Source organism: Nocardia sp. CDC159, assembly GCF_023740735.1.
Lineage (GTDB): Bacteria > Actinomycetota > Actinomycetes > Mycobacteriales > Mycobacteriaceae > Nocardia > Nocardia pulmonis.
The window spans coordinates 342049-398772 of sequence record NZ_JAMRXH010000003.1 but is presented as its reverse complement, the minus strand read 5'-3'; the positions used below and the strand labels follow the sequence as shown (position 1 = coordinate 398772).

General features: G+C 68.9%; 54 protein-coding genes and 2 tRNA genes (2 of these 56 cut by a window edge). 33 read left to right on the top strand and 23 right to left on the bottom strand.

Annotation, left to right across the window (positions count from 1 at the left end; all coding sequences use genetic code 11):
* From NDR87_RS08805 to sph, 3 genes are all read right to left on the bottom strand, one after another.
* Positions 1-101, bottom strand: partial view of a response regulator transcription factor gene (locus NDR87_RS08805; RefSeq protein WP_251910633.1) — the start only. It extends 592 nt beyond the left edge of the window; only the first 101 of its 693 coding nucleotides appear in the window; the start codon lies at positions 99-101; the stop codon falls past the left edge of the window.
* 46 nt (positions 102-147) lie between these two features.
* Positions 148-1641: an alpha/beta fold hydrolase gene (locus tag NDR87_RS08800; RefSeq protein ID WP_251910632.1), complete on the bottom strand. Its 1494-nt coding sequence runs from the start codon at positions 1639-1641 to the stop codon at positions 148-150.
* Positions 1642-1757: 116 nt separating this feature from the next.
* Positions 1758-2738: a sphingomyelin phosphodiesterase gene (sph, locus tag NDR87_RS08795; RefSeq protein WP_251910631.1), complete on the bottom strand. Its 981-nt coding sequence runs from the start codon at positions 2736-2738 to the stop codon at positions 1758-1760.
* 310 nt (positions 2739-3048) lie between these two features.
* On the opposite strand from sph, the gene NDR87_RS08790 reads away from it, so the two are divergent.
* A complete protein-coding gene (locus NDR87_RS08790; protein ID WP_251910630.1) occupies positions 3049-3477 on the top strand; it encodes a hypothetical protein in 429 nt (142 codons plus the stop codon).
* A gap of 45 nt (positions 3478-3522) precedes the next feature.
* Positions 3523-3963, top strand: coding sequence for a hypothetical protein (locus NDR87_RS08785; RefSeq protein WP_251910629.1), 441 nt, complete (start codon positions 3523-3525; stop codon positions 3961-3963).
* A gap of 3 nt (positions 3964-3966) precedes the next feature.
* Here NDR87_RS08785 and NDR87_RS08780 read toward each other — a convergent pair whose 3' ends face one another.
* A complete protein-coding gene (locus NDR87_RS08780; RefSeq protein ID WP_251910628.1) occupies positions 3967-5466 on the bottom strand; it encodes a PucR family transcriptional regulator in 1500 nt (499 codons plus the stop codon).
* 294 nt (positions 5467-5760) lie between these two features.
* Between NDR87_RS08780 and NDR87_RS08775 the strand changes: the two genes are divergently transcribed.
* From NDR87_RS08775 to NDR87_RS08765, 4 genes are all read left to right on the top strand, one after another.
* Entirely contained in the window at positions 5761-7113 is a 1353-nt protein-coding gene (locus NDR87_RS08775; RefSeq protein WP_251910627.1) for an 8-oxoguanine deaminase, read from the top strand.
* Positions 7110-7235, top strand: a complete 126-nt coding sequence (locus NDR87_RS37225) for a hypothetical protein (protein WP_286013240.1) — start codon at positions 7110-7112, stop codon at positions 7233-7235. The genes NDR87_RS08775 and NDR87_RS37225 overlap by 4 nt, the downstream gene beginning before the upstream one ends.
* A gap of 532 nt (positions 7236-7767) precedes the next feature.
* Positions 7768-9201, top strand: coding sequence for an NCS2 family permease (locus NDR87_RS08770; RefSeq protein WP_251910626.1), 1434 nt, complete (start codon positions 7768-7770; stop codon positions 9199-9201).
* A gap of 195 nt (positions 9202-9396) precedes the next feature.
* Entirely contained in the window at positions 9397-10029 is a 633-nt protein-coding gene (locus NDR87_RS08765) for a hypothetical protein (protein ID WP_251910625.1), read from the top strand.
* A 6-nt stretch (positions 10030-10035) separates the two neighbouring features.
* Here NDR87_RS08765 and NDR87_RS08760 read toward each other — a convergent pair whose 3' ends face one another.
* Together NDR87_RS08760 and NDR87_RS08755 are read right to left on the bottom strand one after the other, a co-directional pair.
* Positions 10036-11166: a hypothetical protein gene (locus NDR87_RS08760; protein WP_251910624.1), complete on the bottom strand. Its 1131-nt coding sequence runs from the start codon at positions 11164-11166 to the stop codon at positions 10036-10038.
* Positions 11167-11208: 42 nt separating this feature from the next.
* Entirely contained in the window at positions 11209-11514 is a 306-nt protein-coding gene (locus NDR87_RS08755; RefSeq protein ID WP_251910623.1) for a DUF1330 domain-containing protein, read from the bottom strand.
* 44 nt (positions 11515-11558) lie between these two features.
* On the opposite strand from NDR87_RS08755, the gene NDR87_RS08750 reads away from it, so the two are divergent.
* The 3 genes from NDR87_RS08750 to NDR87_RS08740 all read left to right on the top strand — a co-directional run bounded on the left by NDR87_RS08750 (position 11559) and on the right by NDR87_RS08740 (position 13710).
* Positions 11559-12338: an enoyl-CoA hydratase-related protein gene (locus tag NDR87_RS08750; protein ID WP_251910622.1), complete on the top strand. Its 780-nt coding sequence runs from the start codon at positions 11559-11561 to the stop codon at positions 12336-12338.
* A gap of 65 nt (positions 12339-12403) precedes the next feature.
* Positions 12404-12835, top strand: coding sequence for a helix-turn-helix domain-containing protein (locus NDR87_RS08745; RefSeq protein ID WP_251910621.1), 432 nt, complete (start codon positions 12404-12406; stop codon positions 12833-12835).
* On the top strand, positions 12832-13710 hold the full coding sequence (locus NDR87_RS08740) for an alpha/beta fold hydrolase (RefSeq protein ID WP_251910620.1): 879 nt from the start codon (positions 12832-12834) through the stop codon (positions 13708-13710). The genes NDR87_RS08745 and NDR87_RS08740 overlap by 4 nt, the downstream gene beginning before the upstream one ends.
* Here NDR87_RS08740 and NDR87_RS08735 read toward each other — a convergent pair.
* A complete protein-coding gene (locus NDR87_RS08735; RefSeq protein WP_251910619.1) occupies positions 13692-14429 on the bottom strand; it encodes an SDR family oxidoreductase in 738 nt (245 codons plus the stop codon). The genes NDR87_RS08740 and NDR87_RS08735 overlap by 19 nt on opposite strands.
* 52 nt (positions 14430-14481) lie before the next feature.
* On the opposite strand from NDR87_RS08735, the gene NDR87_RS08730 reads away from it, so the two are divergent.
* From NDR87_RS08730 to NDR87_RS08710, 5 genes are all read left to right on the top strand, one after another.
* Entirely contained in the window at positions 14482-14829 is a 348-nt protein-coding gene (locus tag NDR87_RS08730; RefSeq protein WP_251910618.1) for a helix-turn-helix domain-containing protein, read from the top strand.
* A gap of 53 nt (positions 14830-14882) precedes the next feature.
* Positions 14883-15290, top strand: a complete 408-nt coding sequence (locus tag NDR87_RS08725) for a hypothetical protein (RefSeq protein ID WP_251910617.1) — start codon at positions 14883-14885, stop codon at positions 15288-15290.
* Positions 15291-15393: 103 nt separating this feature from the next.
* Positions 15394-16299, top strand: coding sequence for a metal-dependent hydrolase (locus NDR87_RS08720; protein WP_251910616.1), 906 nt, complete (start codon positions 15394-15396; stop codon positions 16297-16299).
* Entirely contained in the window at positions 16296-17405 is a 1110-nt protein-coding gene (locus tag NDR87_RS08715) for a PDR/VanB family oxidoreductase (RefSeq protein ID WP_251910615.1), read from the top strand. The genes NDR87_RS08720 and NDR87_RS08715 overlap by 4 nt, the downstream gene beginning before the upstream one ends.
* An 11-nt stretch (positions 17406-17416) precedes the next feature.
* Positions 17417-19180, top strand: coding sequence for an SDR family oxidoreductase (locus NDR87_RS08710; RefSeq protein ID WP_251910614.1), 1764 nt, complete (start codon positions 17417-17419; stop codon positions 19178-19180).
* Positions 19181-19199: 19 nt separating this feature from the next.
* Here NDR87_RS08710 and NDR87_RS08705 read toward each other — a convergent pair whose 3' ends face one another.
* The gene (locus NDR87_RS08705; RefSeq protein ID WP_251910613.1) at positions 19200-20213 is read right to left on the bottom strand and encodes a TerC family protein; all 1014 of its coding nucleotides are present in this window, start codon (positions 20211-20213) and stop codon (positions 19200-19202) included.
* Between the two features lie 239 nt (positions 20214-20452).
* Here NDR87_RS08705 and NDR87_RS08700 point away from each other — a divergent pair, with 239 nt between their 5' ends.
* Positions 20453-21448 carry a zinc-binding dehydrogenase gene (locus NDR87_RS08700; protein WP_251910612.1) on the top strand — a complete coding sequence of 332 codons (996 nt, stop codon included), beginning with the start codon at positions 20453-20455 and terminating at the stop codon, positions 21446-21448.
* Between the two features lies 1 nt (position 21449).
* Here NDR87_RS08700 and NDR87_RS08695 read toward each other — a convergent pair whose 3' ends face one another.
* Positions 21450-21875 (bottom strand): nitroreductase family deazaflavin-dependent oxidoreductase, encoded by a 426-nt coding sequence (locus tag NDR87_RS08695; RefSeq protein ID WP_251910611.1) that lies wholly within the window; start codon positions 21873-21875, stop codon positions 21450-21452.
* Positions 21876-21995: 120 nt separating this feature from the next.
* Between NDR87_RS08695 and NDR87_RS08690 the strand changes: the two genes are divergently transcribed.
* Together NDR87_RS08690 and NDR87_RS08685 are read left to right on the top strand one after the other, a co-directional pair.
* A tRNA-Ile gene (locus NDR87_RS08690) sits at positions 21996-22069 on the top strand.
* A gap of 482 nt (positions 22070-22551) precedes the next feature.
* Positions 22552-23787, top strand: a complete 1236-nt coding sequence (locus NDR87_RS08685; protein WP_308212066.1) for an FAD-binding oxidoreductase — start codon at positions 22552-22554, stop codon at positions 23785-23787.
* 62 nt (positions 23788-23849) lie between these two features.
* Here the strand turns inward: NDR87_RS08685 and NDR87_RS08680 are convergent, their stop codons facing one another.
* A complete protein-coding gene (locus NDR87_RS08680; protein WP_251910609.1) occupies positions 23850-24095 on the bottom strand; it encodes a helix-turn-helix transcriptional regulator in 246 nt (81 codons plus the stop codon).
* Between the two features lie 767 nt (positions 24096-24862).
* Between NDR87_RS08680 and NDR87_RS08675 the strand changes: the two genes are divergently transcribed.
* From NDR87_RS08675 to NDR87_RS08655, 5 genes are all read left to right on the top strand, one after another.
* Positions 24863-26752, top strand: a complete 1890-nt coding sequence (locus NDR87_RS08675) for an FAD/NAD(P)-binding protein (protein WP_251910608.1) — start codon at positions 24863-24865, stop codon at positions 26750-26752.
* A gap of 6 nt (positions 26753-26758) precedes the next feature.
* Positions 26759-28153: a 3-carboxy-cis,cis-muconate cycloisomerase gene (pcaB, locus tag NDR87_RS08670; RefSeq protein ID WP_251910607.1), complete on the top strand. Its 1395-nt coding sequence runs from the start codon at positions 26759-26761 to the stop codon at positions 28151-28153.
* Between the two features lie 14 nt (positions 28154-28167).
* On the top strand, positions 28168-29088 hold the full coding sequence (locus tag NDR87_RS08665) for an RNA polymerase sigma-70 factor (RefSeq protein WP_251910606.1): 921 nt from the start codon (positions 28168-28170) through the stop codon (positions 29086-29088).
* A 127-nt stretch (positions 29089-29215) separates the two neighbouring features.
* Positions 29216-29689 (top strand): flavodoxin family protein, encoded by a 474-nt coding sequence (locus tag NDR87_RS08660; RefSeq protein WP_251910605.1) that lies wholly within the window; start codon positions 29216-29218, stop codon positions 29687-29689.
* Between the two features lie 30 nt (positions 29690-29719).
* Positions 29720-30076 carry an ACT domain-containing protein gene (locus NDR87_RS08655; RefSeq protein WP_251910604.1) on the top strand — a complete coding sequence of 119 codons (357 nt, stop codon included), beginning with the start codon at positions 29720-29722 and terminating at the stop codon, positions 30074-30076.
* Between the two features lie 154 nt (positions 30077-30230).
* Here NDR87_RS08655 and NDR87_RS08650 read toward each other — a convergent pair whose 3' ends face one another.
* The 3 genes from NDR87_RS08650 to NDR87_RS08640 form a co-directional block, all read right to left on the bottom strand.
* Positions 30231-32345 (bottom strand): LuxR family transcriptional regulator, encoded by a 2115-nt coding sequence (locus tag NDR87_RS08650; RefSeq protein ID WP_251910603.1) that lies wholly within the window; start codon positions 32343-32345, stop codon positions 30231-30233.
* A gap of 202 nt (positions 32346-32547) precedes the next feature.
* Positions 32548-33474, bottom strand: a complete 927-nt coding sequence (locus NDR87_RS08645; RefSeq protein ID WP_251910602.1) for a hypothetical protein — start codon at positions 33472-33474, stop codon at positions 32548-32550.
* 4 nt (positions 33475-33478) lie between these two features.
* Positions 33479-34525, bottom strand: a complete 1047-nt coding sequence (locus tag NDR87_RS08640; protein ID WP_251910601.1) for a 3-oxoacyl-ACP synthase III family protein — start codon at positions 34523-34525, stop codon at positions 33479-33481.
* Between the two features lie 327 nt (positions 34526-34852).
* Between NDR87_RS08640 and NDR87_RS08635 the strand changes: the two genes are divergently transcribed.
* Positions 34853-36469 carry a TerD family protein gene (locus NDR87_RS08635; protein WP_251910600.1) on the top strand — a complete coding sequence of 539 codons (1617 nt, stop codon included), beginning with the start codon at positions 34853-34855 and terminating at the stop codon, positions 36467-36469.
* Between the two features lie 196 nt (positions 36470-36665).
* Here NDR87_RS08635 and NDR87_RS08630 read toward each other — a convergent pair whose 3' ends face one another.
* Positions 36666-37382 (bottom strand): hypothetical protein, encoded by a 717-nt coding sequence (locus NDR87_RS08630; RefSeq protein WP_251910599.1) that lies wholly within the window; start codon positions 37380-37382, stop codon positions 36666-36668.
* 227 nt (positions 37383-37609) lie between these two features.
* A complete protein-coding gene (gene pabB, locus NDR87_RS08625) occupies positions 37610-39766 on the bottom strand; it encodes an aminodeoxychorismate synthase component I (RefSeq protein WP_251910598.1) in 2157 nt (718 codons plus the stop codon).
* A gap of 101 nt (positions 39767-39867) precedes the next feature.
* Between pabB and NDR87_RS08620 the strand changes: the two genes are divergently transcribed.
* Entirely contained in the window at positions 39868-40917 is a 1050-nt protein-coding gene (locus tag NDR87_RS08620; protein WP_372494125.1) for a phosphotransferase family protein, read from the top strand.
* Positions 40918-40984: 67 nt separating this feature from the next.
* Entirely contained in the window at positions 40985-41557 is a 573-nt protein-coding gene (locus NDR87_RS08615; RefSeq protein ID WP_251910596.1) for a DinB family protein, read from the top strand.
* On the opposite strand, the gene NDR87_RS08610 is transcribed toward NDR87_RS08615, so the two are convergent.
* Positions 41548-42744: a serine hydrolase domain-containing protein gene (locus NDR87_RS08610; RefSeq protein WP_251910595.1), complete on the bottom strand. Its 1197-nt coding sequence runs from the start codon at positions 42742-42744 to the stop codon at positions 41548-41550. The two genes, NDR87_RS08615 and NDR87_RS08610, sit on opposite strands and share 10 nt — an antisense overlap.
* Positions 42745-42792: 48 nt before the next feature.
* Here NDR87_RS08610 and NDR87_RS08605 point away from each other — a divergent pair, with 48 nt between their 5' ends.
* The 3 genes from NDR87_RS08605 (at position 42793) to NDR87_RS08595 (ending at position 45438) form a co-directional block, all read left to right on the top strand.
* Entirely contained in the window at positions 42793-43626 is an 834-nt protein-coding gene (locus NDR87_RS08605; protein WP_251910594.1) for a serine hydrolase domain-containing protein, read from the top strand.
* Positions 43627-43720: 94 nt separating this feature from the next.
* Complete coding sequence (locus tag NDR87_RS08600) at positions 43721-44254, top strand: DUF3145 domain-containing protein (protein ID WP_251910593.1); 534 nt, start codon at positions 43721-43723, stop codon at positions 44252-44254.
* Positions 44255-44421: 167 nt separating this feature from the next.
* Positions 44422-45438 (top strand): GAF domain-containing protein, encoded by a 1017-nt coding sequence (locus NDR87_RS08595; protein ID WP_251910592.1) that lies wholly within the window; start codon positions 44422-44424, stop codon positions 45436-45438.
* Between the two features lie 49 nt (positions 45439-45487).
* Here the strand turns inward: NDR87_RS08595 and NDR87_RS08590 are convergent, their stop codons facing one another.
* A complete protein-coding gene (locus tag NDR87_RS08590; protein WP_251910591.1) occupies positions 45488-46918 on the bottom strand; it encodes an acyl-CoA carboxylase subunit beta in 1431 nt (476 codons plus the stop codon).
* Between the two features lie 16 nt (positions 46919-46934).
* Between NDR87_RS08590 and NDR87_RS37220 the strand changes: the two genes are divergently transcribed.
* Complete coding sequence (locus NDR87_RS37220; protein ID WP_286013237.1) at positions 46935-47060, top strand: hypothetical protein; 126 nt, start codon at positions 46935-46937, stop codon at positions 47058-47060.
* Here NDR87_RS37220 and NDR87_RS08585 read toward each other — a convergent pair.
* From NDR87_RS08585 to aceE, 5 genes are all read right to left on the bottom strand, one after another.
* Positions 47054-48304 carry a KasA/KasB family beta-ketoacyl-ACP synthase gene (locus NDR87_RS08585; RefSeq protein WP_251910590.1) on the bottom strand — a complete coding sequence of 417 codons (1251 nt, stop codon included), beginning with the start codon at positions 48302-48304 and terminating at the stop codon, positions 47054-47056. The two genes, NDR87_RS37220 and NDR87_RS08585, sit on opposite strands and share 7 nt — an antisense overlap.
* A gap of 11 nt (positions 48305-48315) precedes the next feature.
* Positions 48316-48618, bottom strand: a complete 303-nt coding sequence (gene acpM / locus NDR87_RS08580) for a meromycolate extension acyl carrier protein AcpM (RefSeq protein WP_195111597.1) — start codon at positions 48616-48618, stop codon at positions 48316-48318.
* A 114-nt stretch (positions 48619-48732) separates the two neighbouring features.
* Complete coding sequence (locus NDR87_RS08575; RefSeq protein WP_251910589.1) at positions 48733-49656, bottom strand: ACP S-malonyltransferase; 924 nt, start codon at positions 49654-49656, stop codon at positions 48733-48735.
* Positions 49657-49784: 128 nt separating this feature from the next.
* Positions 49785-51119 carry a CdaR family transcriptional regulator gene (locus NDR87_RS08570; RefSeq protein WP_251910588.1) on the bottom strand — a complete coding sequence of 445 codons (1335 nt, stop codon included), beginning with the start codon at positions 51117-51119 and terminating at the stop codon, positions 49785-49787.
* Positions 51120-51224: 105 nt separating this feature from the next.
* Positions 51225-54092 (bottom strand): pyruvate dehydrogenase (acetyl-transferring), homodimeric type, encoded by a 2868-nt coding sequence (gene aceE / locus NDR87_RS08565; protein ID WP_372494124.1) that lies wholly within the window; start codon positions 54090-54092, stop codon positions 51225-51227.
* Positions 54093-54382: 290 nt separating this feature from the next.
* Here aceE and NDR87_RS08560 point away from each other — a divergent pair, with 290 nt between their 5' ends.
* The 4 genes from NDR87_RS08560 (at position 54383) to NDR87_RS08545 (ending at position 56165) form a co-directional block, all read left to right on the top strand.
* Positions 54383-54943, top strand: a complete 561-nt coding sequence (locus tag NDR87_RS08560; RefSeq protein WP_251910586.1) for a hypothetical protein — start codon at positions 54383-54385, stop codon at positions 54941-54943.
* 118 nt (positions 54944-55061) lie between these two features.
* Entirely contained in the window at positions 55062-55484 is a 423-nt protein-coding gene (locus NDR87_RS08555) for a DUF3052 domain-containing protein (RefSeq protein WP_251910585.1), read from the top strand.
* Between the two features lie 88 nt (positions 55485-55572).
* Positions 55573-56037 carry a peroxiredoxin gene (locus NDR87_RS08550; RefSeq protein WP_251910584.1) on the top strand — a complete coding sequence of 155 codons (465 nt, stop codon included), beginning with the start codon at positions 55573-55575 and terminating at the stop codon, positions 56035-56037.
* Positions 56038-56090: 53 nt separating this feature from the next.
* Positions 56091-56165, top strand: a tRNA-Val gene (locus NDR87_RS08545).
* A gap of 273 nt (positions 56166-56438) precedes the next feature.
* On the opposite strand, the gene NDR87_RS08540 is transcribed toward NDR87_RS08545, so the two are convergent.
* On the bottom strand, positions 56439-56724 hold the 3' portion of the coding sequence (locus NDR87_RS08540) for a MerR family transcriptional regulator (protein WP_251910583.1). The gene runs 107 nt beyond the window's last position; only the last 286 of its 393 coding nucleotides appear in the window; its start codon lies beyond the right edge, outside the window; it ends in the stop codon at positions 56439-56441.

Below are 56724 nucleotides of genomic sequence, written 5' to 3'. Positions count from 1 at the left end.
ACCCGGTAGCCCTCGAAGCGCAGCAGTTGTTCCAGGGTGCTGCGCACATTCGGGTCGTCCTCGACGACGAGCACCGACGGGCCCGGGTTCACGGCTTGCATGAGGTCATTCTGGCCGGTGGTGGACGCGGACATGATCAGGGCCGCCTCACCGGGCGACCGGCGTCACGGCGATCGGCGGAATCGCCTGTACGCAGGCGGTCGAGGCGATCGCGCCGGTGCGGACGAACTCGTTCACCAGGCCCACGACGCAGCCGCTGGGTTCCAGGTCCGGCACGTGGCCGGTATTGGGCACCGAGACGAAGGTCGAGCGGGCGAAGCGCGCGGCGGCCAGCTTGCCGTTCGCATCGGGCGTGACCGCGTCCAGATCACCGGAGAGCACCAGCACCGGGACGTTCGGCATCGGCTCGCGCATCTGGTCCGGGCGCGGGTTGGAGGCGTTGGTCCAGCGCAGGCACACATCGCCGTGATCACGCTGGGCGGCGGCGAAGCCCTCGCCGCTGAACGCGCCCAGTTCGGGGACCTGCGCCAGCGCCTGGCGGTACTGCTGTTCGCGCTGCGGCACAGTGGCTTCCGGGGACCAGAACTGCGGATAGTCGTTGCAGGTCACGGCGATGTAGGCGCCGACCTTCTCATACGGTGCGTGCGCGGTGATCTGGTTGGTGAACTCGCGCAGCGGCCCGTCGTCGCCCGCGACCGCGGCGTGCAGGGCGGCCGGCAGCATGCCCAGCGGGGTCGGCGCGGTCGGATCGATGCCGACATTGGAGGTGGCGTCCTCGAAGATGAGATTGGCCAGTTTGGACTCGGTGAGCAGCACCGGGTTGGGGCCGTCGACGGCGATGGGCTGCTCGCGCAGCCGCTGTGCGGTCGCCCGCAGATCGGCCACCGCGGTCGTCGGATCGCAGGCGCGGCTGCGTTCGCAGATGCGCCGCAGTGTCAGCGAGACCGCCTCGGCATTGGGCCGCTGCCACTTGTCGAAGGCGGCCGGATAGGCGCCGGTCAGCACGATCGACTGGACGTGATCGGGGTGGCGCTGGGCGTAGACCGGCATCAGGTAGGTGCCGTAGGAGATGCCGTACAGCACCAGCTTGTCGATGCCCAGCCGCGCGCGCACCGCGTCGAAGTCGTCGGCGGTGGCGGCGGTGGTGTAGCCCGCCGCGCGGGGGCCGAGCCGTTCGCCGCAGCGCTGCGCGGCCTGGATCTGCTGTTCGCGGGTGCCGAGCTGGAATTCGCGTTCGGTCACCTCGCAGTCGATCGGGCTCGACACCCCGGTCCCGCGCGGATCGATGAGCAGCAGATCGTGATCGTCGAGCAGCGCCGACGACAGCGCCACCGCCTCGGGGGCGTGCGAAATCATCGGCACGCCCGGCCCGCCCGGATTCGGCACGATCGTGCCCGCACTCGGCCGGTCGCCGTGTTCGCGCCGCACCAGCGCATAGCCGACCTGCACCTCGCCCAGTTCGGGCCGATCGGCCACCAGCGGGCGCGCCAGCACGCCACACTGCACGGTGCGGTCGGGCACCGTGGGGCACCAGGCGGGGGTGGGCGGCGAGTCGTTCGACCCGCCGCCGCATCCCGCGAGCACCCCGCCGACCACGGCGACCGCCAGGACCAGACTCACCGACTTACGCAGACCGCGCATCCCTCGGACCTCCTTCTTCGCTGTCTGTCGAGCGCCGATACTGCTCGGCGAATGTCAGAGCCGAGTCGGCCGAACGGCAAAACGACGTAAGAATCGAAAGAGGGGAGGGAGGTGGATCAGCGGCCGCCCGCGACGACCGGATAGTGGTCGGAGAGGTTGGTGTAGGTGTAGTCCTTACCCCAGCTGCTCACCGTCCACGGCGGGCACTGTTCCCGGATGACCGTATTGGTCCACCCCGCCGGGCGGGCATGGCCGCGGCGGAACAGCACGTAGTCCAGATCCTCCTTCGCCTCGCCCGGATAGCGGTAGGCGGCAATGGAATTGGTCTCGGTGTCGAAGGAGTAGGGGTGGCCGTTGCGGATGTCGGCGGGGTCCAGTCCCGCGTTGTCGAGCATGCTCCGATACTCCGGACCGTGCGAGTCGACATTCAGATCGCCCGCCACCAGCACCGGCTCGGCCGCCGGAATGCGCTTGCCGTCCAGGAAGGCCGCGATCTGGCGGAACTGCTTGGCCCGATCGGAGACGGCCTCGCCCGCGCGGCATCGGCTGTCGGTGGATTGGGCGTGGGTGCCGACCACGTGCACCTTGGCGCCGTTGACGTTCAGCACCACGTAGGCGAAGCCCTTGTTGGCCGTCCAGTCCACGCCGCAACCGTTTTCGAACAGGACCTGCTCCTTGCGCAGGATCGGCCACTTGCTCATGACGATCACACCGCCGTCCTCGACGGTGTTGTCGGAGTACTTGCCGCCGGTGGCGTCCCAGCCGTCCCGGCCGCGCCCGACCACCGGGGTCTGATGCGGATACGACCGGGCCGCATCGGCTTTCATCGAATCGGAGATGTCGTTGTCGAACGCCTCCTGCAGCACCACCACATCGTTGCCGCGGAAGAAGTCGGCGGCGACGATGGCCTTGGCGCGGTGCGCCTGTCCCCAGTTGGGATAGAGGTTGGTGCTCATCAGAAAGACGTTGTAGGTCAACACCTTCAGCGGCGGCGCCGCGGGTGCCGCCTGCGCGGGGTGCGGCAGGCTCAGCACCGACACCGCGGTGGCGGCGAGGGCGACGAGTATGCGCAGGAGCGTGCTCCGGCTGAGTGTCATGGGTTCTCCTTCCGTTCCGGGCCAAGGGAAATGGGGCTTGACGACGCGGAGGTGTCCGGTATGTGAGGGATTGATGTTGTCGAGGAGAACTGTGTCCATATGGGACTGTCGATCTCAGGGGCGATGTTCTCAGGACGTCGAGAGGTGTTCGAAATATCTGTGCGACAACGACTTTGATCGAAGCGGACCCTATTTCCGGGGGCTGCGTGCGATTTCGGCGACGGATACTATTGCCGTGTCGAGATAAATTGGGACACAAGACATTTCGATCGCAGATCGGCGAAGACTTTCGGGAGATGAGGGAACACACATGCGTAAGCTGATTGCCGTTCTCGGTGCGGCGGCCATGATGTCGCTCGCCACGGGTCTCGCCGGTGCGACGGAGCCCGCGGAGGCGAAGCGGGTGACTCACTGGGAGCTGTCGCACGCCGGGGCGAGCACCGGGGGAGATGTCTACTGGGGTGCGGGCACCTACGCGTACGGCCACGGCCGGTTCAGCGCGACGCGCGGCATCGACAAGCTCTGCTACTGGGGTGACAACGGCCCCATCGTCGTCGAGGAGAAATGCTTCACCGCGCGACCGGGCCGACCCGTGCCCTTCACCTTCCGAGTCGGCACCGACTGGGGCATCGATCGTGTTCACGTCGGACTGTGGACCGCTGGACAGGAACACGCGGTCGCCTGGGTCACCTGCACCCGCGAGGGTTGCGAGGTCGGGCAGCCATCAACGCGGCGGTGAAGTCGATCCACCGCATGAAATCGTTAGCGAAGTGAGGTAGGAAAAATGCGTAGTTGGGCGACGATTCTCGGCGTGGCGGCGGTGCTGGCCATGCCGCTGCTTCCCGCGGCCGCGGCCGAATCGCAGCCGGAGCCCGCCGCCGGGGAACTGGTGACCCACTGGCAGCTCTCGCACGGTGACACCCGCACCGAGGGCGACATCTACTGGGGGCCGGGACGTTCCACGCGCGCGTACGGCTGGATCACCGCGGCCGGTGACGTGCACACCGTCTGCTACAACGGAAGCAATGGTGAACTCGGGGGCGGCGGCGGTTGCACCACCGCGCGGCCTGGCCGCACCGAACATTTCGGCAAGCGCTTCGTCGTCGAGGCCGGGCAGGTGCATCGGATCGATGTCTCGATCTTCAAGGGAGCGGCCCCGACCGAGGACGGCCTGCTCGCCAGTCTGTACTGCACCCGGGAAGGCTGCGAGGTCCTGCCTCGGTAATAGTCACCGCAGGGCCAGTGCCAGAAAGAAATCCACGCGATCCTCCAGCCGCGACAGATCGCGGCCGGTGAGCTCCTCGATGCGGGCGATGCGGTAGCGCAGCGTGTTCACGTGTACGTGCAGCAGTTCGGCGCTGCGGGTCCACGAGCCCGAGGTCTCCAGGAAGGTCTCCAGGGTGTGCACGAGGTCCGCGCCGTTGTCCTGGTCGTAGCTGGTCAGCGGGTCCAGCAGGCGCAGCCGGAACATCCGGCGCACCTCGTCGGGGACGCTCGCCAGCAGCAGCATGTGCGTGGCCAGTTCGTCGTGCCCGACGACAGCGGCGGCCCGGCCGCGCCCGGCCGCCATCCGCCGGGCATAGCGGGCCTCCTCGACCGCCCCGCGCAATCCCTCGCCGTCGACGACCCCGCTGACGCCGATGGACAGCGGAGTGGCGGCGAGACTCGGTTCGAGCAGTTCCAGCGCGGCGTGGATGCGATCGAGTACCGGCGCGTCGGTGGGCACCAGGGCGATGGCCTCGCCGTCGACCACGCCCGCGGCGGGCGCGGTGCCGTGCAGGATTTCGCGCAGCAGCGCGCGTAACTCCCTGGGCCGCAGTCCGGCTCCGGCCCCGGCCGCCACCGCGACGTAGCGGGTGGCCGCGCCGAGTCCGGTCAGCTCCAACCGGGAGATGATGTCCGCCGGTTTGGCATCGGAGACGATCAGCTGGATCAGTTCCTCGGCCAGCCGTCCCTCGGCGCTCTGCCGATCGTCCTGGCGGGCCCGCTCCAGCGACACCACCGCCGCCAGTTCCCCGGTCAGCGCCCGACGCTCCTCCGGCCAGTCGGTGCAGTCGCCCTCGAAGACCAGCAACCAGTCGGCCACCCGCGAGGTGCCATGCTCGTCGACCGCGAACAGCGAATAGTGCCGCTCGTCGGAGACGATCACCCGGGGTAGTCGGCGCGCCGCCAGAAATGCGGGCACGGCCTGCTCGGGTGGTGCCTGCTCGGGTCCGTCCACCACCCGGCCGACCGAGGAGAGCACCCAGCAGCGCAGGCCGAGATCGCGTTCGAGCAGCTCGAGCACCGAACCCAGCCCGGTCCCGGCAACCAGCTGGCGATGCCGGTCCAGAATCGCGGTCAGATCGGCCGCGCGGCCGGTGGACAGCATGCGGGTGAGCCGCTCGGTGACCGTCGCGAAGGCCACGTGCTCGTGCACCCGAAACAGCGGAACCCGATAGCGGCGACAGGCCTCGATCACATCCTCCGGCGGCCCGCCGTAGCGGGCGTCGCCGGTGGCCAGCGCCGCCACCCGGGCCCGGGCGAGCGCCGAGACGAAGACGTCGGCATCGTGGGCGGAGGCGTGCCACTGCATCCCGGTGAGCACCAGTTCCCCGCCGGACAGGTATCGGCTGGGGTCGGGCAAATCCTGGGTGACCACCCAGCGCACGAACCGGTCGAGCTCCTCTTCCCCCGTGACGAGCTCCAGACCCAGATCCGTCATGGTGAGCAGGGAACGAAGACGCATGATTTCCGACGCTAACAGCCCGCGGTCCGGACTGTCTCCGACATACCGGTCACGGCGTGGATGTGGGCGAGGCCACGGCGGCGCGTAACACCGATGTCACCGGGTGGGCGTCCGGTAACACCCGCGTCACGGGCTTTGGAGATAAGTACAAACGGCCCGATGTGAACCAGCCCACAGTTCGGAGTTCCGGTCCGTGGCCCGGGCGGCGTCCCGGCGGGTGTACTCGTGGAACACGTTTTACGCCGTTGGAGGTCAAATGCAAGTCCTGCGAACCGCAGCTCGGGCGGTCGCGCAGTGAGCCGGATCGTCATCGAGAACGCGTACCTCGCGCCGGTGATCGGGGACGAAATCGACAACGGCCATCTGGTGATCGAGGGCGGCCGCATCGCCGCCCTCGGCGCGGGTCCGGCGCCGCGGATCGAGGGGGCGCGCCGCGTCGACGCCACCGGCTGCCTGGTCACCCCCGGCCTGGTGAATACCCATCACCACCTCTACCAGTGGGCCACCCAGGGCCTGTACCAGGACTCGACGCTGTTCGAATGGCTGACCGGCCTGTACCGCACCTGGGCGCGGATGGATGCCGAGGTGGTCCACGACGCGGCGGGCGCGGGGCTGGCCTGGCTCGCGCTGACCGGCTGCACCACCGCCAGCGACCATCACTATCTCTTCCCGAAGGGCCGCGGCGACCTGTTCGACGCCGAGGTGCGCGCGGCCGCGGAGGTGGGACTGCGCTTCCATCCGTGCCGCGGTTCGATGGACCGCGGGCAATCCGACGGCGGGCTGCCGCCGGACGAGGTGGTGGAGCGGACCGACGAAATCCTGGCCGCCACAATCGAAACGATCGACCGGTACCACGATCCGTCCTTCGACTCGATGCTGCGGGTCGCGGTCGCGCCGTGCTCGCCGTTCTCGGTCAGCGAGGCGCTGCTGCGGGAATCGGCCGCGCTGGCTCGCGAGCGGGGCGTGCGCCTGCACACCCATCTCGCCGAAACCCTCGACGAGGAGCGGCACTGCCGCGAGCAGATGGGTTGCGGCCCGGTCGAATACATGGAGAAGCTCGGCTGGCTGGGGGCCGACGTCTGGTTCGCGCACGCGGTGCACCTGCACGACAAGGACATTCGGCGCTTCGCCGATACCGGCACCGGTACCGCGCACTGCCCGAGCTCCAATGCCCGGCTCGGCGCGGGCATCGCGCGGGTGGTGGAGTTGCTGGCCGCGGGCGCGCCCGTCGGACTGGGCGTGGACGGCGCGGCGTCGAGCGAGCTGACCTCGCTGGCCGGTGAGATGCGCCAGGCCATGCTGTTCCAGCGCGCGGTGCACGGCCCGGCCGCGCTCACCGCCCGCCAGGCGCTGGCGATGGGCACGCTGGGCGGCGCCCGGAACCTGGGTCGCCACAACGAGATCGGCAGTCTCGAGGTCGGCAAGCTGGCCGATATCGCGGTCTGGCGGGTCGACGGCTTCCGCGCCGCGGTGGCGGATCCGGTGTGCGCCCTGGTGTTCGGCCCCACCCCACCGCTGGCACTGCTGCTGGTGGGCGGCCGCACCGTGGTGGAGAACGACGAATTGCGCACGGCCGCCCAGGATCGGCTGGGCCGCGCCGGTGCGCGCGCCCGGACCAGGCTGCTGGGCGAGGAGGTGTCGCGATGACGGTGACGCGCTCGGCCCGGTCCCCGACGACGACCGCCACGCCGGTATCCGCGGCGATCGCCGACGTGTTCGATGAGGGGCTCGTCGAAGAGTCCCGCGCATACCACCACCGACCCGAGTGAGAGTCACCCACGCTCTGCTCGCACCGGGAACCCGCGGCCTCACCAGGGCCGCGGCCCGTCCCGGAGAAGATGTTTCAAGGCTGTTGATCAACGGGGGGTCCCTCGCTTCGCTCGGGAAATGAGAAGGCGCTCGAGAAATGTGAAGGCGCTCGGGAAGTGCGAAGGCGCCCGGGAAATGTGAAGGCGCTCGGGGAATGAGAAGGCGCTCGGGGAATGAGAAGGCGCTCGGGGAATGAGAAGGCGCTCGGGGAATGAGAAGGCGCTCGGTGGCTTTCGCCTCCGAGAGTAGTCTCCTTCGTTTCCCGGGGTGGTTGCTCTGGTCTCCGGGTGGTTGCTCTGGTTCTCCGGGGCGGTCGTTCTCGTTCTCCGGGGTGGTCGTTCTCGTTCTCCGAGGTGGTCGCTCTCATTTTCCCGGGGCGGTCGTTCTCATTTTCCCGAGCGAAGCGAGGGACTCCCACAACCGCAATACCGAACCCCAGGTCCGTTGACGGCACGGACCGCAGGTCGGGTATGCCCAAGGGAGGGCACACCGATGACCCAAGTAGAGACCCGTACCACCCCCGCGACCGGTAGGTCCGCCCTCGACCGGATCTTCCGGATCGGTGAACGCCGCAGCACCGTATCGCGCGAAATCCGCGGTGGTATCACCACTTTCGTCGCGATGGCCTATGTCATCCTGCTCGTGCCGCTCATTCTGGGCGGCGCCACGGATGTCGACGGTACGCGGCTGAGCATTCCGCAACTGACCACGGCCACGGCGTTCGCCGCGGGCCTGTCCACGATTCTGATGGGGCTGGTCGGCAATGTGCCGCTGGCGCTGGCCGCCGGACTGGGCGTGGTGCCGGTCGTGGCGTATCAGGCCGCGCCGCATATGACCTGGGGTCAGACCATGGGCCTGGTCGTGCTGATGGGCGTGATCATCGTGATCATGGCCGCCAGCGGGTTGCGGACGATGATCATCAATGCCATTCCGCTGGCGCTGAAGAATGCGATCGGCGTCGGAATCGGCATGTTCATCGCGATGATCGGGTTGGTGTCCTCGGGTGTGGTCGGCCACGGCTCACCGACCGGGCCGCCGGTCGGGCTCGGTCCCGACGGACAGCTCGAGGGCTGGCCGGTGGTCGTCTTCGCCTTCGGCCTGCTGCTGATGCTGGCGCTGTACATCCGCAAGACGCCCGGTGCGATCCTGATCAGCATCGCGGCGGCGACCGTGCTCGCGATCGTCATCAATGCCGTCGCCACCATCAGCCCGAAGGCCTGGGGCACGGTGGTGCCAAAGATGCCCGAGAAGCTCTTCGCCGCACCGGATTTCGGCCTCATGCTGGATATCGACCCGATCGGTGGCTTCGCCCGGGCCGGGGCGCTGACCGCCGGCGTCGTGCTGTTCACGCTGGTGCTGACCGGCTTCTTCGATGCCATGGGAACGGTTTTCGGGGTCTGTGACGAGGCCGGGCTGCTCGACAAGAAGGGCAGTATGCCGGGCCTGGGCCGGGTGCTGACCATGGACGGCATCGCGCAGGTCATCGGCGGAGCCAGCGGCGGGGCGGGGTCCACGGTGTACGTCGAATCGGCCACGGGCGTCGGCGAGGGCGCCCGCACCGGCCTGACCAGCGTGGTGACCGGCGGATTGTTCTGCCTGGCAATATTCTTCACACCGATCGCGGGCGTGGTGCCGATCCAGGCGGCGGCTCCGGCGCTGGTGCTGGTGGGCGCGCTGATGATGACCCAGGCTCGCAAGATCGACTGGAACGATCTCGAGGTGGCGGTCCCCGCCTTCCTCACCATCGTGGCCATGCCGTTCACCTACTCGATCACCAATGGTGTTGGCGCGGGCCTGATCTCGTACACGGTGATCAAGGCGGCGCGCGGGAAGTTCCGCGAGATCCACTGGCTGGTGTGGGTGGTGAGCGCGGTATTCGCCTGCTACTTCGGCATTTCCGCCATCGAGCTGCTGTTCGCGGGCTGACCGCAGGCGTGCGGCGGTCCGGCCGCCAGCGCGGGACCCCGTCGGGGGCGCCGGGGCAGCAGGGCGGTGATGCGGCCCAGCTGCTCGGTGCACACCGCGGGTTCGATGGCGGCGACGCGGAGGAGGTGCGGTTGCGCCGCAACCTCTTCCGCGGAGCCGGTGATCGGCCCGCCGAGCGGATGCGATCATGGTTCGATGACGTCCGTCTCATGCCCGCGGTGCGGCAGCGCGGATTTCGTCCAGGACATTCCCGCTGTCGGAAGCTATTCCACGCCACCGGAACCCGGGTCCGATTGGCGGGCCGTTCCCTACGGCACGCTGCTGGCCACCGCGACCCGGTTGCCCGGGCCACCCGAACCCCCGGACGCGCCGCGGGTGCTTCGTCAGGACCGGGTAAGCAAGCCCGTGACCATGCGACACCTCGTGGACCGGGGGCTCGGTGGCGGAATCGTCGTGCTGGCCTTGCTGGTGGTGATCGTCTACGGGCTGGACCGACCGCCGGACGAGCCCACTCCGGACTGGATTCAGGGATCGCTGATCCTGCTGCTGTTGCTGGCAGTACCACCGACGGTGCTTTTCGTCCGGCAGCGTCGGCGCGCCCGGGCCGCGGCGCGGTACTCAGCGGCGATATCGGCCTATCGGCAGGCCGTCGACGCCGCGGCCGAGGCGTGGCGATGTGCCTACTACTGCCATTGGTGTGCGCGCTGTTTCTGGCTCGAGTCCGTTGCGGCCGAGACCGTCGTCTCGACGACGGAGTTCCGCGACCTCGTCGCGAAATCCGGCGGATACGACGGCTTATCGCACGTGTACCGCGACGTGCCACACTGACGCCGGTCAGGACAGGATCGCGTTGAGTGCCTCGCCCCAGGTGGTGACCGCCTTGCCGACCTCGGTTCCGGTGGTCGCGGCCGTATTCAACGCGGCCAGGGCGGATTTGATCATGCCACGATTGCGTTTCTCGGGCGGCTGTTGCGCGTTCTGCGCCAGATACTCGACATTGTCGAGCAACTCCTGGCGGCGCTCGTCGTCCAATTGGCGATCGCTGAGCACCGCGCTGCCGATGGACTGCAACGCCTGGGCGACTTCGCCGTCACCGCGCTGAGCGATGGTGACGATATTGGAGTCGATATTGGTGATCGACTCGGCGAATTGGGGATTGTAGACCGTACCGCCGCTGATGGAGATGTTGATACCGCCTCGTCCGGACTGTCCGGACGCCTCCGCGTAGTCGCTCATATTCTCGCCCACCTTCGCCAGATAGTGTTTCGCCAGAGCCAGATAGGCCCGCAGCAGAGCCGTCGGATTCGCCACGAGCGGGCCCTCGGTGGCATCGATGCCCCCGACGATGTCCTGAAATTGTATGGCGAACAGGGGCCTTCGATCGGAAGGTACCGTCAGGTTCGCGAGGAGATCGCGCACCTCGTCGGCCCAGTGCCGGATGGCGGGTAGCGCATGCTCGCTCGCGCCCCGCGAGATGGTCAGCCGGTCGGCGTGATCGCGCTGCGCGGCGATCTGCTCGGCGAGGACCCGGGCATTGACGCCCCTGCGCGGTTGCGCGTGCCGAGGTGGGGCCGGAACGGTGGGCACCACGAGAACTGTTGTGGCGCGGGCCACTTGCTCGAGCCCGTAGGACAGATCGGCCAACCGGGCCGCGGTGGACCAGGCCGACTCGTCTGGGGATGGATAGGTCGGCAGCGGCCAGGCGCGGCGGATGGCGTCGGCGCAGCCGCGGGTGATCTGCTCGAACCGCCACGCTGTCTCGTACTCCCAGCGCAGGACGGAGGCGAGCGCCTCGCACGCCTGTGCCGCGCCGGTGGGTGCGGACGGGTCGTAGGCGGGCAGTTCTCGCAGGTACTGAGCTTGCCGCGCCGCCTCTTGCGACCAGTCGGCCGCATAGGCCCGCAGCCGCAGCGCGGCCGTCCGGTCCTCCGCCGCGATGATCCGATCGGCGCTGTCCCGATCCATCCGCTCATACTCGCATCGGAAACCGCGGGACGCCTGCGGAATTCATGCTTCGGGTGCGTGCCCGATGCCGTGGATCAGCAGCACCGGCCCGTGCGACCCGGCCGTGCGGTCCACCGCGATCTCCCGGTACTCGGGGGAGTCGGAGAAGGTGCGAAAAGCCCGCTCGTCGGGGAATTCCAGCAGCACCACCTTGTCGTGCTCCCAGCTGCCCTCCTCCACACTCGGCCGCTCGTCGGCAGCGAGCACCCGCCCCCCGAAGCGGTTCAGCACATCCAGGAATCGCGCCTGATAACGGCCGTAGCTGTCGCGGTCGGTGATGGTGAGCTGCGCGAGCGCGTAGACGGTCATGGCAACGACCCTAACGAGCGCCCGGCCGAATTACCGTGACCTATATGAGCGCCATGGACTACCAGCATCTGCTCGTCTCCCGCGACGGCGACACCGTACACATCACCATGAACCGGCCGGAGCGGCGCAACGCGCTCTCCGCCGAGCATCTGAGCGAACTGCTGACCGCGTTCCGTCGGGCGGGGGAGGGCGATGCGACCGGAATCGTGCTCGGCGGGGCCGGACCCGTATTCTCCGCCGGACACGATTTCGCGGATGTCGCCGCGCGATATCTGCTGGAGGTCCGCGAACTGCTGGCCTTGTGCACGGAGTTGATGTCGACCATCCAGTCCGTGCCGCAGGTGGTGATCGCGCGGGTGCACGGGCTGGCGACCGCGGCCGGATGTCAGCTGGTGGCCTCCTGCGATCTGGCGGTGGCCGCCGAATCGGCCGGATTCGCGCTGCCCGGCGGGAAGGGCGGCTGGTTCTGTCACACCCCGGCCGTGCCGGTGGCCCGCGCGGTGGGGCGCAAGCGGCTGATGGAGCTCGCGCTGACCGGCGATCCGATCGATGCGCGCACGGCCGAGCAGTGGGGGCTGATCAACCGCGCGGTACCCGACGCCGAATTGGATGCGGCCGTCGAGGAACTGCTGGGCCGGGCGACCCGGGGCAGCCGGGCGTCCAAGGCCCTGGGCAAGCGCACGCTCTACGCCCAGCTCGACCGTCCCGAGGCCGACGCGTACGCCATTGCCGTGGAGGTCATGGCCGCCGCCTCGCAGCTGCCCGGGGCACGCGAGGGGATGGCGGCGTTCCTGGAGAAGCGGCAGCCGATGTGGCCGGACTGAACTTACGCAAGCTTCCCTAAAATACCCTATTTGCTAGATTGGATAGGGAAGTTTAGAGTATAACCGTGAACGATCACCTGTATTCGGTCGAGGAGGTCGCCGACCGGCTCGGACTGCACGTCCGCACCATCCGCGGCTATGTGCGCAGTGGGCGCCTGCCCGCGGTTCGGATCGGCAAGCAATACCGGATCGCCGGGGCCGACCTCGAGGCGTTCACGGGTCGTCCCGTGCCCGAGACGCCCCGGGCGTCCGCCCGGCGGCAGCGGCACAGTGAGGTGTCGAGCATCGTCGAGATCGATGCGGTCGATCGCGCCACCGCCGACCGGCTCAGCAGTGTGCTGATGGGTGCGGCGGGCAGCCGTGGGCGCGACGAACGGCCGCTGCGGGTGCAGACCATCTACGACGAGGAGCGCGCCCGAATGAAGGTCGTGATCGTGGGCGGGCTCGGCGAGACCGCCCGATTGCTCGATTACATGGAAGGGGTGCTGGCGCCGTGAGTGCGATCTACAAGTCCGAGCGGGGTCGGGCGCTGATCCTCGACCGCTACCGGGAAGCGTTGCGCCAGTGGCCCGTCGCGGCCGAGCAGCTGCGCGTGCCGACCCGGGCGGGTGAGACGTTCGTCGTGGCGTCCGGCCCGGCCGCGGCGCCACCGCTGGTGCTGCTGCACGGCTCGAGTGCCAACGCGAGCACCTGGCGCGGCGATATCGCCCGCTGGGCAACCGATTTCCGGGTCTACGCGGTGGATATGGTGGGGGAGCCGGGACTGTCCGCTCGGGCCCGACCACGACTGGACTCCGAGGCGGTGGCGCTGTGGCTCGACGATGTGCTCGACGGGCTGGGCCTCACCGACACGGCCATCGGGGCGATCTCGCTGGGCGGCTGGGTGGGGTTGGATTACGCCATCCGTAGGCCGGACCGGGTCACCCGGCTGGCGCTGCTGTGCCCCGGCGGGGTCGGCAGGCAGCGCTTCGGCTTCCTCTGGAAACTGTTGCCGCTGCGGCTGTTCGGCCGCCGCGGGCTGCGCAGGTCCGCGGGCATCGTCACCGGGCTGACCGAGCCGCGGTTCGCGCCGGTGCTCGACGAGGTGGTCCTGATCGCCACCCACTTCCGGCCGCGCACCGAACGACTGCCGATCTTCACCGACGACCAGCTGCGGGGGCTGGCCATGCCGGTGCTGGTCGTCGTCGGCGGCCGCGACGTGATGTTCGACTCGGCCGAGACCGCCCGGCGGATGCGCGAGCTGGCACCGCGGGCGACCGTGCGGATGTTGCCGGAAATGGGGCATGCCGTCGTCGATCAGACCGAGACGATGGGGGAGTTCCTGCGCGCGGAATCCACCGTGGCCGAAGGGGTTCAGCGAGACGTCGGATAGTCCGCGCCGCCGATGTAGACCGTCGCGCCCGGCTCGACCGGCCCCGCGGTGGCGTCCGCGATGGCGGTGGCGAATTCGGTGACGGTGGGCAGCGGGCCGTGCTCAGTGCGCGCCGCGACCGCGTCCGGATCGCGGCGCGCCAGCAGGCGCACGATGATGGTGCCGTCGATCATATCGCCCGAGACGACGGTGAAACCGATTCCGCGCTCGGTGAATTCGGGGACCAGGGCGCGCAACGCGTCCTCGCCCGCGCGCTTGCTCGCCGCGATCGGCTCGTAGCCCGCGGGCACCGGCCTGCGGCCGTGGAAGTGCGCCTGGTGGCTGGTGACGAAGACGATGCGGCCGCCCGCGGGTAGCTGCGGCAATGCCGCACGCACCAGTCGCAGCTGCGCATCGCGATTGATGGTCATCGCGTAGTCGGGCGCCGCGCCGCGCTCGAGTCCGCCGGAGGCGTTGAGTACCAGCACGTCCAGCCGCCCGAACTCGGTCACGACATTCTCGATCAGTGTCGTCGCGGCCGTCGCATCGGCCAGATCCGCCCCCGCGATCGAGGCACTGCCGCCCGCGGCGACGATCTCGTCGACCAGTTCCTTTGCGCGCCTGCGCTTCTCGCGGTAGTTGACGACCACGTGATCGCCCCGGGCGGCCAGGATGCGCGCCGTCTGCGCGCCGATGCCGCGGGAGGCGCCGGTGACCAACGCGATTCGCCGTGAGCCCATATTTCATACCTCTCGAACGCTTCTGATTCAGAACCAACTATGGTAGTTCGAAATGAGAAGTGCAAGGGAATTGGGGGAACCACGCGGGGAGGAGCCGTCGCGCTCGGCGCGGCACGCGGCCATGGAGCTGCTGGGTCAGCGCTGGATGCTGCGCGTGGTCTGGGAGCTGGAACCGGGCGCGCTGGGTTTCCTGGAACTGCGCCGCCGCATGGGCAACTGCTCGTCGAGCATGCTCTCCGCGCGGCTGCACACCCTGCAGGACGCCGGGCTGGCGGTGAAGCGGCCGGACAAGTCCCACGAATTGACCCCTGCCGGAATGGAACTCGCCCGCGCCCTGCGCCCGCTGTGGGCGTGGTCGGACGACTGGCACGCCTCCGGTGCGGAGCGCCCCCGGCGGTGAGGGTGCGTTACCCTGCCACCACGATGGGACGGCTGACAGCGATGTGCGCGGGAGTGCTGCCGATCGGCGCTGCCCTGCTGATCACCGCCTGCGGCGAATCGCCCCCCGGCGGCCCCGCCCCCGCGGCAACCCCGGCGCACAATCCGATCGGTCCCGTGGAAGTAATCGACTGTTCCTTCCACCCGCCGGCCGTGCGCCCGCCCGAACTGATCCTCGCCTGCGCCGATCTGGGCCTGCGGATCGAACAGATCGACTGGAAATCCTGGACCGCCGACCGCGCCGAGGGCGACGGCATCGAACACGCCAACACCTGCAACCCGAACTGCGCCGCAGGCAATTTCGCCATCAGGCCGGTTCGTATCGTGCTGTCCGACCCCGTCGAGCCCGGCCACGTGTTCACCAAGGCCACCACCATTGACGCCGCCGGGGTCACGCGCACCCACCCGCTGGCGAAACGTTGAACGATTCTTTGCTGTAACTCCTGGTCGCATATATTGCTACACTGTTACCACGCTCACGCAGCAAACGGCAGCGATGTCGGTGTCGGCTAGACCAGGAGTACCGATGAAGTTACTTCCCATTCGGGCGCGCAATCGGACCATCGATCCGGGTGAGGTGGCGCTGCACGCGCGCAATGTGCACTTCGACTGGCAAGGCACACCCCTGCACTGGATGGCCGACGAGCCCATCGCCTCGCATGTGATCAATGCGCTCAATCTGCTGCTGCCCGAGGGCGAGCGGATGTTCTGTCAGGCGTTCTCCGAGGCGCTGCCGCTGGTCAAGGACGAGAAGCTGCGTGAGCAGATGCTCGGGTTCATCGGGCAGGAGTCCATGCACGCCGAGACCCACAACGGAGTGCTGGATCAGGTACTCGCCGCGCACGGCATCGATGTGGAACCCTATGTGCGCCAGATGGAATACCTGTTCCGCAAGAGTCTGGGGTCGCGCGAGCGGGAGACCGTGCGGGCGGAGTTCCAGGAGCTGGTCGAGCGGCTGGGCATGATCGCCACCCTGGAACACTTCTTCGCCTTCCTCGGCGACTGGGTGCTCAATGCGGATCTGGAGCGGTTCGGGGCCGACCCCAATGTCCTGGATCTGTTCCGCTGGCACGGGGCCGAGGAGGTCGAGCACCGCTTCGTGGCCCACGACGTGGCCGAATACTTCGACATCGGCTATGTGCGCCGCTGCGCGCTGATGCTGCTCGTCTTTCCGATCTTCCTGGCGCTGGTGGTGCGCGGCGCGAAATACCTGGTGCGCCAGGACGAGACGCTGCCGGATCTGGGTTATCCGCGGCTGATCCTGCGGGTGTTCGGCGCGATGTGGCGGGGCGCGCTGCCCGGCATTCCCTCGCTGCTGTGGAGCGCGCTGTCGGTGTTCAAGCCCGGTTACACCCCGGAAGCGGTCGGCTCGACCGCGCAGGCGGTGGCCTATCTGGCCAAGTCCCCGGCGGCCCGGGCGCTGGCGTCGTGACCGTACGACGCCACGCCCCGGCGCGGCTGCCCGACGACCTGTACGGAAAACCGCGGCAGGACAGGGCGATCCGGGTCTTCGACGCGATCGCGCAGACCCGGTTGCGCTGGTCGGCGCTGATCAACCGGCGGGATCCGGCGGGCCGGGTGGACGATCGGCGACTGACGCTCACCGTGGTCGAGCGGCGGGTGGAGGCCCGCGACACCGATGTGCTCAGCCTGCTGCTCACCGCGCCCGACGGCCGGGAACTCCCGGTGTGGCGGCCGGGCGCGCATCTGGACCTGGAATTGCCCTCGGGTCGGCTGCGTCAGTATTCGTTGTGCGGCGACCCGGCCGATCGGCACGGCTACCGCATCGCGGTGCGGCGCATCCCCGACGGTGGCGGCGGCTCGCTGGAGGTGCATCGGGCGCTACGGACCGGCGCCCGGGTGACCGTGCGCGGGCCGCGCAACGCCTTCCCGTTCGTGCTGCCGGGCTACGGATCACCCGCCGCCCGACTGCATTTCGTCGCCGGTGGCATCGGCATCACGCCGATCCTGCCGATGCTGCGAATGGCCGATCGGCTCGGCGTGGACTGGTCCATGGTCTACACCGGGCGCAGCCGCGACACCATCCCGTTCCTGGACGAGGTCGAGGGTTTCGGCGACCGCGTGACCGTGCGCACCGACGACGCGCACGGCCTGCCCACCGCCGCCGACCTGCTCGGCGGCGTGGGACCCGACACCGCCGTCTACTGCTGCGGCCCGGTGCCGATGACCGAGCTCATCGCCGCGGCGGTGCGCGAAATGCCCGGCGTGGAACTGCATTCCGAGCGGTTCTCCGCGCCGCCGGTGCGCGACGGCAAGCCGTTCACGATCGAGCTGGCTCGCACCGGCGAGGTGATCGAGGTGCCCGCCGACCGGTCGGCGCTGGAACAGGTGCTGCGTGTGCGCCCGGACACCGCCTACTCGTGTCGCCAGGGCTTCTGCCGGACGTGCCGGGTGCGGGTGCTGGCGGGCGAGGTGGAGCATCGCGATACCGTGCTGACCCCTGGCGAGCGCGCCGACGGCGACATGCTGATCTGCGTATCCCGCTGCGGCGGTGAGCGTTTGGTGCTGGATCTGTGAAGGAGAACAGTGTGACCGATCGGACCCTCGCCCCGGAGGCGGAGCGCATCGTCCGCAGCGGCGAATTCGACCTGGCCGTCTACGAATACGGTGACCCCGCCGCCGACACCGTGCTGCTGGTGCACGGCTGGCCCGACGATCACCATCTGTGGGACCGGGTGATTCCGTTGCTGGCCGACCGCTTTCACGTCGTGGCATACGACACTCGCGGGCACGGCCGCTCCACCCGCACCGACCGCACCGCCGACTACCGGCTCGACGGGTTCGCCGCCGACCTGTTCGCGGTCGCCGACGCGGTCAGCCCCGACCGGCCGGTGCACCTACTGGCCCACGACTGGGGTTCGGTGCAGGCCTGGGAGGCGGTGTGCGAGCCGCGTGCGACCGCGCGGATTGCGTCGTTCACCTCGGTGTCTGGGCCGAATCTCGATCACATGGGGAAGTGGTTCCGGGACAAGCTGTCTCGCGGTGCGGCCTGGGGGCCGTTCACGCAGCTGCTGTCGTCGACCTACACCTTCCTGTTCATGACGCCGGGGGTGCCGCGGGTGGTGCTGCGGCCGCTGTCGGCGCAGCGGATGTGGCAGCGGTTCGTCGGGCTGATGAACGAGACCGCGCCGGACAATGTGCGGCTGGGGCCGACCTTCCGCGAGGACTTCTTCGACGGTATGCGGATCTACCGCGCCAATATCTTGCCGCGGATGCTCAATCCGCGCGAGCGGCGCACCGAGGTGCCGGTGCAGCTGATCATCGCCCGCCGCGATGTGGCCGTGCGCCCGGCCGGTTACGAGGATTCGCAGCGCTGGGCGCCGCGGCTGTGGCGGCGCGAGATCGCGGGCGGGCACTGGCTGCCGTTCTCCCATCCGGAGCTGTTGGCCACGGCCACCGCGGAATTCGCGCGGTCGGTGGCGGGCGGTGAGGCGCCGCGCACGCTGCGCCGCGCCGAGGTGGGCCGCGATCGCCAGCGGTTCGAGGACCATCTGGTGGTGATCACCGGCGGCGGCAGCGGGATCGGCCGGGAGACCGCGCTGGCCTTCGCGCGCCGCGGCGCGGAGATCGTGCTGTCCGATATCAACCTGGACGCGGCCAAGGAGACCGCCGAACTCGTCGCGGCGCAGGGCGGGGTGGCGCACGCCTACGCCGTCGACGTCGCCGACGAGGCGGCCGTGGCCGAACACGCGGCCGCGGTCGTCGCCGCGCACGGGGTACCCGACATCCTGATCAACAATGCGGGCATCGGCCAGGCGGGCGACTTCTTCGACACCCCCGCCGCCGATTTCGACCGGGTGCTGCGGGTGAATCTGGGCGGAGTGGTCAACGGCTGCCGCACCTTCGGTGCCGCGATGGCCGAGCGCGGCCTGGGCGGGCATATCGTCAATCTGTCGAGCATGGCCGCCTACACTCCGCAGCGCGGCTTCAGCGCCTACTCGACCAGCAAATCCGCGGTGTTCATGTTCTCCGACTGCCTGCGCGCCGAGCTGGCGGGCAAGGGCATCGGCGTGCACACCGTCTGCCCCGGCATTGTGCACACCAATATCGTTGCCACCACCAAGTTCTCGGGCGTATCCGCCGAGGAGGAGGCCGCCCGGCAGGCCAGGTACGACAACCTCTACCGATTGCGCGCCTACGGCCCGGAGAAGGTCGCCGAGCAGATCGTGCGCGCCGTCGAACACGACCGCGCGATCGTCCCGGTGACCCCGGAGTCGCACCTGCAGTACCACTTCCACCGCCTGGCCCCGGCCCTGCACCGGTTCTTCGCGGCCCGGGTCAAGCTGACCTAGGCTCCGGCCGCATCGGTGGCTACGTCGTGGACGCCGATGCGGCCGAATCCTTTTCGTCGGAGTCGCGGGTGGACCAGAGGCTGGTGAAGGTCACCACGGCCAGGGTGACCACGATGACGCCCAGCGAGGCGAGGGTGGGAATCTCCGGGACGCCGTCCCAGAGGTCGTGGGCCCAGTGCAGGACCAGTTTGACGCCGATGAAGGCGAGGATCACGGCCAGGCCGTAGGCCAGGTGCACCAGTCGCGACAGCGCGGCCTGCAGCACGAAGTACAGGGCGCGCAGGCCGAGCAGGGCGAACGCGTTGGTGGCGAAGACCAGGTACGGGTCGCCGGTGACGCCGTAGACCGCGGGCACCGAGTCGACCGCGAAGACCACATCGGTCGCCATGACCGCGGTGACCACCAGGGCCAGCGGGGTGAGGGCGCGTCGGCCCGCCTCGCGCACGGTCATCTGGGTGCCGTGGTAGTCGTCGGTGACCGGCATCAGCTTGCGCATCAGGCGCACCGAGCGCATCCGGGAGATGTCGACCTTCTGCTCCTCGCCGCGCACCGCGTCGACCAGCAATTTGATCGCGGTGACCAGCAGGATCGCGCCGAACAGCAGGAACGCCCAGTCCAGCGAGGCCAGTGCGGCCGCGCCCAGTGCGATGAACACCCCGCGCAGCACCAGCGCGCCCACGATGCCGAACAGCAGCACCCGCTGGGCCAGCGCCGCGGGCACCGCGAACGCCGACAGCAGCAGCATGAATACGAACAGGTTGTCCACCGACAGTGACTTCTCCAGCAGATAGCCGGTGAAGAATTCGGTGGCGGGCGTTCCGCCGTAGCCCGCCCAGATCACCAGGCCGAACGCGACCGGCAGCGCCAGATAGAAGACCGTCCAGCCGAGCGCCTCGCGCATCGAGACCTCGTGCGGGCGGCGGGTGACCACGAAATCCAGCGCCAGCAGCGCCAGCACACCCACGATCGTCGCCGCCCACAGCCAGGGCGAGCCGATGGTGTCCAGAGGTGCGGCGGAAAGGTACGTGGTCACAAGTCTCCTCGGGTACGACGAAAAACCCGAGGTCTCCTTCACCCGAATTCGGGCGGCCACCCGGGGATTCCGACGGCGGAATCCGTACTGACCGGCATGGCACTTGGGAAGTACTCCCCTCGGGCGCCAGGATAGCGAAATTTTTGCTCCTCGGCCAATCGAAGGATGGGCTTGACCTGAACATAAGTTGAGGTTGGAGGCTGGGGCGGTACTCGATGCCGAAGGGAAGTTGGGCGAACATGCGTGCGGTCGAAGTGAAATCGTTCGGGGGGCCGGAGGTGCTGGCGATCAGCGAGGTGCCGGACCCCGAGCCGGGTCCGGGCGAGGTGGTGGTGGATGTCGCGGCGGCGGATGTGATGTTTCTCGACACCCGCCTGCGCAGCGGCTGGGGGCTGGACTTCTTTCCGGTCGAGCCGCCCTATGTGCCCGGCGGCGCGGTGGCCGGAGTGGTGTCGGCGGTCGGGCCCGGGGTCGATCCGGACTGGGTCGGCAAACGGGTGGCGACGCGGACCGCCGCCAGTGGGATCGGGGGCGGCCTGCCGATCGGGGGATATGCCGAGCGGGCCCTGGCGCGGGCCGATTCGCTCGACGAACTGCCCACGGGGCTGGATTTCGTGCGCGCTGCGGCGCTGGTGCACGACGGGCGCACCGCGCTGGCGGTGGCCCAGCGGGCCGAGCCGCGCGCGGGTGAGTGGGTGCTGATCACCGCCGCGGGCGGGGGACTCGGCACCCTGCTGATTCAGCTGGCCCGCGCGGCCGGGTCCCGGGTGATCGCCGCGGCGCGGGGTGCGGCGAAGCTCGACCTGGCCCGGCGGCTGGGCGCGAACGAGGTGGTCGACTACGACGAATCCGGTTGGGCCGATCAGGTTCTCGAACTGAGCGGCGGAGACGGGGTGCAGGTGGTCCTGGACGGGGCGGGCGGCCGGATCGGCAGCGACGCCCTGGGCGCGCTGTCGCCCGGTGGGCGCTTCCTCGGCTACGGCAACGCCGCGGGCGGATTCGCCGAGTTCGATACCGAAGCCGCGGCGGCGCAGGGCATTACGGTGGTCTCGCTGATGGATCTCACGGCCTCGGTCGGGGACTGGCCCGCCCTCGGGCGCCGGGCCCAGGCCGAGGTCGCCGCCGACCGGTTGGAAGTGGTTGTGGGCCAGACCTTCCCGCTGGGCGAGGCGGCCGCCGCCCACGCCGCCATGGAGGCGCGCACGGCCGTGGGGCGCACGATCCTGACCGTATGACCTAACGCGGGGTCAGCACCACCACCGGGATGGGCCGGGTGGTCATCTTCTGGTACTGCGTGTACCGCCCGCGATTCACCTTGTCCACCAACGCCCACCGGCGCGCGTATTCCGGATCGTCGGGATACGTGACCCGGGCCGTCACCGCGATCCGCCGTCGCCCCACCTGAATCTCGCTGTCCGGCGCGGACTTCAGATTCGCCAGCCACCCCGGCGGTCGCGGTGACCCCCCGTTCGACGCGGTGACCAAATAGTCCTTCCCGTCCCGCGCGTAGGTCAGCGCATTGGTCCTGGGCTGCCCGGTCTTGCGCCCGACGGTACGCAACAGCAGCGTCGGATTCCCCAGCAATATCCGATGCCCCACCAGCCCCCCGGACTTCTCGTACACCCACTGATGCACCCGCAGTACATTCGCGAACAGACTCACCGCACGCTCCTCCCGTCTCGTACTCGGCCCTCGCCCGACACACTATCCGTAACCCCCGGTCCGAGTAGGCGAAGCCACACCCCACCCGGTAGCATCGCTCCAGCCCGCAGCGTGCGGTCGGGGGCGGTAGCTCAGTCGGTTAGAGCCGCGGACTCATAATCCGTTGGTCGTGGGTTCGAGCCCCACCCGCCCCACAAAACGCCGCTCACCAGGGTAAATGCTGGCGGGTTTGAGAGGTGTCGATCCGGGACAGCACTTGTCGAGCTCTATATCTTGCGGGTGCCGTCGTACGGTACGACCTCGGATCTGGACGACATTCGGGAGCCTGCAGCAGTTCTTCAAATGTCTTGCAGCAGAATAGGTCATTCACTGTCCGACCGAACAACAACAGGTCCGGCGGTCCGGCAACCGCTCGGAAAAATCCGCACCGATCCGTTCGATGTCATCACTCACCACGATCTCCGCCCGATCTTTGCATCCCGAGTGGGTGAACCTGCGGCGATGTCGGCCATGAGCACGAGCTGGCTGGCCGGTGCCGAAAACGTGAGTGCTACTTCATGTTCAGCGGCTAGCGGAAAATAGTCATATGCGAGTGGGGGTTGCGGTCGGCTAGGGTCGGGTCATCCCGAGGGGCCCCGGGGATATCGAAATATCACTCGAATTCTCTGGAGGAATTGTGTCCGATCGTTCGGACGTCGTCGTCATCGGTGGCGGGATATTTGGGTGCAGTATGGCTTTGCACTTGGTCGAGGCAGGGGCGGGAAGTGTTCGGCTGGTCGAACGGGATGGGCTCTTTCAGGGCACCAGTGCGGCCGGGGCGGGATTTCTGGCCAGTTGGACGCCGCTCGAGGCGGAGCAGGCGGTGACCGCCTACGGGCTGGACTACTACGGCGGGCTGCAGGCCGAGGGGCATGACATCGACCTGCGGAGCAACGGCATCTTGTGGTTGGACCTGCGGGCGTCCTCGTGGGCGGAGATCAGCGCGAACCACGAGCAGGAGGGTGGGTCGGCCACCGTGCTGGACGCCGCGGCGGTCGAGGCGCTGACCCATGGGGTCGTGCGGGGCGATGGGGTGCGCGGTGGGTTGTTCGAACCCGGCGGTGCGCAGGTGTTCGCGCCGAAGGTGGGGGCGGCCCTCGCCGAGCGGCTGCGTCGGCACCCGGGTGTGGTCGACACGCGACGACCGGTGACCGGGCTGCGCACCCGCGGCGGGCGAATCGTCGGCGTCGAGACCACCCGCGGGACGATCGGATGTGATGCCGTCGTCGTCGCCGCGGGGGCGTGGAGCAACGAACTCCTCGGTTCGCTCGGCATCTTCCTGCCCAGCGCGCCCCAGATCACCTCGCGAATCATCACCGAGAACCTCGACCTGCCCAGTACCCTGCCCGCGCTGTTCCTGTCGGGCCTGGTTCCCGAGGATCCCGACGGCGGAACGCTGCTGTGGGTGCGCTGGCACGACGGTGGCCTGCTCTGGGGCGGCGCCTACGAAACCTATCCGCGCAACGTCCTGCTGGACGCCGCGAAGCCGGAACGACTCGACGAGATCCCCTATGACGGTGTGCGGGAACTGCTTCGCGTGGCCGGGCGTGCCGAGGCCACCATGCCGGTCCTGGCTCGACGGTCGAGTATCAGCGTCAAACACGGCGCGCCCTGCTACACCCCCGATTGGCGGGCGCTGATCGGGCCGGTCGCCGCGGTCGACGGGCTCCACGTTCTGGTCGGGGACAACGAGGCCGGGATCACCCACGGCCCGGGTTACGCGAAGGTCCTCACCGACATCCTCCTGCACGGCACCAGCGACCTGACCCCCGCCGACGACTGGAATCCGAACCGCTTCGGCGATCGGTACCCCACCGAAAAGTCCGTCATCGAGGCCTACCTCGAATACCAGAAGTCCCTCACCGTCGGATAGCTCGAACGGCAGAACCCGGTGCCGACGATCAGCGCGGCACCGGGTTTGCCGGTCGACACGGGTCAGGCGGTCTCCGCGCCCGATTCCCGCTGGACGATCAGCGCCACGTGCAGCCGCGACGGACAATCGAGCCGCGACATCACCTGTCTGAGGTGGTTGACGACGGTCCATTCCGCGATCCCCAGGTGGCTGGCGATCATCCGGTTGGTCATTCCCCGCGCCACCAGGACCGCCACCTCGCGCTGCCGGTTGGTGAGTAGCGCCAACGGCGAACGGGATTCGGGCGGGCGGGTTTGACGGTGAAGCATCGGATCCATCGAAAACACTCGCTTTCAGCTGCGAAAATGTCGGGCGCTCAGCGCAGATGTAAACCCCGACAATCGAATTGCATGCCCCACATTCCGATTCGAGGATATTTGAAATCTAGGTCGCGATGTTTGTGATCATGGGCTTGCCGTATTGTCATCTCCGGCTCGCGTCGGCGCCTTCCAACCCCTTCCGCGAATTGACGAACAATCACCATTCGGGCCCCCCGATGGTGTTCGCGCGATGACTCGTAATGCTTGTCTCGCTGCGAGGGTTGATCTTGCCGTATGGCGTGTGGAACCGCCCGGCAATGTGATTCAAGTCACATAATGGTGACATCATGCCACTTCGGCATCGGACCAGGTGGCCCGGTTCTGCGGAGTCTTTGCCAAAAACCTTGCCCGGCACGGCTTCTCATGTTCGCGCGGCGGGGCCGATTGTTTGCTGGATTCCGCTGGGGGAATTGATCTTCCGCGTTCCGGTCGGTGTCGAGGCCCCGAAACGCCACGTGTTCGGACAATTGAACGGCGTTCGGGTTCGGTTGTGCCACACCGGGATCGAACCCGGGCAGTGCAGTTGACGTGTCCCCTGTCGGTGGCTGCGCCGGCGCGGTGAGGCTCCGGCGCGGGACGGAATCGGGCCGAATGGCCCGATATTGTTCTACAACCCCTTTTTCGAAATGTCGATAGCAAGTATCTGCCGGTCGAATATCTGAATGGCCGAGCCGATTCGCCTTGCGTTTCTCTCCGAAGCCGGAAAGACTTTTCGGGTGCGCATCGGGATCGTCGGAGGGGGACCCCGCGGTCTGAGCGTCTTCGAGCGGATCTGCGCGAATGCGCGGCGCGGCGGGGAGCGCGGCGGAATCGAGATCTACCTGGTCGACTCCACCCGCGTGGGGACGGGTGCGGTCTGGCGGACCGATCAATCCCGGCAGCTGCTGATGAATACGGTCGCGGCCCAGGTCACCATCTTCACCGACGAGAGCGTCACGATGGACGGGCCGGTCGAGCCCGGGCCGAGCCTGTTCGAATGGGCGAACTTCCTGGTGAAGATCGGGGGCGTGGCCGAGGTACCCGAGCAGGTGCTGGCCGAGGCGCGCCACCTCGGCCCCGACACCTATCCGACCCGGTCCTTCTACGGCCACTACCTGCGCTGGGCCTATGAGCGCACCCGCGACCGGTATGCGCGCTGGGTGCGCGCGCACGAGCTCACCGCGACGGTCATCGATCTGCGCGACGGCCCGGGCGGACTACAGGAACTGGTGCTCGACGACGGCGAGCGCATCGGTGACCTGCACGCGGTCGTGCTCGCGCAGGGGCATGTGCCGCTGCGGCATTCGGCCGATGCGAGCGGGATCGCCCGGGCGGCCGAGGAATTCGGGCTGAGCTATATCGCCCCGGGCAATGCCGCCGATGTCGACCTCGACCGGGTGCCCGCACACGCCCCCACCATCGTGCGCGGCCTGGGACTGACCTTCTTCGACTACATGGCGCTGCTGACTGTCGGTCGCGGTGGCAGTTTCAAGGAGTCGCAGGCGGCCGGGGGCCTGGAATACATTGCCTCCGGTCGGGAACCGCTGATCGTAGCCGGTTGCAGGCGCGGGGTGCCGCATCACGCGCGCGGGGAGAATCAGAAGGGCGTCGACGGCAGGCATGTTCCGACGCTGCTGGATTCGGCTCGCATCGCCGCCCTGCGCGAGCGGGCGCGCCGCTTCGGCGATGTCGATTTCCGCCGCGATGTCTGGCCGCTGGTCGCCCGGGAGGTGGAGGCGGTCTACTACACCCGGTTGATCTCCGACCGGATCAGCCCCGTCGAGCAACGCTGGTTCCGCCGCCGCTACCTCGACGCGCCGACCGCCCGCGATACGCGGATCCTGCTGGCGGAGTACGGCATCGAGCGCGATCGCTGGTGGAACTGGTCGATCATCGCCGACCCCATCGGCGGCCGCCGCTTCGACGATCCCGCGCAATTTCACCGCTGGCTGCTCGACTATCTCGACGCCGATGTCCGCCATGCCAGGCTGGGCAATGTGGCCGGTCCGGTGAAGTCGGCCCTGGACGTGCTGCGGGATCTGCGCAACGAGGTCCGGTTGATCGTCGATCACGGCGGCATCACCGGCAGCTCCTATCGCGACGACCTCGACGGCTGGTACACCCCGTTGAACGCCTTCCTCTCGATCGGCCCGCCCGCCGAACGCATCGCCGAGCTGGCCGCCCTGATCCGGGCCGATATCGTGCGTATCGTCGGCCCGGGTATGCGCGTGCGGATCGAGGACGGCCGGTTCGTCACCGATTCGCCGCTGGTGGCCGGGTCCACCGTCACCGCGAGCGTGCTCGTCGACGCCTGGCTGCCCGAACCGGATCTGCGCACCACCGGCGACGCCCTGCTGCGTAATCTACTGCGGCGCGGGGAAATCGACGGTTTCGCCATCGCCGACCCCGGCGGCGACCGCTACCGTACCGGTGGGCTCACGGTCGCCCCGGATTCGCATGCGATCGTCGACGCGGCGGGTGTGGTCCATCCGCGCCGGTTCGCGCTGGGCGTGCCGACCGAATCCGTGCACTGGGTGACCGCGGCGGGCCCGCGGCCCTGCGTGGACTCGGTGACCCTGGCCGACAGCGACCGGGTCGCCCGCGTCATTCTGCAGCGAAGGGACTGAAAGCTCATGGTGGTGGTCGACAAGGGTCTGCTCGCACCGGTGCGGGCGGGCGTGCCGGTGGAGCGGCTGGTGTCCGACGACGCCTGGCTCGAGGCCATGGTCGAGGTCGAACTCGCCCTGGCGCGGGCCCAGGCGCGGCTGGGCATCATCCCGGCTGAGGCGGTCGGGCGGATCAGCACGGCCGTGCGCGAGCACCGCTGGGATACCCGGGCGATCGCCGAGGCCGCGCGCGGGGCGGCGAATCCTGTGGTGGCCTTCGTCCAGCAGCTGCATCGCGCGGTGGCCGAGGTCGATCCGACCGCCGCCGATCAGGTGCACTGGGGATCGACCAGCCAGGACATCCTCGACACCGCCACCATGCTCATCGCCGCGCGGGCGCTGTCGGCGATCATCGCCGATGTGGAGGCGACGGTGGACGCGCTGGGGCGGCTGGCCCGCGAGCACCGCGACACCCCGGTCGCCGCCCGCACGCTGGGCATGCACGCCGTGCCGACCACCTTCGGGGCCAGGGTCGCGGTCTGGATGCAGGGCCTGCTCGACGCCCGTGACCGGCTGCGCCGGGTCCGCGATCACGGGCTGCCGGTCCAATTGGGCGGCGCGGCGGGCACTTCGGCCTCCTATGTGGAGTGCGCGCGCGGCAGCGGTGGCGAGCTGGCCACCGCGCCCGCCGCGCAGATCTACACCCGACTGAGCGACGAATTCGCCGCGGAGCTGTCCCTCGCCCCGATCGACGCGCCCTGGCACAGCGTGCGCACCCCGATCGCCGATCTGGCCGCTGTGCTGGCCCTGACCTCCGGCGCGTTGGGCAAGTTCGCGGTCGACGTGATCGCGCAGTCGCGCACCGAGGTCAGGGAGGTCGCCGAGCCCGGCGCGGCCGGTCGCGGGGAATCCTCGGCCATGCCCCAGAAGCGCAATCCGGTGCTCAGCACCCTGATCCGCGCGGCCGCGCTGCAGGTGCCCGCCCTGTCGTCCACGCTGTACGCGGCCATGCTCGCCGAGGACGAGCGCTCGCCCGGGGCCTGGCACGCCGAATGGCAGCCGCTGCGCGAATGTCTGCTGCTGGTCGGCGGCAGTGCGCACACCGCGGCCGAGCTGGCCGCGGGACTGACCGCCGACTCCGGCCGCATGGGCCGGGTGCTGGCGCTGAGCCGGGGCCAGGTGGTGTCGGAGCGGTTGTCGATCCGGCTGATTCCGCTGCTCGGGCGGACGGAGGCGAAGAAGGCCCTGCAGTCGGCCGCCTTCGAGGCCGAGGCGCGGGGCCGCTCGCTGGCGGAGGTGCTGGCGGAGAATCCGGCGGTGCGACGGCATTTCGATCCCGATCAGCTCGCGCGGCTGCTGCGGCCGGAGGAGTATCTCGGGGTGGCGCCGGACCTCGTCGACCGCGTGCTCGGCCGGGCCTAGGCGATACTCTACGGGTGAGTAGTAGTGGTGCGCGGGCGCGCGAGATCGAGGAGTCGAGCGAATTCGATCGGTTGCGGCCACTGCTGTTCACCGTCGCCTACCAGATTCTCGGCAGTGCGGCCGATGCGGAGGACGTGCTGCAGGACAGCTATCTGCGCTGGCGCGAGGTCGATCCGGACGGGGTGCGAAATCAGCGGACCTATCTGGTGCAGATCGTGGCGCGCCAAGCGCTCAATCACCTGCGCTCGGCGCGCCGCCGCCGCGAGGACTACATCGGCAGCTGGCTGCCCGAACCGATTCGCACCGAGCACGACGCCAGCCACGATGTCCTGCTGGCCGAATCGGTCTCGATGGCCATGCTGCTCGTGCTGGAGACGCTCGGCCCGGCCGAGCGGGCGGTCTTCGTGCTGTCGGAGGTGTTCGGCCACAGCCTGGTCGAGATCGCCGACATGATCGGCAAATCCGATGCCACCGTCCGGCAGATCGCGCATCGGGCGCGCAAACACGTGCAGGAGCGGCGCAAGCGTTTCCAGCCCGATTCCGATACCAGCCGGGCGGTGACCGGCCGGTTCCTGGCGGCCGCGCGCACCGGCGATGTGCGGACCCTGATGGAGGTGCTCGCGCCCGATGTCGTGCAGATCTCCGATGGCGGCGGCAAGGTCGTCGTGGCCGGGCGTCCGCTCACCGGCGCCGCGGAGGTCGCCCGATTCGCGGCCGGGCTGATCCAGACCAGGCTCACCGGCATGCGGTTCGAATTGGGCAGCTACAACGCGCTTCCGGCGATTCTGTTGCGGTCCGGCGACGACGACCGGCTGGACTCGGTGGTGCTGATCGAGGTGGCGGGGGAGCGCATCACCGGGCTGTACGCTGTCCGCAATCCCGACAAGCTGCGCACGGCCGAGCGGCTGCGCCCGCTCGCGCGGGATGCGGTGTGAGGTAGGACATAGCGGGCGGCTGTCACGTTCGCCCGGGCGAGCGGTGTCCCAAGGGTGTCGAACCGGATGGGGTGACCGACTCGCCGGAGGGGAGGGCCGGTCACCCCCTGAGATAAGGAGTCTTGTCATGAGGGCCGTCATCGTGTGTGTCTCGGTATCGCACGGCAATACCCGGCGGGTCGCCGAGGTCATGGGGCAGGTGCTGGGGGCCGCCGTGGTCGAGCCCGAGCAGATCGACCCCGCCGACCTCGCCACCTACGATCTGGTGGGCTTCGGTTCCGGGGTCTTCAATATGAATCTCCATCCGCGGCTGCGCCGGTTCGTGCGGTCGCTGCCGGAAGGGCAGCGGCACAAGGCGTTCGTCTTCACCTCGAGCGGATTTCCCGAACCGCCGTTCCGGCGCTATCTGCGCGCGTTCGCCCGGCTGGTGGGCAGCAAGGGCTTCGAGGTGGTCGGCAGCTTCTCCTGCCGCGGATTGGACACCTGGGCGCCGTTCAAGCCGTTCGGCGGGGTCAAGAAGGGTCGCCCCGATGTCGCCGATTTCGCCGCCGCGCAGCGGTTCGCCGAGGGCCTGCGCGCCCGGCTCACCGCCACGGCCTGAGTTGTCGGTCCGCGCTTCTACGATGGCCGGGTGACCGAACGATTGCATGTGGTGCCGTCCCGTTTCGTGGTCGAGCATATGGCGCAGTCGACGTTCCCGGAGGACGACGAATGGATCGCCCTGGTCCGCGCCCCGGAGGGGCTGACCGTGGTGCGCGAGGCGCCGCCATGGGAGGAAGGAGAGGTCTGGATCGGCTTCTACGGCGGCGCCGAACGCGGGCCGCGGCGGCCGGATACGCTCACCGCGGTGGCGAATCCGCTGGCGGAGCAGGGTATTCCGGTCTTCGTCGCCTCCACCTACCACGCCGATCTGGTACTGGTGCCGGAATCGAGCCGCTCGGACGCCGCGGAGGCACTGCGCGCGAACGGATTCGACATCCGCCCATAACCGCACGCGCCGCTGGGCGGTGAGCGGGCCGCCGCCAACACCGCGACCGCGAGGACGATGGCGGCCACCGCGGCCAGCCCGAATCGTGCGGTTACCCCTTGCCCGATCTCCCGGCTCGGCGAGGGCATTCGGCCGTCGCCGAGCCGGGCGGGGCTCAGCCGACCGCCGATTCGGCGGCGGCCGACGCGTGCGCAGACAGCACGAACTGCAGATCGCCGCGGCGGGCCACCGACAGCTTGCGGTAGACGCGGGTCAGGTGCTGCTCCACCGTGCTGGTCGTGATGGCCAGGGATTCGGCGATATCGCGGTTGCGCTTGCCGAGCGCGGCCAGTTCCGCGACCCGGCGTTCGGCCGGGCTGAGGGTTTCCACGCTGCCCGCGGTCACCCGGACCCGCTGCGTCGGTGCGGTGGGAGCCGGGGGACGGTCGCCGCGCAGCCGCCGTACCAGCGCCCCGGATCCGCAGGACTCGGCCAGCCGAACCGCCTCGCGCAGCAGCGGGCGGGCCTTGTCGGCATCGCCGATGGTGCGGTGGGCGCGACCCAATTCGGTCAGGGCCGTGGCCAATTCGTGGTCGTCGCCGCCCGCTCGGGCCACCGCCACCGCGCGCCGCAGCAGCAGCACTCGGCGATGAGCGTCACCGGTCGCGGCGAGCAGCCGCAGCGAGGTGGCCCCGGTGCGATGGCGGTCGGCCCCGCCGATCAGCTCCAGGTGCATGGTGGCCAGCGCCTGGGCCCGCCGCCGATCCCCGAGTTCGAGGTAGGCGGCGGCCAGATCGTTGCGCCAGGGCACCAGCCAGGCGAAGTCCAGATGCCACTGGCGCATCAGGTTGCCGCACTGGCGGAACTGCCGCAGCGCCTCGTCGGGCCGCCCGACCGCCAGGCAGTGATGGCCCCAGGCGTGCAGATACGGTAGGGCGAAACGGGATTCGAACATGGCCCGCGGCACCGGACGGCCCAGCTGCGCGGCCGCCTCGGTGTGGCGGCCCTGTGCCGTCAGCGCCCGCACCAGCACCGCGATCGGTCGGCCCACCCACACCCCGAGGTGCTCGGCGGGCACGAGATTCAATGCGAGCGTGGCATTGTCGATCGCGCCGGTGAGATTCCCCTTGCGCAGCAACGTGTCGGCGCGCAGCGCGGCGAACACCGAACGCCAGGTCGGCGCGCGGCGGGCCTGCGCCTCGGCCAGCAGCGAGGTGCACCAGGCGTCGGCGGTGTCGAGCCGATCGCCGTGTATCAGGCAGTCCACGGCCGCGACCAGGGCCTCCACGGTCGTCACTGCCAACCGGTGCCCGGCCAGGATGCGCTGGGCCAGACCGGCGATCTCGGCCGGTGGATGCTGCACCGACAGGGCGGCCAGCAGATCCGCCGACTGCCGATGCGGTGAGCGCCGGTCGAAGGCCGCCCGCCCGCCCTCGCCGATGCGGGTGGAGAACAGCCGTCTGTGCCGCTCGACGTGGGTGGGGTGGGTGTAGCGCAGCCAGGCGCACAGGAAATCCACCGCCGGATCGACGATCCGGTGCGGTCCCCGGTCCAGCCGGGCCAGCGCCTGATCGGCATGCTGGGTGTGACCGTGCCACAGCATGTGCAGCACCGCCGTGGGCAGTTCGGTATCGGGGACCCGGCCGGTGTACAGCGCGGCCTTCAGGCGCGCGAAGTTACGGGTGCGGGTGGACGGGTTGACGCGGCGTTCGACCGAAACCAGCCGGGTGGCGATGGCGGCGCGGCCGCTGGCCCGTCGGCTCGCGCGATAGGCCAGTTCCAAACGCTGTGCCGCGCCGTCGATATCGTCGTGCACCAGCGCCTCGTCGGCGGCCTCCACCAGTACCTGTGCGGCCCAGGTGCTGCGCGCGTCGCCCGCGGCGACCAGCTGTGCGGCCACCGCCGAGGCCGGAAAATCGTTGCGATACAAGACCTCCGCGGCGCGGGTGTGCCAGTGCACGCGCTCGTCGGCGGACAGCTCGCGCAACAGGCGGGCCGCGAGGGACGCGGGATACAACCGCTGTCCCTCCACGACGCCCATGGCGGTCAGTTCGCCGATTATCTCGCGCACGGATTCCGGATCCGTCTCCAGCAGTGCCGCCACGAATTCGGCGTCGGCTGCGGCGCCCAGCACCGCCATTGCCTGAGCGACCCGATGGCGCACCCGATCGGCGGCCAATACGGCCGCCAGGCTGTCGCCGTCCGTCCGGGGTGGACGGACCTGGTGGGGTTCGTGTGGACCGATGACGACCGCTGCCCGGCCTCGGTCCCGAGCGACCGACCGTTGCATGCTCGTTGTCCCTTCGTCGATCTGATGTGCCCCGACTGAAGGGGTGCGTCTCGACCGTGACGCGGTCGAGCTTGGGAAGCGGCATCGTTGCAGCTGTGTGCGTCGCGGGACACACGGGAATTCAGCCGGTGCACAACGGTTTTCGTCCGGCCGCCTAGGTGCATCCCACCACCGCAGACGACGGCCTGTCGCGTGAATTATGCTACATGTCAAGCTGTTTCGCGCACAGATTGGCATCAATGCCGACCGGCGCGATTGGGCATGGACGATATGTGATGCAAGCCGCTACGTCGCCGTCCACGGCCAGGAACAGCACCGGCCGGGTGTCGTCGACGAGTCCGGCGGCCTGTGCGGCCAGGTAGGCGTGCACGGGGGCGGCGGTGTAGGGATCGCCCAGCGCCGGGTCGACGCCCGCGATGGCATCGGGCGGCGCACCCAGTCGCTTTGCCAGGCGGCTGGCGAAATCCGTTGCGGGAGCGGGGGCGAGCAGTAGGGCGCCGGTCGGCGTGAGCTCCAGGTGTTCCTCCGCCAGGCAGCGGGTGACCACCTCGGCCGCGGCCGACAGCGGATCGCCGCCGGGGCGCACCGTCACCGCCCGCCGCCCCTCGGTACCCGCCGCGGCGAGATCCACCCAGGCGGCGGGTCGCGGACACTCGGCCGAAACCTGTTGCAGTTCACCGAATCCCCCGCTGTCGGGATCGCTGCGCAGCACCATCGCCGCGCCGGTGGCGGTGTACGGGAAGCCGTCGACGCCGCGTTCGGTGGATGGGTGGGCATCACCGGAGAGGACCAGGGCGTACTCGATGTCACCGAGCTCGAGAAAACATTGCGCGGCCATCAGCGCGTGCACCATCCCGGTGCCGCCGTTCATCAGATCGAAGGAGAAGGCCGGGATGTCGCCGGTCCGATACTCCAGGCCCACTTCCAGCCGCTTCTGCACCAGCGCGGCCACGGCCGGTTCGGAGATGTTCTGGTCGCGGAACACCCCGGCGTTGAGCACCAGGCCGATTTGGTCCGGTGTCAGCGCGGCACGGGCCAGGCAGGCGCGCCCGGCGCGGGTGGCCAGATCGAAATAGCTGCCGGTGTCGGGGTCGGCGCAGGCGGCGGCGGAAACGATTGTGGCAGACATGCTTTCACGCCTCCAATCGGGAAATGGTCGCGGCCAGATGTCCGGACACCACACCGGATGCCTCCGGTACGAGTAGCACCTTCGAGCCCTTCGGAATCGCTTGTCGCGCAAGATGTTCGTGCAGCACCAGGAAGTGCGATGTGGAGGCGGTGTTGCCGAATTCGTCTAAAACGTTGAGTGCCTGCGGCATCGGGGTCCGGAAGTGGCGCTCGGTGAGCTGGCTGATGTATTCGATCGCCGGGCCGGAAAATTGATGATGTATCCAGTAATCGAATTTTTCGTTCTCCCAGTCGAGTCCGCGCTCGGCGAGGAAATCGGCCATGCGGGTGATGCCCTGCAGATAACGCGATTCGCTGGCGAGCGCGCGATTGTCGGTGTACATGGCGATGCCGGTGGTCCGCTCGCTGGGCATGCCCAGGCAGTGCTCGGCCCCGGCGGCGGTCGTCATCAGCTCGACGTAGTGGATCTGATCGTCGTCGTCGCCGCGGTCGTCGACGATTACCGCGACGGCGGCGTCGCCCACGGTCAGCGCCGCGAACTGCGGATCGTAGGGCTGGCTGATCTCGCGGGCCGCGGTCTCGGCGATGGGGGTGATCTGCTCGCCGCTGACCACGATGCCGTTGCGCACCACCCCCGCCCGGATCATCCGATCCAGCAGCATGACGCCGGTGATCATGCCCGCGCAGGCATTGGACACGTCCAGGTGCAGGGCCCGCTCGGCGCCCATCGCCGCGCGCAGCATGGTCGCGAAAGCCGGTGCGTAGCAGAAGAAGTCCGGTCCGCGAAAGCGGGTGATGGAGGCGGAGATCACCACGTCCAGTTCCTCGGCCCGGTAGTCGGAATGGGACAGGCAGTCGTCGACGGCGGCCAGTGCCAGCTCGAACGAGGATTCGTAGCGCTGCGGATCGCGGGAGTGCACGTGCCGGTTGCGGATGCCGGTGATGCGTTCGAGGTCCAGCGATCTGGGCATGGAAAGTGCGCCGATCACCTCGTCGGTCGAACGGACCTCGCTGGGCGTGTAGGCGCCGATCGATTCGAAACGTGTACGCATGGGCCCCCTACTCTCTTGGATGAAAATTCGATTCGGACCGAATCCGATTGCGAAGAAAAGGTATTGCGTGAATTAACAGATACCTTTGGTACAGCAGCCCCGATGCCGAGTCGGACGTTACCAGGAGGTAGGCCCCGGAAAATGGGGCCATGGCACCGGGGTTTAACCGTCGGGCGGTGCGAAAAGGCAAGGTGAGACGACTTTTTGGAGGAATCCTTCCGGCATATTCGGATAGGGGGTGATAGGGGCCGCGGCGAACCTGTTTCGGTACCGCGCGGCACAGGTATTCGCGAGTGTGTCGGACCGGCCTGGCATAGTTCGATCACGATGCGATCCGATGACGACGACGGCGCGACGCCGCTACCGACTTCGCTTCTGAGCGTGCTGCTTTCGTGGCGCTCGGCCCAGGCGCTGGACGCGCACGCCCTGCTGCTGGGTGCGGACGGGCGGGTGCGGTCGCGCCACGACGCGGTGTTCTTCAACGCGCCGCGCCATCCCTCGCAGGCGGTGACGTTGGACCAGCGCCCCGAGCCGCGCACGGCGCGGCTGTCGGTGTCGCTGCCGCGCACCGTGCCCGAGGTGGGGTGCCTGCTGATCGCGGGCTCGGTGCCCGAGGGCGAGCTGGCCGCGCTGGCCCGACCCACGCTGACGGTGCTCGATGCCGAGGGACCGGTGGCGCGCTGCGACATCGTGGCCGCGCCCGGGGCGCGGGCGGCGGTGTTCGCGCGGATCTTCCGGCGCGACGGGCGCTGGTGGTTTCGCGCCGACGGCACCGGATTTCCCGGCGCGGCCGAGCTGTTCGCCGCCTTCGGGGTGCCGCGCGGGGTGGAGCTGGCACGCGACGAACCCGCCGCCCGGATCGACGACCCGACCCCGCCCCCGGCCGATCCCCGGCCGGACTGGCAGCCGGATCCCGACGACGCCGCCGCGCTGCGCTGGTGGGACGGCGCGCGCTGGACGGATTCGACGATCCCACGGCCGCCGCGGGATCCGCGGATCTGCGTGCGCTGCGGCCGCCGCCGAGGCTGGCGCGTACTCGGCACGCCGGCGCCGTGCCGGGCGTGTGCGGGAGAGGTCGAGCGCTACCTCGAGGGTTGGCGGGCGCGCGCGTGGCGCGTGCTGACCGCCACCGGACCACACGGGCGAGCCTGGGACGAGCTGTGGACCGCGCTGCGATATCGGCGCATCGATGCCGAGACCGGCCGCACGGCACTGCGCGGCCCCGGGCTGGCGTATGTGGAGCGACTGGCCGCGTTCGTGATCGCCGACGGCGAGGTCGGCCCCGACGAACTCGACGACTTCGAGGCCACCGTCGCGGCGCTGGCGCTGACCGGGGCGCAGGTGGAGGACCTGCGCCGCCGGCTGCAGCGCGGCCGCACGCTGTCGCGGCTGCGCGCGGGAGAGCTGCCGACCGTGCGCGCGCCCGGCCTGCATCTGGATCCGGAAGAGGCGGTGCACCTGGACATTCCGGCGATCCGCGTCCGGCAGCTGGCCCGCGGGCCGCGACCGACCGAGGGGCGGCTGGTCTGCTCCAGCCGCAAGCTGCGCTTCATCGGCCCCGAGGCAGGCGTCGAGCTGCCGTGGTCGCGCATCGTCTCGGTGACGGCCGACGAGCATACGGTCGTGGTGGCGGCCACCTCCGCCCGCGGTGGCGCCACCTTCGAAGTCGAGGATCCAGACCTGGTCGCGGCCGCGCTGGAAGGCGCGCTGCGCGTGGCCAAACGGCTGACCCTCGCCCCCGGCCGCCGGGACCGGCGCTCCATTCCACCCGAGCTCAAGGCCCAGGTGTGGCAGCGCGACGGCGGGCGCTGCGTGGACTGCGGTGCCACCCACTATCTGGAATTCGACCACGTCATCCCGCTCAGCCGAGGCGGCGCGACGAGCGCGGCGAATCTGCAGATCCTGTGTCGGGCATGCAACCGAGCCAAGGGCGCACGGATCTGATACGACGGCCGGTGGGCCGGGCCCGGGAGCACCGCGCTGTGCCGCCAGTTTCCGGCACACGCCTCGTTGCGCGTACCTGCCGCCGTCTGTCCCAGCATGGCTGTTGGACAGCTCGTCCAGTACCGGGATTAACCCCTGGTCGACCCTGAAACCTCGCGCATCCCATCATTGGGGAGATATCCGGCACAAAGCGGGGTCAGGGCACCCCGAGCAGGTCCAGCAGTACGCCCTGCAACACCGCGAGCACATCGTCGGTCTGCTCGTCGGCGGTGCCCTGGGTGTGCGCGGCGACGGTGAAACCGAGTCCGATCGATGCCGAGGCGACCTCGGGCGGGCCGAAATCCGACCAGCCCCACTTACTTCCGAGCACACCGGGCAGTTTCGCGGTGCCCCAGTCCTGTTCGGTGCCGTCGGCGGCGATCGGTTCGGCGTCGGCCATCCAGGTCAGCAGGAGTGAGCCGCGATCGCTGCGCATCTTGATCGCGAGGAAGTCGGCGAGATCGGCGGTGGAGGTCAGCGCCGAGCCCCAGTCCGCGCCGCCGACGGTGTCGGCGAGGTGGTATTCGGCTGCCACCGCATCGATCGCCCGCGGGTATTTGGCCGCCAGCAGGCTCGCGGCGGCATCGTCGGAGCGGCGAATCATGCGCTCACCCAACTCCCGATCCGCGGCCGATCCGTCTCCGTGCCGCAGCGCGTAGTCGACCATGTACAGCTTGACCATCGACAACCCGTTGCGCCGCTCGTGCTCGTTGGCGGTGCCCCACCGGACGCTGGGAATGATCCAGCGGAACGACAGGGCCGTGCGCGGTGGGACCAGTGCCGGGTCCGGGAGCGTCGACATGCCGCTGCCCGGCCCGGCGGCCAGCAGCACGCCACCGGCCAGCAACCCCGCCATCAGCGCCCGATAAGTCATCCCTCGCCTCCGCGGTCCGTCCCCTTCGGAACCACTATGTGGCCCGAATAGACCGATTCGCCGGATTTGGGGGTGGTGATTGTCCAGGTGGTTCAGCGACCGTTCTTGGTGCGCGAAAGACGTTCCGCAACGGCCGATTCACCGCCGGAGAGGCCGCATCCTCGCGACATCCGTTGTTTCTCAGCAGCGTTTCGCCCGGGGACGCCGCGATCGCCGCGACACCGCGACTAGGCCTGCAGGGGAGCGATCGACCGCGATCGCGCCGCCTCGGTGACCGCGCGCAGCGAGGCCGCGGCCTTGAGCACCATCTCCTGGTACTCCTGCTCCGGATCGGAGTCGAGGACGACGGCGCCGCCCGCACCGATGCGCCAGCGGCCGTCGTGGCGGACGGCCGTGCGGATGACGACGTTCAGATCGGCCGTGCCGCCGAGGCCCAGGAAGCCGATGGTGCCGGAATAGATTCCGCGCGCCTCGGTCTCGAGCGAGTCGATGATCTCGAGGGTGCGCAGTTTGGGCGCGCCGGTCATGGAGCCGCCGGGGAAGCAGGCGCGCAGGCAGGCGACGGCGTCGATGTCCGGGCGCAGCCGCCCCCGGACGGTGGTCACCAATTGATGCATGGTCGTGTAGGTCTCGGCCGTCATCAGGTGCGGTACGTGCACGCTGCCCAGTTCACACACCCGGCCCAGATCGTTGCGCAGCAGGTCGACGATCATGAGGTTCTCGGCGCGGGTCTTGGGGTCCAGCTCCAGGGCGCGGCGCAGGTTCTCGTCCGCGTCGGGGGTGCCGCCGCGCGGGGCGGTGCCCTTGATCGGGCGGCTCTCCACGGTGCGGACGCGATCCACCTTCAGGAACCGCTCGGGCGAGGAGCAGGCGACCTCGAGGTCGGCGAAGCGCAGGAAGGCCGCGTACGGGGCCGGATTGCATCGGCGCAGCACGCGATACACCTCCAGGCCGGGGCAGTCGGCGTCGACGTAGGTGTTGTCGGTGAGGTTCACCTCGTAGGTCTCCCCGGCCCGCAGCTGCGCCTCGATCTCGGCGATATCGGCCAGATAGCGGTCGCGTCCGCGGGTCAGCCCGTCGGCGACCGCGCGTTCGTCGGCGGCCAGCGGCAGCGGCACCGGTGCGGCCGCATCGGGTAGGTCCGCGAGCGCGGCGCGAGTGGCGGCCAGCCAGTCCCGGCCCGTGGCAACGGCGTTCGCGTCGGCGAGGGCGATCAGATGGGTGCGTCCGGCGAGGTGATCGACCACCACGAGCCGATCGGCGAAGATCCACTGGGCGTCCGGCATGGGCGAGCGATGGCCCGGGGCGGCCCCGCAGTCGGCCTTCACCTCGTAGCCGAGGTAGCCGACATAGCCGCCGACGAAATCGAAGGGTACGTCCGGGAACTCGATCCGATACCTGGCCAGTTCCGCGGACAGATGGTCGAGCACCGTCCCCGCCGCGAGGCGGCTGCCCGAAACCGAATCGACGCGCACGAACCCGTCGCCCACCCGATACCGCACCACCCGCGCCAGCGGCCCGGCCGCGTCACCCAGATAGGAGAACCGGTCCATCCCCGTCACGAGATGCGCGCTGTCGAGCCAGAACGCGGTCGCCGACTCCGCGTACAGCCGCCCGAACACCGCCTCGGTATCCACCGCCCGCTCGATCACCTCGTGCAGTACGGTCAGGCGGACCGGTGAATCCGTCTGGGCCACGGGCGTTTCCGCGGGCCGGGACGGCGGCCGCGGCGTCGAGCGGCGACCGGCGGACTCCCGGGTGAGCCGGGCGAAATTTCGCAGCAGCGCCGCGCCGTACGCACTGGAGATGGATTCGGGATGGAACTGCACCCCCCACTGCGGTCGATGCCGATGGCGCACACCCATGATCACCCCGTCCGGTGCGGTCGCGGTGATCGCCAGGGCGTCGGGCAGCGGTCGCGCCGCGCACAGTGAGTGATACCGCACGGCGGTGAAATCCTGGGGCAGCCCGGCGAACAGATCGCGCCCGTCGTGGCCGATGTGCTCGGGATGGCCGTGCCGCGCGGCCGGGGCCGCGACGACCGCGCCACCGGCGGCCAGCACGATGCCCTGATGGCCCAGGCAGACGCCGAGCAGCGGTAAGTCGCAGTGCTCGATCAGCTGGCGGGAAATGCCGAAGTCGCGGGCGATGTCGGGGCGACCGGGGCCGGGGGAGATGACGACATTGTCGAACCGGTCCAGGTCCAGTTCGGTGAGCTTGTCGACCTCGTCGTTGCGCACCACCACCGGCTCGATCCCGTTCACCGCACCGATCAGGTGGAAGAGGTTGTAGGTGAACGAGTCGTAGTTGTCCACCAGCAACGTGCGCAGCGGACCGGTTCCCTCGGCGGCCCCTGCGCGCCAACGGGGCCGGGTCGTGCTCATCCGATCACCGTAGCGGGTCCCGGCGAACCGAGGGCAGACCACATTGATGGCAGGTGCCCGCAGTTGTGACGCGATCGTGGTGCACAATGTGGGACATGTCTGTGGTGCAACCGGCCGCGGTGGCGCGGGATGTGGTCGATTTCGGAATCGTCGGCAAGTGGATGGACGAGCAGGGCCTGCCCGCCGGGGATTTCGAGGAGGTGACCCCGCTCGGCGGCGGCACCCAGAACATCATGGTGCGTTTCACCCGCGGCGGCCGCGACTACGTCCTGCGGCGCGGCCCGAAACACCTGCGCGCCAAGAGCAACGAGGTGATCCGCCGCGAGGCCCGCCTGCTCGGCGCGCTGGACGGGACCGGCGTGCGCGCGCCCCGGGTGATCGCCGCCTGCCCCGACGAGTCGGTGCTCGGCGCGGTGTTCTATCTGATGGAACCGATCCACGGCTTCAACCCGGCCAATGAACTGCCCGAACCGCATGCGAGCGATTCGGAGATCCGCCGCCGGATGGGCCTGTCGGCGGTGGAGGCCATCGCGCGGCTGGGCGCGCTCGACTACCGGGCGCTGGGGTTGTCCGACTATGGCAAGCCGGAGGGCTTCCTGGAGCGGCAGGTGCCGCGCTGGCTGGCCGAACTCGAGTCCTACACCGCCAACGAGGGCTATCCGGGACCGGAGATTCCGGGCGTGGATCGGGTGGGCGACTGGCTCGATCGCCACCGCCCGGCGCAGTGGACGCCCGGCATCCTGCACGGCGACTGCCATCTGGCGAACATGATGTTCTCCTATGACGGCCCGCAGGTGGCGGCCATGGTCGACTGGGAGATGTCGACCATCGGTGATCCGCTGCTGGATCTGGGCTGGCAGATCGCGACCCGGCCCGAGCCCGGCACCACCGGTTCGGCGCTGGTCGGCAAGCTCGGCGCGGTGGGCGGGCTGCCCACGGCCGAGGAGATGATCGCCCACTACGGCGAGTTCTCCGAACGCGATCTGAGCGCGGTGACCTGGTATACCGTGCTGGCCTGCTTCAAGCTCGGCATCGTCCTCGAGGGCACGCACGCCCGCGCGTTCGCCGGTAAGGCGCCCAAGCAGGTGGGCGACTTCCTGCACGCGATCACGCTGGAGCTGTTCGAGAAGGCGCACCGGCTGATCGAGTGACCGCATCTCGTCGAGGATTGGCAGTTTATTTGTGGCGGTAAACTTTCCGCCAGTTTAGGTTTGGTCCATGCCGATCGTTCCCGATGCCAAGGACTGGACCTGGGTCCTGGAAAAGCCGTGCCCCGAATGCGGATTCGACGGGCCCGCGACCGCTTACGAGGCCGTGCCCGGGCTGGTGCGCGACGCCGCCGGACGATTCGGCGCGGTGCTGGAACGTGCCGATGCGACGGTGCGCCCGGACGATTCGACCTGGTCGGCGCTGGAATACGCCGCGCACGTGCGCGACGTGTGCCGGGTGTTCGTCCACCGGCTCGACGTCACCCTCGGCGGCCCGGGTACGCCACCCGAGGTCGCGGGATTCGAGGGCAAGGTCGGATTCGCCGACGGCCTACCGGTTTTCGAGAACTGGGATCAGGACGTCACGGCCGTGGCGGGCCGCTACGGTGAGCAGGATCCGGCCACCGTCGCCGCCGAGCTGGCCGTGGCCGCCGAAACCGTCTCCGGCGCTTTCGAATCCGTGCCCGTCGCCGAGCGCGGCCGGGCGGCCCGGCGCAGCAACGGCTCGCTGTTCACCGTCGACTCCATGGCCACCTACTTCGTCCACGACCTGATCCACCACCTGCACGACGTTCACGCCTGAGCGCAGCGCACCACCGTCCGGTGCAGATTGCGGGCCCGCACATCGTCGAGGACGGCCATGCCGAGGCGGTTCATGGTGTAGCCGAAACCCAATCCCGTACTGGGATCGGCGAATCCGACCGAGCCGCCGAAGCCGGTGGTGCCGTAGGCGCGTTTGTCGGAGCCGAAGCGGAACGAGCCGCGCGACTTGCGGAAGCCCAGGTGGTAACGGCTACGGGTGAGCAGGATCAGATCCTCGGCGGGCACGTCGTCGGCGGTCTCGGCGGCGGCCAGCCGGTCCAGCACGGCGTCGTCGATGGGCAGTTCGCCGGTGCGGGCGGCGGCCGCGCCGTACACCCGGGCCAGGGCGCGGGCGGTGCCGACACCGCCGGAGCCGGGATGTTCGACCCCGAGGTATTCGCGCCGGGCCGCCCGCGCGGCCGCGCCGAGGCGGGGGCTGTTGAGCGCCCGATAGGTCGCCCCGCGCCGGGCGTACAGCTGCATTCCGATGCGCAGTGGCAGATCTCGCTCGTAGCGCGGCACGTCCAGCCCGGTCGTGGCCGACAGTGTGGCGATGCGGTCCATAGGCTCGCTCTCGGGCAGCCCGATGAAGAAATCCAGACCCAGCGGCGTCGCGAACTCCTCGGCGAACACGCGGCCCAGAGTGCGCCGCGCCGGATCGACCCGGCGGATGAGTTCGCCCTGGTACAGGCCCGCGGTGATGGGGTGGTAGCCGTGCCTGGTCCCCGGTCGCCAGTGCGGTTTCTGCACCGCCAGGACCTCGGCCAGCGCATCCAGATCGCCCAGATCGCGCAGCCGCACCACGCGATCCAACTCCGGAATTCCCGCCCGATGGTCGATCAGCTGCCGGACGGTGATCGATTCCTTACCGTGGCAACCGAATTCGGGCCAGTACCGCGCGACCGGCGCCTCGTAGTCCAGCAGGCCCCGCGACACCGCGTGCGCGAGCACGAAGGCCGCCATGCCCTTCGTGGAGGAGAACACCGGCACCATGGTGTCGCGCTCCCACGGCAGGGTGCGCGCGCGATCGCGATATCCGGCCCACAGGTTCACCACCGGCCGGTCACCGGCGTAGACCGCGACGGCCGCCCCGATCTCGCCGTGCCGCTCGAAATTGCGCCGGAACGCATCGGCGACCGGTCCGAAGCCTGTGTCCACATCGCCGTGGATCCGGGGTGGTGCAGTCATGATGGGCTCGATGGTAGCCGCCGGGCCGGTCGCCGTAGGCTCGTCCCCGTGCGAGCACTGGAGCAGATTCGACAGTGGCCGGTTCGGCATGCGGCGGCGGGTGTGGTGACCGCGCGGGGCGCCAGCGCGAGCGAGGGGGACGCCGATCGGGTGTTCGCGCTCGCCTCGGTGACCAAACCCCTTGCGGCGTACGCGGTTCTGGTCGCGGTGGAGGAGGGTGCGATCGACCTGGACCAGCCGGCCGGTCCACCGGGCTCGACCGTGCGCCATCTGCTCGCACACACCTCGGGCCTGGCCTTCGACACGACGGTGATCATGGCCGAGCCCGGCGCCAAGCGGATCTACTCGAGCGCCGGATTCGAGGTGCTCGCGCGCTTCGTGGCCGAGCAGACCGGTATCGCGTTCGAGGACTATCTGCACGAGGCCGTATTCGAGCCGCTCGAAATGAAATCCTCGCTGCTGCGCGGGTCGGCGGGCCATGCCGCGCGCTCGTCGCTGGCGGATATGCTGCGATTCGCCGAAGAGTTGCTGCATCCCACACTGTTGTCCGAGCAGACGCTCGCCGAGGCGACTTCGGTGCAATTTCCGGGAACGGGCGGCGTGCTGCCGGGTTATGGCTCCCAGCGCCCCAACGATTGGGGGCTGGGATTCGAGATTCGCGATCACAAGACTCCGCATTGGACCGGTGCGGCCAACTCGCCGCGCACCTACGGTCATTTCGGTCAGACCGGCACGTTCCTGTGGGTCGACCCCGCGGCGGGCGCGGCATGCGTGGCTTTGAGCGACGAAAACTTCGGCGATTGGGCGCGGGCGGCGTGGCCGCCGCTCAGTGACGCGGTCCTGGACGAGATCGCAACGTCACACAACACGGCCGAAAAGTAACACCCGTAACTTCGGGCACTCCAGTAAACTCGGGCCACGCCGGCTCGACGGGTCGTTGGGGAAGACGTCACACGTCGAGGCTGGAGGTGTACTTGTGCGCGCATCGAATCAGTTCGCGGACGCGACGGCCGGTGCCGTGTACATTCATTCGTCGCCCGCGGCGCTGTGCCCGCACATCGAGTGGACGCTCTCCTCGACGCTGAAGGCACCGGCGAAATTGCGCTGGACATCGCAGCCCGTGGCGCCGGGACAACTGCGCGCGATCACCGACTGGGTCGGTCCGGTCGGCACCGGCGGACGGATTGCCAATGCATTGCGGGCTTGGCCGGTTTTGCGTTTCGAGGTGACCGAGGACCCGAGTGAAGGGGTCGACGGCGAACGCTTCAGTTTCGTGCCCGGACTCGGTCTGTGGTGCGGTGCGATGAGTGCGAACGGCGATGTGGTGGTGGGGGAGATGCGGCTGCGCGCGATCGTCCGGGCCGCCCGTGAGCGCGGCCGCCACAGCGCCGCCGAGATCGCCGCCGATATCGACCACGCGCTCGGGACCGCCTGGGACGACGAGCTCGAACCGTATCGCAGCGGGGGCGAGGGCGCGGAGGTCACCTGGCTGCGCCGCGACGTGGGGTGAGCACCCGAGTGTCCGGAGCGGTCACCGGATGACGCCGATTCCGGTGCGGCCGTAGGCCTCTCGCCTGCGCGAATTACCCGGCGTGTGCTGCAGACGGGCTCGTCCGGCGGCCGGGGCCCGCGGTCGCTGTGGCACAGTTTCCCCAAGGACAGGAGGGGAGTACTGCCATGGAGGGAGCGCGGGTTCTCATCGAGACCCTGGGGGAGAGCGAGGACTGGTCGGTGCTGGCGGTCGACGATCGCCTGACCGAGTGGCGCTCGCCGACGCGATTGTTACCGCCCGGCGGGCTGCGACTTGTGGCACAGGCCCACGAGCGGCGCGAGCGGGTGCAGATGCGGCTGGCCGGGCACGGTCTCGGGGAGCACACGGTATCGGCCGGTCCGGTCTTCGGTCCGGACGGCCGCGTGCACGCCGTACAGGTGCGGATCGCCGCCGACGGCGAGCCGCTGCCGGAGCCGTACGCCGTTGCGGCGTTCGGCTATTCCTCGCAGGCGTGCTCGATCCGGCTGGGCCGGCCCGCATTCGACTGGCCGCTGCCGCGCGATCGGTCGAGTTGGACCGTGCCGGAGGCGTTCCGGTACGTCGAGCGCTTCGACGGTTCGATGGAGCTGATCCTGCGGACCGTCGAACCGGTCGCGGGCAGCCGCTGGTCCGGTGATGTCACCGCCCGCCTCGGCCACCGGTTGCGCCGCTACCGGCTGGCGGTGCGCAACGGCGTCGGCGCGGCCGCGTACTGCTGGCGCGGCCTGATCCAGGACATCACGCAATACCGTGCGCCCGAAGAGATTTCGCTCGACGGCGCCGCGCTGTCGGTGCTGGGACAGCAGGCCGCGGGCAACGGTCACCTGGTGCTGGCCGACGCCCGGCAGGTGCGCCTGATCCGCTGGATAACCGACCCGGTGCCCGGCATTCAGTGGAAGGGCATGGTCGACGACCGCGACACCCCACATCCCGACGATGTGGCCCGCATCCTCGCCGAGGTGGACCGCGTGACCCGCGACGGCCGCACCCACGGCCGGGTGGATGGGGTGCGCCTGCGCCGGATGGGCGGCGGCTGGACGGTCGTGGACGCGGTCGGCACGATCATTCCGACCCCGGATACCGCCCGGCTCATGCTGCTGGAACTCACCGTCGTCGGCAGCTCCGACGATCCGGACCCGACCGAGTCCCGAGGCGATGAATAGAAAAGGGGTGGGCGGCCCGAGGGCCGCCCACCCCTTGTGGCACCACCGCTTACAGCGGAATGTTCTTCAGGTGCGAGGGCTTCGACGGCGCCGCGGCCAGGGCGGCGGCGATGGTGGAGCGGGTCTTGGCCGGATCGATGACCTCGTCCACGACGCCGATCGCCAGCGCGCGCCCGACGCCGCCCGCGATCTCCTCGTGCTCGGCGGTGAGGCGCTCGAGCAGGGCCTCGCGCTCCTCCTCGGGCGCGGCGGCCAGGGCCTTCTTGTGCAGGATCTGCACGGCGGCCTTGGCGCCCATGACCGCGACCTCCGAGCCGGGCCAGGCGTACACCGCGGTCGCGCCGAGCGAGCGGGCGTTCATGGCGATGTAGGCACCGCCGTAGATCTTGCGGGTCACCAGGGTGACGCGCGGGACGCGGGCCTCGGCGAAGGCGTGCAGCAGTTTGGCGCCGCGGCGCACCACACCCTCCCACTCCATGCTCACGCCGGGCAGATAACCGGGCACATCGGTGATCACGACCAGCGGAATGCCGAAGGAGTTGCACAGTCGCACGAAACGCGCTGCCTTCTCGGCACTTTCGGAGTCCAGGCAGCCGCCCAGGTGCAGCGGATTGTTGGCCAGCACACCGACCGTGCGGCCCGCGAGGCGGCCGATGCCGGTCACCATCGAGCGGGCGTAGCCACCCTGGAGCTCCTCGAAGGAGCTTTCGCCGTCGACGTTGTCGAGCAGCTCGTGGATGATCGGCTTGACATTGTAGGCGCGCCGGGCCGACTCGGGCAGCAGGGCCTGCAGGTCGACATCGCCGTGTTCGGCGGCGACCGGATCGAATTCGCCCTGCTCGGCGAACATCGACACCAACCGGCGGGCGCGGTGCATGGCATCGGCCTCGTCGTCGGCGGTGATATGACTGACGCCCGACTTCTTGCCGTGGGTGACCGGACCGCCCAGGGTGGCCATATCCACGTTCTCGCCGGTGACCGAGCGGACGACGTCCGGGCCGGTGACGAAGATGCGGCCCTCGGGCGCCATGATCACGATATCGGTGAGCGCGGGGCCGTAGGCCGCACCCCCGGCGGCGAAGCCGACCACCACGGAGATCTGGGGGACCAGGCCCGAGGCGCGCACCATGGCCTCGAAGACCAGGCCGACCGCGTGCAGCGATTCCACACCCTCGGCCAGGCGAGCGCCGCCGGAGTGCCAGATGCCGACCACGGGAACCTTGGAGTCGATCGCGGTATCGATCGCGTCGACGATGTGCTTACAACCCTCCACACCCATCGCGCCACCCATGACGGTGGCATCGGAGCAGTAGGCGACCGTGCGCACCCCGTCGACCTCGCCGATGGCGGCCAGCACGCCGGAGCGGTCCCGCGGATGCAGCGGCAGCACGGTTCCGGGGTCGAAGAAGCGCTGCAACCGGCCCAGCGGATCACGGGGATCGGTCGTGGTGTCCGTCTGGGCGGGGGCCATGATGGTCATCGCGTAATCTCCTCGCGTGGATCTGGAGTCGCTGACGCGGCTGCAAAATGTCGTTGTCCTGGTGTGGTTTTCAAGCTACGAGTACGTGCTCGAAAACCACACCAGGACCGCTGCAGTGGTGACCGTTACCGGAAATCAGTAGCGGCCGAAGGCGAGCGCGACATTGTGCCCACCGAAACCGAACGAGTTGTTGATCGCGTACTCGATGTCCTGGCGGCGAGCCTCGCCGTGCACGACATCCAGATCGATCTCCGGATCCTGGTTCTCCAGGTTCAGCGTGGGCGGCACGATGCCGTCGCGGATGCTGAGCACGGTGAGCACCGACTCGAGGGCGCCGACGGCGCCGATCGAGTGGCCCAGGGCGGACTTGGGCGCGTAGACCGAGGCGTGCTGCACGCCCGCCTTGTGGATCGCGTTGGCTTCCGCGGTATCCCCGATCGGGGTGGCGGTCGCGTGGGCGTTGATGTGGGTGACGTCCTTGGGCGACAGTCCGGCGGTCTGCATCGCACGCTGCATGGCGCGCGCCGCGCCGCTGCCCTCGGGATCGGGGGCAACCAGGTGGAAGCCGTCGGAGGTGATGCCCGCACCCAGCAGCCGCGCGTGGATGGTGGCCCCGCGCGCCTTGGCATGCTCCTCGGTCTCGATGACCATGAGCGCACCGGCCTCACCGAAGACGAAGCCGTCGCGATCGGAGTCGAACGGACGCGAGGCGCCCTTCGGATCGTCGTTGCGGGTGCTCATCGCGCGCATCATGGAGAACGCCGCGATAGGCACCGAGTCGATGTAGCCCTCGACGCCGCCGGTGACGACCATGTCGGCGTCACCCATGACGATCATCCGCCAGGCGTTGGCAATGGCCTCGGAGCCGGACGAACATGCCGACACCGGCGTGACCACTCCCGCCCGGGCCTGCAGCTCCAGGCCCACAACGGCGGACGGTCCGTTCGGCATGACCATCTGAACGGCCAGCGGCGAGATCTTGCGATAGCCGCCGGTCTTCAGCTTGTCGACCGAATCGACGAGGGCATCGCCGCCGCCGAGTCCGGTACCGATCGCGACGCCGAGGCGTTCGGGATCGACCTCCGGGCTGCCGGCGTTCTTCCACACCTCGCGACCGAGCACGGTCGCGAGCCGCTCGACATACGCCATGCGACGGATCTCAACCCGGCTCAACAGGGTGTCCGGGTTGACCTTGAGGTGACCGCCGATGCGAACCGGCAGGTCGTATTCCTCGATGAAGGAATCCTCGAGCGTATCGATACCGCTCTCGCCGTTGAGGAGTCCCTTCCACGTCGCATCGACATCGCCCGCGATCGACGTGGTCGCCGCCAGGCTCGTTACGACGACGTTGGGGAAGTTCCCGTTCTTGGTGGAAGGAGTGGTCACGTTGTCGGCCCTTACTCGGCGTGCCCGAACTTGGCCTTCAGCTCCTCGGCCGCCTCGGAGTTCTCGGCCTCGAGCTTCTGGATGTAGGCGACGGCGTCGCCGACGGTCTTCAGGCTGGCGAGGTCCTCGTCCGGAATCTTGACGCCGTACTTGTCCTCGGTCTGCACCGCGATCTCGACCATCGACAGCGAGTCGATGTCCAGGTCGTCGACGAAGGACTTCTCCAAGGTCACCTCGGACGGCTCGATGCCGGTCACTTCTTCGATGATCTTCGCGAGCTCTTCGACGATCTGTTCCTGGGTCAGAGCGGCCACTTCGTGGCTCCCTTCTTGTTACTCTCTGGGGTCCGTTTTCTTTTTCGGTACGAGCCCGGCTTTTGTTTCCGCCGGTCCCGGTCGGGTCCGCATCGTTGCGGGCCGCGACGAAAGCTAGCTGGTTGCCGAGACTGTCGACAACTCCGCCAACGCAGCAATATCTTCCGGCGTCTTCAATGCCAGATTGGGCGTGCCCTTCAGCTCCCGCTTGGCGATACCGACCAGAGTTCCGGCCGGTGGCAGTTCTGCCACCGCGGAGACTCCCGCCGCGCGGAGGGTCTCGGTGCACAGATCCCACCGGACGGGCCGGGTCACCTGTGCGGCGAGCTTCTCGATGGCGTCTGAGCCCGAGTCGACCGGCTTTCCGTCGAAGTTCGACAGGAGAACCCGGGTCGGTTCGCCGGGAGTGATCCCAGAGATGGCCTCTGTCACAGCGTTCTGGGCGGGTGCCATGAACGCGGTGTGGAACGCTCCGGCGACGGACAGCGCGCGAACACGCGCCTTTTCCGGCGGATTGTCCGCCAGTTCCGCCAACGCATCGAGCCGACCAGCCGCCACGATCTGACCGGCCGCGTTGCGGTTGGCCGGAACCAGGTCGAGCTCGGCGAGCCGGGCGAGCACGGCGGCCTCATCACCGCCGAGCACGGCGGACATTCCGGTCGGCTCCAACGCGCACGCCTTGGCCATCTCCGCACCGCGGATACCGGCCAGCCGCACCGCGTCATCAGCGGAGATGACACCGGCGACAGCAGCGGCGGCGAGTTCGCCTACCGAGTGTCCGGCGACGATCGTATCCCTCGGAATCGCTTCCGACGGGATTTCCGCGTACGCCAGCAGCGCCGCGGCCACGACCAGGGGCTGAGTCACCGCGGTGTCGGTGATCTCCTCCGCCGTGGCGGTGGTGCCGAGTCGCAGCAGGTCCAGGCCGCAGGCCTGGGACCAGAGGTCGAGGCGGTCGCGCGCGCCGGGAAGATCGAGCCAAGGCGCGAGCATGCCTGGGGTCTGTGAGCCCTGTCCAGGGGCGAGCAACGCGATCACGCCCTCTACAAAACACTGTGGGAAGCCCATCCGGAGATGTCGACGCGAATGAAGCTTGTCGACCGCTTTTGTGTGGACCCCACAAAACGGCAAGTGAGATGTCGCGATCGACCGATTCCCCCTCGGCGTTACAGCCGATCTTCGTAAAAGGTGTCAGAGGCCTCTTCTGTGACAGTTGACGGCGTTTCGTTACGCATTCGTGTCAGTCGACCCACTGTTGCGGCGATCCGGAGTACGTAGGCGTCGCGCGGATTGACGGGATCTCGGCCGGTGATGTCGGCGATGCGCTTGAGTCGGTAGCGAACCGTATTTGGATGAACGTACAGCTGCCGGGCGCACGTCTCGACGGCTCCGCCGCAATCGAGATAGGCGTCGAGGGTGTCCGACAGGGCCGATCCGGCGGCGGCCAACGGTAGCACAAGATACTCGTTGAGAGCGTCTATCGCAGCACGGTCCCCGAGCAGTGCGCGTTCGGGCAGCAGTTCCGAGGCGTGCACCGGGCGTGGCGCGCCGCGCCAGCCCACGACCGCCTCCATACCGGCCATCGCCTCGACCGCGCTGATATGCGCGGCCGACAGCGTCCGGGTGGTCGGGCCGATCACCACGGGCCCGTCGGAGAAGACCTCGGCCAGCAGCTCGGCCAGGAACGGCGAGGGGTAGCCGCCCTCGCCGAGATGGCCGCTGACGACCATGACCAGCCGCGAGCCCTGCACCACGGCCAGCGCCGCGTTGCCGTGCCGGGCGGCGATGGTGTGCACCGAACCGACCACGGCCACCTGGTCGTTGACCGGCGTGCCGACCAGCACGGTCGCGGGCGCGGTGGCGTCCCAGTTCAAGGTCGCCGCGCGGGAGAGCATTTCGGGTCCGGTGTCGCCGCGCACCACGGCGTCGACGACCAGGGCCTCGAGCCGGGTGTCCCAGGCGCCGCGGGATTCCGCCGCGCTGGCGTACACCGAGGCGGCGGCGAAGCCGAGCTCGCGGCCGTAGCGCAGCACCGCCTCGGTCAGCGCGACCAGCTGCCGGTCGTTGCGGGCCAGGGCGGGCAGCCACTGCTCGAAGAACTCCATGGCGACCCGGACCATGTCCACGGTCTGGCGCAGCGTCAACCGTCGCGCGAGGTCCTGCGGGATCACCTGGAAGGCGTCCAGGGAGAAGCGGATATCGCTCTCGGGGTCCTGCAGCCACTCCAGGAAGTTGACCACCGCGGTCTGCACCAGCATCTGCACGCCCGCGCGCTGAGCGGCGTCCAGATCACCGAAGAACGGCAGCCGGTCCTCCATCGAGGCGATGGCCTCGGTCGACAGCCGCCCCGACAGCTGCCGCACCCGCTTGAGCAGGGTGTCCGGCAGCGGGTCCCGGTTCTGCCGATTCGGGGACAGGGCCCCGGTCGGCAGATAGACCTCGTGGTGTTCGGACGTGCCCTCGGAGATCCGCCGAGGCCGCGGCGGTTTACGTTCCACCATGCAATATTCCCTTGCGGCGATTACGCCGCCACAGGCCCCCTATATGTGGGCGTGCCGCCCCGGCCAAGAGCGCGCCGGGGCAATCGAGGGCTGAGCCCACATCTCTCACGCCAGCTGTTCCTCGGTGCTCTCCGACTTCGGCGCCGCGTCGACATCGTCGATGCGGTAGCGGGCCGCGGCCTCGGCGACCTTGGCCTGGTCGAACTTTCCGGCGCGGGCCAGGGCCTCGAGCGCGGCGACCACGATCGACTGGGCGTCGACGTTGAAGACGCGGCGAGCGGCCGGACGGGTGTCGGAGAAGCCGAAACCGTCGGTGCCGAGGGTGGTGTAGTCGCCGGGCACCCACTTGCGGATCTGATCCGGCACCGAGCGCATCCAGTCCGACGCCGCGACGAACGGCCCCTGTGCCCGCGAAAGCACCTGCGTGACATAGGGGGTGCCCGCGTCGGCGGCCGGGTTGCGCAGGGTGGTGATCTCCTTGGCCAGCGCCTCCTTGCGCAACTCGCTCCACGAGGTCACCGACCACACATCGGCCTGCACACCCCACTCCGAGGCCAGCAGCTCCTGCGCCCGCAGCCCGTCGGGCACGGTCACCCCGGCCACCAGGATCTGCGCGCGCACCTCGCCCTCGCCGCCGCGCCGGTAGAGATAGATGCCCTTGAGCAGACCCTCGACATCGAGGTCGTCGGGCTCGGCGGGTTGGGCGTAGGGCTCGTTGTAGAGGGTGATGTAGTAGAAGATGTTCTCGCCGCCGAAGCTGTCGTTCGGCATGTGCGGGTTGGTGCCCGGCAGTGCCGTCGACTCGGGCGCGGGCTTGCCCCCGCCGTACATCCGGCGCAGGCCATCGCGCACGATGTGGGCGATCTCGAAGGCGAAGGCCGGATCGTAGGCCACCACAGCGGGATTGGTGGAGGCCAGCAGCAGCGAGTGGCCGTCGTTGTGCTGCAGACCCTCACCGGTCAGCGTGGTTCGCCCGGCGGTTGCTCCGAGCACGAAGCCGCGCGCGAGCTGATCCGCCGCGGCCCACAGCCCATCGCCGGTGCGCTGGAAGCCGAACATCGAATAGAAGATGTAGAGCGGGATCATCGGCTCGCCGTGGGTGGCGTACGAGGTGCCGGCCGCGGTGAACGACGCGGTCGAACCGGCCTCGTTGATGCCCTCGTGCAGAATCTGCCCCGCTTGACTCTCTTTGTAGGCGAGCATCAATTCCGCGTCGACCGATGTGTACAACTGGCCGTTGCGGTTGTAGATCTTCAACGAAGGGAACCACGAGTCCATGCCGAAGGTGCGGGCCTCGTCCGGGATGATCGGGACGATCCGCTTGCCGATCTCCTTGTCGCGCAACAGCTCCTTCATCAACCGCACGAAGGCCATCGTGGTGGCCACGTTCTGCTTGCCCGAGCCCTTGCGGACCGAGCGGTAGGGCTCGTCGCCGGGCAGTTGCAGAGGCTTTGCCGCAGAACGCCGTTCGGGCAGGAACCCGCCGAGCGTGCGGCGACGGTCCAGCATGTACTGGATCGCCGGATCGTCCTTGCCGGGGTGATAGTACGGCGGCAGCTTCGGATCCGCCTCCAATTGCGCATCCGTGATCGGAATGCGCTGCACATCGCGGAAGGCCTTGAGGTCGTCCAGCGTCATCTTCTTCATCTGATGCGTGGCGTTGCGGGCCTCGAAGTGCTTGCCCAGACCGTAACCCTTGATGGTCTTGGCCAGGATGACCGTCGGCTGGCCCTTGTGCGCCAGCGCCGCCGCGTAGGCCGCGTAGATCTTGCGGTAGTCGTGGCCGCCGCGCTTGAGGTTCCAGATCTGTTGATCCGACAGGCCTTTCACCAGTTCCTTGGTGCGCGGATCGCGGCCGAAGAAGTGCTCGCGCACGTAGGCGCCGTCGTTGGCCTTGTAGGTCTGGTAGTCGCCGTCGGGGGTGGAGTTCATCAGGTTCACCAGCGCGCCGTCGCGGTCGGCGGACAGCAGCGCGTCCCACTCGCGGCCCCAGATGACCTTGATCACGTTCCAGCCCGCGCCGCGGAAGAACGACTCCAGCTCCTGAATGATCTTGCCGTTACCGCGCACCGGGCCGTCGAGGCGCTGCAGGTTGCAGTTGATGACGAAGGTCAGATTGTCCAGGCCCTCGAGCGCGGCCACATGCGCCAGGCCGCGTGATTCCGGCTCGTCCATCTCACCGTCGCCGAGGAAGGCCCACACGTGCTGATCGGAGGTGTCGGTGATGCCGCGGTCGTGCAGGTAGTGGTTGAACCGGGCCTGGTAGATCGCGTTCATCGGGCCCAAACCCATGGAGACCGTGGGGAATTCCCAGAAGTCGGGCATCAGCCGCGGATGCGGATACGACGACAGGCCGTGGCCAGGGCCGCCGTGGCTGTACTCCTGGCGGAAGCCGTCGAGCTGACTTTCGCTCAGGCGGCCCTCCAGGAACGCACGGGCATAGACGCCGGGGGAGGCGTGGCCCTGAATGAAGATCTGGTCGCCGCCGCCGGAGTGGTCCTTACCGCGGAAGAAGTGGTTGAAGCCGACCTCGTAGAGCGCCGCCGAGGAGGCGTAGGTCGAGATGTGACCGCCCACAGCGATTCCCGGGCGCTGCGCGCGATGCACCATGACCGCGGCGTTCCAGCGGATCCAGGCCCGGTAGCGGCGCTCGACCTCCTCGTCGCCCGGAAACCAGGGCTCGTTCTCGGTGGGGATGGTGTTGACGTAGTCGGTCGAGGTCAGCGCGGGGATGGCGACGTGGCGCTCACCGGCGCGCTCCAGCAGGCGCAGCATCAGATAGCGCGCCCGGCCGGGGCCCTCGCGGTCGAGCATCTCGTCGAACGATTCCAGCCACTCGCCGGTCTCCTCCGGATCGATGTCCGGTAGGTACGACGCCACACCCTCACGGATCACCCGCACACGGGCGCCGCTCGGCTTGCGGACCGATCCCGGTTCGGCGGCAGCACCATTGGGGGCGGAACTCGACGACATCGGGTGCATCAGGTCGGTCAAAATCAATGCTCCTCGTACAGGGGTGGACGATGGCTCTGACCCCGGGTAGCCGCTCCGGTAGGCAGCGGCTATCCGTCGATTGCGGTTGGGGCGCATCTCACATCCTTGTCGATGATGCGTCCCCGGTCATCATGTCAGTCGGAAATCCAGTACCGTTCGCTAGGCGGCGCGGTCGGTCGCGACGGGCCCGGAGGCGCAGCCCGGTCAACCAACGTCCGATCCCGCGGGCGCCGCCATCGGACACCGTCGAGGCATCGAGAAGCGGGGAGATGATGAAACTGCTGAACCCACGTGGGTTCGGGTTGGCGTGCGCGACCATCGCGGTCGGCACCGGACTGGTGGTTGCGGGTTGTTCCAACGCTGTCCACGGTACCGCCACCGTGGACCAGGCGGATGCCGCGGCGTATCGGACCGAGATGGCGTCGTCCTCGGCGGCGGCCACCTCCTCCCGCCGCGCGGCCGCCCAGGCGAAGGCGGTGAGCGACAACTGCACTCCGTTCCGCGACACCACCGGGGTGGCGGTCACCAAGTACAACGAGTTCGTCGACGCCCACGACAACAACGCCCCTGATCAGGACGCCAAGCGCGACGCCTCCGCCGAGACCCTGGAGAACGCGGCCAAGACCGTCGAGGGGCGGGTGAGCGCCGCCGGCGATGCGCTGCCGCCGGATCTGGCCCAGAAGTTCACCGATTACGTCGTGGCCGCCCGCGCGCTGGCCGCCGAGGCGCGCAAGATGACCTATACCGCGCCGGTCGGACCGCTGAACGATGCCAGCAAACGGGTCAACGATGCGCTCAACGAGGTGCGCAACGCCTGTCCCGCGCGTTGATTTTCACCATGTCCGCGCGACATTTCCGTGGATAATTGGCCGGATCGGCTTGCGTTGCGGCGGATAACCATGTTCGCTTGCAATGACCTGACTGTCGGGAGTTGAGGAGGACACCACCGTGGTCGCCGCGGCGGACGCGCAGAACTACGCTCAGAAGCTTGGCATCAAGCACGACATGGTGGTCCAAGAACTGGGCTGGGACGAGGACACCGACGACGACCTGCGGGCCGAGGTCGAGGAGACCATCGGCTCCGAGCTGCTCGACGAGGACACCGACGAGGTTGTCGACGTCGTGCTGCTGTGGTGGCGCGATGGCGACGGTGATCTGGTCGACGAATTGCTGAATGTCATCACCCCGCTCGCCGACGATGGCGTGGTGTGGGTGCTCACTCCCAAGACCGGGCAGCCCGGCCACGTCGATCCGAGCGAGATCGGCGAGTCGGCGACCCCCGCGGGCCTGACGGCAACCACGCCGGTCAGCCTCGGCACCTGGACCGGGACCAAACTCACCCAGCCCAAGACGCCCTCGAAGCAGCGCTGATCGCTGCCTTGGCTAAGGTTTCGCGGGGCGGCAGTGTGCCATGCTGCCCGGCGGACGTCGCCACGACGAACACGAGGGAGGACTGCGCATGCCGCTCGAAGTGGGCTCGGTCGCGCCGGATTTCACGCTGAAGGACCAGAACAACCAGGACGTGACCCTGTCGGACTACCGCGGGCACAAGAACGTCCTGATCGTGTTCTACCCCCTGGCCTTCACCGGCATCTGCCAGGGCGAGCTCTGCAAAGTACGTGACGAGCTGCCCAAGTTCCAGAACGACAACGCCGAGATCCTCGCCATCTCCGTCGGCCCCCCGCCCACCCACAAGATCTGGGCGGCCGAACAGGGCTACACCTTCCCCCTGCTCTCCGACTTCTGGCCGCACGGCGCGGTAGCCCAGGCCTACGGCGTCTTCAACGACCAGTCCGGCTACCCCAACCGCGGCACCTTCGTAGTCGACAAGGACGGCATCATCCGCTTCGCCGAAATGAACGGCCCCGGCGAGCCCCGTGACCAGGCAGCTTGGGAGAAAGCGCTCACTGCGTTAGATTCGTAAACCGCCGCGTCCACCAGGACCGGCCCAACCTCCACCCACCCGGGGAGGTTCCAGGGCGTATAGCTCAGTGGTAGAGCACTGGTTTTACACACCAGCGGTCGGGGGTTCGAACCCCTCTGCGCCCACCAGGATTTCCTACTTCCATCGCTCCGGATGGAAATCGTCCATATAGAAACGTGGATATAACGGCTCGTGCGGTGCCTGCGCAATTCGCGATTGGCAGTTCTTCGGCGCGATGAGCTTCATCCGGACTTTCGCCTGCGGCGGCGAGCCATCCGCTAGCAAATCGACCAGTCGGTCCCCTCTGTTGTCGGTTTTCTTCGGCTGGCGCGGGAGCCTCGCGTGCGGTGTTCATGATCGCGGTCGCGGTGACCGCGCTGGTACTACCCGCGCGGCGCGCCTCAGCCGTGCCTGGCCAGCAGTTCGGTGAACTCTTCGGCGTGGGCGAGGTGGCGGCGCAGCTTCGCGCAGCTGTCCTCGGCGAGCGTGCGGCATTCGGAGACGTAGGCCGCGGCCTGTGCTCGTTGTCCGGGGGTGGTCGCGGTGTCGGCGAGTAGGTCGAGGGATTCGAGGAGCCGACGCATCTGGTCGAGGCTGTATCCGAGTGGTTTCATGCTGCGGATGATCAGTAGCCGGTCGATGTCGGCGCTGGTGTAGAGGCGGAATCCGCCGCTGCTGCGGGCGGAG

Bases quoted from the DNA above. Each gene is read 5' to 3' on its own strand.
- NDR87_RS08800 (WP_251910632.1), bottom strand. From the start codon at position 1,641: ATGCGCGGTCTGCGTAAGTCGGTGAGTCTGGTCCTGGCGGTCGCCGTG.
- sph (WP_251910631.1), bottom strand. From the start codon at position 2,738: ATGACACTCAGCCGGAGCACGCTCCTGCGCATACTCGTCGCCCTCGCC.
- NDR87_RS08790 (WP_251910630.1), top strand. From the start codon at position 3,049: ATGCGTAAGCTGATTGCCGTTCTCGGTGCGGCGGCCATGATGTCGCTC.
- NDR87_RS08785 (WP_251910629.1), top strand. From the start codon at position 3,523: ATGCGTAGTTGGGCGACGATTCTCGGCGTGGCGGCGGTGCTGGCCATG.
- NDR87_RS08780 (WP_251910628.1), bottom strand. From the start codon at position 5,466: ATGCGTCTTCGTTCCCTGCTCACCATGACGGATCTGGGTCTGGAGCTC.
- NDR87_RS37225 (WP_286013240.1), top strand. From the start codon at position 7,110: ATGACGGTGACGCGCTCGGCCCGGTCCCCGACGACGACCGCCACGCCG.
- NDR87_RS08770 (WP_251910626.1), top strand. From the start codon at position 7,768: ATGACCCAAGTAGAGACCCGTACCACCCCCGCGACCGGTAGGTCCGCC.
- NDR87_RS08765 (WP_251910625.1), top strand. From the start codon at position 9,397: ATGACGTCCGTCTCATGCCCGCGGTGCGGCAGCGCGGATTTCGTCCAG.
- NDR87_RS08760 (WP_251910624.1), bottom strand. From the start codon at position 11,166: ATGGATCGGGACAGCGCCGATCGGATCATCGCGGCGGAGGACCGGACG.
- NDR87_RS08755 (WP_251910623.1), bottom strand. From the start codon at position 11,514: ATGACCGTCTACGCGCTCGCGCAGCTCACCATCACCGACCGCGACAGC.
- NDR87_RS08750 (WP_251910622.1), top strand. From the start codon at position 11,559: ATGAGCGCCATGGACTACCAGCATCTGCTCGTCTCCCGCGACGGCGAC.
- NDR87_RS08735 (WP_251910619.1), bottom strand. From the start codon at position 14,429: ATGGGCTCACGGCGAATCGCGTTGGTCACCGGCGCCTCCCGCGGCATC.
- NDR87_RS08730 (WP_251910618.1), top strand. From the start codon at position 14,482: ATGAGAAGTGCAAGGGAATTGGGGGAACCACGCGGGGAGGAGCCGTCG.
- NDR87_RS08720 (WP_251910616.1), top strand. From the start codon at position 15,394: ATGAAGTTACTTCCCATTCGGGCGCGCAATCGGACCATCGATCCGGGT.
- NDR87_RS08700 (WP_251910612.1), top strand. From the start codon at position 20,453: ATGCGTGCGGTCGAAGTGAAATCGTTCGGGGGGCCGGAGGTGCTGGCG.
- NDR87_RS08680 (WP_251910609.1), bottom strand. From the start codon at position 24,095: ATGCTTCACCGTCAAACCCGCCCGCCCGAATCCCGTTCGCCGTTGGCG.
- pcaB (WP_251910607.1), top strand. From the start codon at position 26,759: ATGGTGGTGGTCGACAAGGGTCTGCTCGCACCGGTGCGGGCGGGCGTG.
- NDR87_RS08660 (WP_251910605.1), top strand. From the start codon at position 29,216: ATGAGGGCCGTCATCGTGTGTGTCTCGGTATCGCACGGCAATACCCGG.
- NDR87_RS08650 (WP_251910603.1), bottom strand. From the start codon at position 32,345: ATGCAACGGTCGGTCGCTCGGGACCGAGGCCGGGCAGCGGTCGTCATC.
- NDR87_RS08645 (WP_251910602.1), bottom strand. From the start codon at position 33,474: ATGTCTGCCACAATCGTTTCCGCCGCCGCCTGCGCCGACCCCGACACC.
- NDR87_RS08640 (WP_251910601.1), bottom strand. From the start codon at position 34,525: ATGCGTACACGTTTCGAATCGATCGGCGCCTACACGCCCAGCGAGGTC.
- NDR87_RS08635 (WP_251910600.1), top strand. From the start codon at position 34,853: ATGCGATCCGATGACGACGACGGCGCGACGCCGCTACCGACTTCGCTT.
- NDR87_RS08630 (WP_251910599.1), bottom strand. From the start codon at position 37,382: ATGACTTATCGGGCGCTGATGGCGGGGTTGCTGGCCGGTGGCGTGCTG.
- pabB (WP_251910598.1), bottom strand. From the start codon at position 39,766: ATGAGCACGACCCGGCCCCGTTGGCGCGCAGGGGCCGCCGAGGGAACC.
- NDR87_RS08615 (WP_251910596.1), top strand. From the start codon at position 40,985: ATGCCGATCGTTCCCGATGCCAAGGACTGGACCTGGGTCCTGGAAAAG.
- NDR87_RS08610 (WP_251910595.1), bottom strand. From the start codon at position 42,744: ATGACTGCACCACCCCGGATCCACGGCGATGTGGACACAGGCTTCGGA.
- NDR87_RS08595 (WP_251910592.1), top strand. From the start codon at position 44,422: ATGGAGGGAGCGCGGGTTCTCATCGAGACCCTGGGGGAGAGCGAGGAC.
- NDR87_RS08590 (WP_251910591.1), bottom strand. From the start codon at position 46,918: ATGACCATCATGGCCCCCGCCCAGACGGACACCACGACCGATCCCCGT.
- NDR87_RS08570 (WP_251910588.1), bottom strand. From the start codon at position 51,119: ATGGTGGAACGTAAACCGCCGCGGCCTCGGCGGATCTCCGAGGGCACG.
- aceE (WP_372494124.1), bottom strand. From the start codon at position 54,092: ATGTCGTCGAGTTCCGCCCCCAATGGTGCTGCCGCCGAACCGGGATCG.
- NDR87_RS08560 (WP_251910586.1), top strand. From the start codon at position 54,383: ATGATGAAACTGCTGAACCCACGTGGGTTCGGGTTGGCGTGCGCGACC.
- NDR87_RS08550 (WP_251910584.1), top strand. From the start codon at position 55,573: ATGCCGCTCGAAGTGGGCTCGGTCGCGCCGGATTTCACGCTGAAGGAC.